A 57671-nucleotide genomic window follows, 5' to 3' on the forward strand; every position below is an offset into this window, starting at 1 on the left:
AAGAATCAAGTACACTGGGTCTATTTGTATTGAACCGAGATTAAAAACAAATGTTTAACCAATGCCAAAGAGCAGAATGAGGCACGAAAATGAGTAGAGAAAATAACGTAAGACCATCTTATCCTACCTGTTTAGGCTTTGCTAAGCGAAACACACAGCTTCAAAGAGTAATACTGAAAAATCGATAAACAACGCTATTTATAACTTGCATTCAAGCTTAATAAAAATGAACAATAGAGAGGTAAATATGAAAGGGAAAATCTCATGTTAATTTTTAACTGCACCAAAGCGGCAGCCGATTTTTTTAGTGTTAAACGCGACGGTAAAAAAATCACCTGTATTGAACCATCACCACACAAAACGATTGCCGAATCGATTGCATCCCCTGTTTTTCCAGAGGATGTAGACCCACAGGAAAACGGTGCATTTCAATGGCAATGGGTAGTCCACTGCGTAGCGATACAGCGCAAAAAATATTGGTTAGTAACCGACTACCACAGCCGTTATTGCATTATGTTTCCTGTCGGTAAAAAAGGCGATAATATTGAATTTTTAAATAGCTTTGAATCAGGTCTTAAGGCAAATTTCCGCTACTGGGTAGATAATGCAAAAATGGGTCAAGATAAGGCTACACAATATATAGAGAAGTATAATGCGGCGATTAGTACCTGTGCATTTTATCAACGAGGCGACCGAAGTGTGCAAGGTAATATCAATACTACTGCTTGGTATTTGGAGAGCGTTTGTCTCGAAAAGGGGCATTTAACCGAAGCTTTGGATTGCTTATTATTTAGTGTAAGGGTATCTGAAATTCCAAAACCAAGACCTAAAGAAAAAGAGGATTTTTATACCTATAAAGCCTTTTATGCTTACTGGTTAAAAACCTTTTCTCCAAGTTTGTAGTAGCAACCAATTACGTTATCGCGATAAGCTAAGGACTGAATAAAGCATTTCGATTGGTAGCGGGTTATATAAAGTAATATCCTATTCAGGGGATAGACTTAACAATATCCCTTTAAAGGATATGTAAGTCACTATCCTTATTTACTGCCAGCAAGAACGAGTTACTTGTCATCAGGGTGTTGTTGTAAATAAGCTTTTTTAGCCAGATTTTGGTTTTTAGTACTATCAGTCATTTTTACTTTATAGTGCAAGCCTGCTTTCGCTAGCATGTGTGCCGCAACGGGAGCGGTGATCAACAAGAACATGCTTATTAATACTTCTTTTAAGTTCACGTGCCCAAGTTGAACACTGAAAAATATCATCGAAGCGATCAAAATACACGCACAGCCTAGGGTACTGGCTTTAGTTGGAGCATGTAAGCGCGTAAAATAGTCTGGAAGCTTTGCTAAGCCAATAGAACCGATTAGCATTACAATGCTACCAAACACCAATAAAACACTTATTACTACTTCTAAAAATACAGTCATCTACCTTCCTTATTCGATAATATCGCCACGTAATAAGTACTTACAAAAAGCTGAAGTACTTACAAACCCAAGAAGCGCAATCAATAATGCACTTTCATAATAAATGGCAGAGCCTTGGTGAAGCCCTAACAATATGATCAATGCAATGCTATTAATGTACATCGTATCAACGGCAATAATTCTATCTGGTGTAGTAGGACCAATAATTAAACGCCAAGTATTTAACGCTAAAGCACAACAAATTAGCGCACAAGCAATCAGGATAGCGACACTTAACATCCGAAAATCTCCTTTAAAGGTGCTTCATAACGATCTTTGATAAGGTTAATTAACTCTTGTTCGTCTTCAAGGTGCAGCACATGCACATATAACCATGTTCGGTCATCTGACAATTCAACGCTCACCGTACCGGGTGTTAATGAAACACTACTGGTAAAAATGGTGAGTGGTAAAGGCTCTTTAATATCTAAAGGCACCGCAATGAAAGCGGGCTTTAAACCGCGATTGCTTTGCAACACACGCTTTGCTACATCGTAATTAGAGGCAACAATATCAATTAACAAGCGAAACAAATACATCACCGCCTTGATAGGTTTTTTTGCTACTGCTTCTTTCTCATTGAGAGGTGCGACAATCCAAGGAATAACAATCGCAAATACCGCACCTAACACCATATGACCACGACTAAAGTCATGTAAAATTTGCCACACCAACCATAATAATACGCTGTGGTAAGGCGTAGGAAACCAAACAAATTTACGTAATTTATCCATTATTTAGCGACCTCATTAAGTTGTTGTAAACTTAAACCTGCTTTAAGTTGCTCTGCAGCCAATTGTGTATAGTCGCTTACTGGTCCTCCAAAAATAACCATCAAAGGCAGTAACGCAACCAATATACCAATGGCCAAATACTGAATAGGATGCCCTTTTAGTGCACTGGTGTTTTCACCACTGGTTCGCCAAAATAGTGAAGTACCAGCCCGAGATAAGGCGATCAAAGCGATTAGCCCTCCCCCTAGTATGAGAGGGAAAACCCACATTGCTTCACTTGCTTTGGTAACTGATTGCAAAATCAATGCTTTACCAACAAAACCAGATAATGGAGGCATACCAATTAAACCGATTGCCAATAACACAAAGATAAAGCCTAAAATACCTGCCTGTGGCATTGCTCTAGCAGCAACAAAACGGTCTTCCGCTTGGCCACGTTGTTGTTGAATTAAACCTGTGAGCAAGAACATAGCAGCACAAGCAACAGTACTATGTAGCAAGTAATAAATCCCTGCTGAAGTAGCCTGTACCGTATTCAAACTGATGGTCACCAATAAAGTGCCAACGGATACAATGACCAAGTTACTACAAAGTACCCGCAAACTTTGACTAGCGAGTACCGCAATCGTACCAACAGCAATGGTTAATAATGCAATCGGCCATAACCAGGGTAAGGCGATATTCGCGAGTTCACCGGCTTGGTCACCAAACATCACACCATGTACCCGCCAAATACTGTAAATACCAACTTTAGTCATAATGGCAAATAGCGCAGCTACTGGCGTACTTGTCGTCGAGTAAGCTTTTGGTAGCCAAAAATGCAAGGGAAGCATCGCTGCTTTCAAACCAAAAACAGCCAATAACAATAAAGCACCAGACTTAGCGATCAGTAATTCGTTGTTTGAGAGTAATGGAATTCTATCAGCCATATCAGCAAAGTTAAGGGTGCCTAAAGTGCCGTATAAAGTGCCTAATGCAAACAAAAATAGTGATGAACCAATTAAATTAAGGAATACATAATGGATGTTCGCCTGTATCCGTTGCTTTCCTCCTCCGTGGATCATCAGAGAGTATGAGGCTATTAACAACACTTCGAAAAATACAAATAAGTTAAATGCATCACCGGTTAAAAATGCACCGTTAATACCCATTAATTGGAACATAATAAGAGGGTGAAAAAAGGCACCGGTTTTATCTTCTCCGGCACTTGCATATAGCGTTATTGACAAGCCTAAAATAGCGCTTAAACACACCATTAATACCGAGAATAGATCAGCGACTAATACAATACCAAAAGGCGCGGACCAATCACCAAGTGCATATACTTGAATACCTTGCTGCTCAACCTTGAATAGTAATGAGAAGGCAACCACGACCAGAAAAACATTGGCGGTGATGCTCAGTACACGTTGTCGGCTTAAGGAGTTGCTTAAGCTTGGAAAAAGCAGAGTAACAGCCACAAAAAAAGGTATTAACACTGGGAATATAACTAAATGGTCAAACAAACTCATTAGGATTTTTCCTCAGATAGGGGATCAAAAGGCTCTATTCCATCTACGTGATCACTACCTAAGTCAGCGCGTCCTCGCATCGCTAAAATCACCGCAAAAGCGGTCATAGCAAATCCAATAACGATCGCCGTCAGTACTAACGCCTGCGGTAACGGATCGGCGTAATTTTCACTGCTGTTAAGTACCGCGGGTGCGCCTATGGTTAATCCACCACTGGCAAATAGAAATAAGTTAACAGCGTAAGACAATAAAGTAAGCCCAATAACTAAAGTAAAAGTGTGCCCACGTAGCATTAAAAATATGCCACATGCACTCATGAAGCCGACACAAACTGCGTAGACTAATTCCATTATCTTTCTCCTACTGTGAGTCGTTCTTTAGTCGTTAACTTGCCTAAGCTCGCTAATATAAGCAATGTCGCACCGATAACAGTGAAATAAACCCCGAGGTCAAACATCAATGCACTCGCAAGCTCAAATTTACCTATCCAAGGTAAGGAAACATATTCAAACCAAGAGGTTAAGAATGGTCGTTCAACAAACCAACTACCTAAACCAGTGAATCCAGCGATCGCTAATCCAATAGCGATCATATAGTGATAACTGATACTCACCCTTTTAGCCATCCAATCAACACCGTGTGCAAGGTATTGTTGAATTAACGCAATGGAAGTAATCAAACCGGCAATAAAACCACCACCAGGCAAGTTGTGCCCGCGCATAAATATATAAGCAGATATGAGCAAAAATAGGGGTAACAAGCTTTGTGAAACGACCAATAATAATACTGGATATTTCTCTTTAGCCCATAGTCGGCCATCGTAATCCTTAGTGCGCATTGATAAACGCATGCGAGCAATCACCTTATGAATACCCAATGCTGCAATCCCCAATACCGTTATTTCACCAAAGGTATCAAAGCCACGGAAATCAACCAGAATAACGTTCACTACATTGGTTCCACCGCCGCCTGCTTTTGCATTAGCCAAGAAGAACGCAGAAATACTATCCAAAGGATGGGTCATTAAAGCAAAACAAATACTACCAATAATACAACCTATTAATGATGCGATGGTCAAGTCACGCACAAAATGGCTAGGTCGACTTTTACTAGTTGGCGTTTGCTGAGGGAAAAAGTACAGCGCTAGTAATAACAAAATCACCGTTACAATTTCTACCGATAGCTGAGTAAGGGCTAAGTCGGGAGCAGAGAAATAAGCGAAGGTTATCGATACCACCAAACCAACTAGCGACAACATGAGTAAAGCGATGAGACGATAATGACTCCAAATTAAGGTTGCAAGTGAACCTGCAATGATCAATATGGCAGCAACCATCACGGCACCATTTATTGGCGTGCCAGGCATACTTCCTCTCGTTGTGTCGAGGTCAAACAAAGGCGGTGCGATCAGTAATAAAGCAAAGAAGCAGAGACAAAAAGCATAGCGTTGTAAAGAACCGTTCTCCAATTTAATGGTTATTTTTTGCGCCCACGTTACACAGGTTTGAATACACCCTTCAAATACCAATTTTGCATCAATATCTGGGAACATACCTGCAAATTTGAATAAATGTTTACGATTCAAATAAATCGCCACGCCACCAACAATAGCCAACGCACTCATTAGCAATGGAAGATTAAATCCATGCCAAATAGCAAGACTATATTCAGGTAGCGCATGGTTAAGCACCGCCAAAGAAGTACTTTCTAGTAACGGGCCAATAGTATAGTTAGGAAAAATACCGACCAACAAACAAATAGTCACTAAAATTTCCACGGGAACACGCATATAACGCGGTGGCTCGTGAGGGGTTTTAGTTAAACCTTTCGGCTCACCGTTAAAGAACACATCATGAATAAAACGCAGTGAATAAGCGACAGAGAAAGCACCAGCAATTGTCGCTAATACAGGGATTAACCAAGACATAGCACCTAAAATGCTTTGCTCTAAGGTTTCAGTAAAGAACATTTCTTTAGATAAAAAACCATTGAGCAGCGGCACACCCGCCATCGAGGCTGATGCAACCATCGCTAACGTCGCGGTAATAGGCATGTATTTCCATAATCCATTAAGTTTACGCATATCTCGGGAGCCAGACTCATGGTCAATAATACCTGCAGCCATAAATAATGATGCTTTAAAAACGGCATGATTCATGATGTGAAATATCGCAGCAATCGCAGCTAATTCAGTATTCAAACCGAGTAGCAATACGATTAAACCAAGGTGACTGATGGTCGAGTAAGCTAACAGCCCTTTTAAATCATGTTTAAATAATGCGGTATAAGCCCCTAATAACAAAGTTAATAGACCAGTTAAAGAAACCACAACAAACCACACCTCCGTACCAGCTAATACTGGATAGAAACGTGCTAATAAGAAAATACCTGCTTTTACCATGGTCGCCGAGTGTAAGTAAGCACTTACCGGTGTAGGTGCAGCCATGGCATGAGGTAACCAAAAATGGAACGGAAATTGCGCAGACTTAGTAAAAGCACCAATTAAAAATAAACTTAGAATTGCAATATAATAAGGGCTTTGTTTTACCAATTCAGCACTGTTGAGGACGACGTCTAATTCGTAACTGCCAACGACTTGACCTAATAAGATGATCCCCGCCAACAACGCTAAACCACCAGCACCAGTGATCGTAAGAGCCATTCTAGCCCCTTTACGCGCATCGCTATTGTGTGACCAAAAACCAATCAACAAGAACGAGCTGATACTGGTCAGTTCCCAATAGAGCCAGAGTTGCAGCATATTATTCGACATAACAATGCCGAGCATGGCTGTCATAAACATGATCAAATAGCAGTAAAAACGCCCCATATGATCTTTTTCAGACAAATAGTAACGCGCATATAAAATGACCAGTAAACCAATACCTAAAATCAATATACTGAACAATGCAGCTAAACCATCGAGCCGAAACGATAACGATAAACCTAATTGGGGGATCCAATCAACACTCTTGCTAAAAGACTCTCCAGCAAATATCGCTGGCAAATCAAGAAGAATCAAACCAAGGGCAAGCGCTGGTAACAACGCAGTTGCCAGCGTACATGCGCTGCGACTCAGTTTATTGGTTAGTAAGGGAACGATAATCCCTAACATGGGTAAAAATGGCACCCAGAAATAATGCATTTAAGCGAAGCTCCGTTAACTAAGTAGTTGGTATTTTCAAACCACGATAGTGATTATTTGGATAAAAATCAATGTCTTATTATGTCTATATTTATTAAATCATTGATTTTAATATACTTATAATTTCACACTCAAGTTGTAATTCAAATAGTGTTTTTTTCTACGCTGATTATTTAGGTTTAGCTGAGACTTACTTTGTGTCTATAAAATTGTAATAAAGCGTATTTATTACCTAGACAATTAAAATAAAACAGTACTATTTGAATTACCACTAAAGTTAAAACTCATCATATTCAATATTTATTAAATATGAATATTCTTATCTAGCTTACCATTCAATTAAATATACCAATAATAGTATTAGTTTTGAAATACTAGCGTTGTTAGGTAGTTGCAATAATATAGTTCTACGTAGTTGATATGTCGCTTCTATGCAATTGTAAAGTAATTATTTGGATCGTACTTCAGAGAAATATCTTTAAGTTTGTAACCAACAATAAAAAATTCACTTACAAGGGTAAAACCAGCTAGGCCTGAGAGTGACTCTGTCCTAAAACCTGTGTAATTGCTTATCATTAACTTAATCATATTGAAGATAGGTGATTATGAATAAAGAAGAGCTAGAAGCATTCGCCCTTAAAGCATCAAAGGGCTTAAAGTCCCACCGATTAACATAAGTTTTTGTTTGACTGAGAGCCACATTATGATGTGAGCATTTCCTTTCTAGATCACATAATTTCTAATAATAATCGACACGCTCTTAGTATGTTCGTTTTTTACATCATCTTTATTATTTAATCCATTCATATACTGGTTATACCTGTGGAATATAGCCAAACGTTAAACAAATAATCTCATCATTGTCGTTTAGGTATTTATTAATAACTTCCTCAACAGCACTATTGTTCATTTACAAAAAAACATCAGAATAATATTTAATATCACGTTTAATCAATGTGGGTATATACCCATGCTACCTCAAGATGCAAAGTCAGCAAGGCAAATTGTACCGAGAGGCTAGGCATAAAATTGAAGTATAGTTATTCTACATAGAGATTTTATAACAACGCAGATTGGTGCAAGTTGCCTTGCCCTTCGGGGCGCAACCTCGAAAATCAGCCCTGCGTAACAACAATCAAAAAGGGAATAACCATTACCTCATGTTGCGCCTTGCTCTGGTATCCGAGGTTTCGCCTGACAAAGCATCTTGAGGTGGCATGGGTATAAGTACAATATTATTAATAAATACCTAATGAACTTTTATCAATGAGATTTAGTGACTTTATTTTCTAAAGGTAGTATTAGCAACTTTTTAATATAGTGAGTATAAAATATGGAAAAATTAAATAGTGGCTGTCATGTCATGACAAAACCAACGGGATCTACCTGTAATATTGACTGTAGTTATTGTTTTTATTTAGAAAAATATAAATTATATCCAGAATCCAAGCAAAAATTTATGGATGAAGAAACACTAGAAATTTTTATTCGCCAACAAATAGAAGCACAATCAAGCGATACTGTGGATTTTGCTTGGCAAGGTGGTGAACCGACTTTAGCTGGTATTGAGTTTTATGAGAAAGCGATTCAATTACAAAAAAAATATGCTAAAAACAAAAAGATCGTCAATGTCATGCAGACGAACGGTTTACTTTTAAATAAAGCATGGTGCCAGTTATTTAAAAGAAATGACTGGTTAATCGGTATATCTATAGATGGCCCAGAAGAGTTACATAACGCCTACCGTGTAACAAGAAGTGGTAAAGGCACGCACCATAAAGTCATTAAGGCCATTGAACTGCTAAAGCGCCATAAAATAGAGTTTAATATCTTAGCCGTAGTTAATAGCCTTAATGTTAAACAACCAGAGAAAGTGTATAAATATCTAAAATCATTAGGCACACCTCATATTCAATTTATCCCACTCGTTGAACGAGAAGATACTAATGCAGAATCTAATGAAATCCGTTTAATTGGACCAGATTTTGTTCGCCAAGCACAAGTAACAAAATGGTCAGTTCCATCACTTCAATATGGTGAGTTTTTATCGCGTATTTTTGATATCTGGGTAAAAAATGATATCGGTAAGGTGTTTGTACAAATATTTGAAACGACCCTAGCAACGACCTGCGGTTACCCTGCTCAGGTATGTATTTTTAGTGAAAAATGTGGCCATGCTTTTGCTCTGGAAGCTAATGGAGATCTTTATAACTGTGACCATTATGTATACCCCGAACATAAGCTAGGCAATATTCATGAACAATCAATAACCACCATGAATAACAGCGATCACGCAAATCAGTTTGGTGAAGACAAAAAAGATAAAATAGCAGAAGACTGTAAAACATGTGCATTTTTAGAACAATGTCATGGTGATTGTCCAAAACATCGATTCATTGCTTCATCTACAGGTGAACATAATCTGAGCTATTTCTGTGAAGGGCTGTTTTACTTTTTTAAACATAGTGCGCCTTATATGAAAACCATGAAAGGTTTACTAGAAACGCAACAATCTCCGGCCCTATTAATGAATATTTTAAGAAACTAAAATTTAATAAATCGTCAAAGTAAATATCAGAACGACTGCTTAGAATGATCAAAATCATGTTTGTTTAGGTGCTCTAAATACAACTATAAATGATTATTGTAATAAATAAGGCAAATACAGGAATAGAATAAAGATGGAAAAATTATTCACTCATTTTATGCAAGTTGTTTTACATGGTTCTATTTCGCAAGCAGCCATATTTCTTAACATTACGCAGCCAGCAATAAGTCGAAGCATAAAAACCCTTGAGGAGCGTTATAAAGTTCAACTATTTGAGCGTAAAGCGCGTGGTGTTGAATTAACACCAGCTGGCCAAATAATGATAGAGCGATGCATTCTGATAGAAAATGAGATGAAAGGTATGGAATCTGAAATCAATTCTTTATTTTCTGAAAAAGAATCTTTGCGAATTGGCTCAGGCCCCGCTTGGGAAACCCCCATAAAAGAAATGATTTCTAATTTTTTATTTATGTATCCAAATGTACATATAGAAATTATGCCAAATACTATTGAAAATCTAATTCCAAAGTTAATTTCAGGTGAATTGGATATCGTATTAGGGGGAGAGAATGGTAAGTCATTTGTAGAAAATAATGATGTCTCTTTTATTCCGCTGATGGATACTCGCCTATGCATTATTGCCCACGAAAACCATAAGCTCGTTCAATCATCGGAATACTCATTAAAACAGCTTTCAGATTATCCTTGGGTTGGTTTTCAAAGTTCGAACTCGATGCTTGATAGCATCAATAAATTATTATCACGCGAGCGTACTCCCCCAATTAACTTTATTCTCAAGACAGGGTTTATTGAAGTTGCATTAGCTTTGGTAAAGAAAAATGATGCATTATTATGTGCAACAAACTCTCTGCTACATAAAATCAAAAATAGAGGATTCGTTGAGCTGCCTTTAAATGAGCCCATTTGGCATTATCATATAGGTGTTTGGACTAAACCTAATGCACAGCGTCGCCATTTAATTAATGAGTTTATAAAACAAATTAAGCAGCAGGTAGCCAATAATAAACATCATAAGCACTTTTAATTCGCTAATATTCAAAAAGAGCTTCATTTTCAACATCATCAAATAATCGAAGTAATATTTGCTTTAACCTCAATTCTGGTTAATCAAAGTGGAATTATATTTAAAATCATAAGATTATCTTTTTTGGCTATACAGTGCCGTTAGTTTTTTGTAGTTCAAGGCGAATTATTGAAGGAATAACGGGTTATTGAGAGATAATTTAACGCGGAAATAACGGTGTTATATCGTTTTGCTTATCCAGAACAGAGGTTACTTAGCATCAAGGCCTATCAAAACTGGCTTATTCTTCTGTTGTATAAACCTTGCCTCTGTCAGCGGGAGTGATGATTTCTTTTGTATCTGCTTTAAATCCATACATTTTGATATTGGTTAACGATGCCTCATAATTTATTGGCTGACCTGGGCCACCAACATAACCAACCGCAGAGATAGACGGACCTTCCAATGCTTCCAACGCGTTATCTGTTCTGAATATATATCGTTGTAAGTCTTTAGATAATAAAGAAAAGTCTTTATGTAAAATTTGAGAGTGGTAGCCAAAGGTTGCATCGATCCCATCTATACTTACATTTTTAAATACTCCAAGTTTTAGTCCTTCCATTGTGTTTTTCTTTGAAATAAAACCAGTGGCGATTCTGACTGCAAAATTACAACCATCTGCACTTATATTATGTGCTTCTATATTCTCATTAGTTTGAATCGTATGAGGAGATAATGTTAATGCAGCACTACCATTGATACACCTTATATCTTTGGCTTTAATATTAGTGACACCACCTAACTGCATATTATTCATAGGAGCATAACCCGTTTCCAACCTTAATGCAGCGCCACCTTCAGACTCTATATTTTCAAAATAGACCTTATTTGCAGCTTGCGCTTGCACTGCTCCATAACCATATGCAGCGTTATAAATAGTGATGTTTTTAACATCGCCGCTTGTTGGCAACTTACCTCTATTCGCTTTATTTTTATCGGTTAATATTACATTCAAACTCATCGCTGAATATTTTGTATTGTTATCATAAATATTCATATTTGATGTCAAAAAGTTTTCAATATTGAAAAAATGAAACACTTTTATGCCGTAAACATTATTAAATGGTTTAGCAGGATTCGCGCTGGAAACTTTAGTGATAGCAGGCAGCTGCACGATAAAGCGTTTGTCTTTTTGTAAACTTGTCACAGCAACATTTTTGACAACTTCATCATTATGCTTCCCCACGTTGAATATCGCATCACCGCCATTATCATACATCGCCTGTAGATAAGGCCTTATGCTGGCACTTTCATCAATTAATAACTTAATATTTGATTTTAACTCCACATTCATAAAGTAATATACGCCTGCAGGGATAATAATCTCTGCTCCGCCCATTTGTGATAGTTCATTAATTGCAGATTGAAGTTTTTGTGTATCATCTTTTTGATCTGAATTATCAACGTCGTAATCAGTCACTAAGTTTTTTACGATAGACGTTTCAAAATCTTTGTAATATCCGTTATCTGCAAAAACTTGGAGAGATGTTGCTGAAATCAGTAAAGCAAGTGATACGTTTTTTAATCTATTGTTCATATATATACTTAAAGAGTGTTATTAATAACTTAAAAGCGATGACCACCGCCATCGCTTTTAGATTTAGTTAAATATCAGATATTCTAAATTTCAGTCCTGTTAAAAATGGTATTTGAGACGAACACGTCCACCAATGGCACTTTCTTTACTATTGTCGCCAATTTTAGTTTGCGTATAACCAGCCCCAAGATATATATCAAAGTTTTCTAGATCCAAAACACTTGGAAATTTATAGGAAGTATAAATTCTTAATTCTTCTGTATCGTTAGCATTTTTGTCCGCATTTCTTGCCCCATATAATGTAGCTATATAAAAATTTTGATACTGAGCACCAACACCCATCGAGAAAGATGTGGCTTCATTATCATTAATACGTTTATCAGATAAATACCCCATACGAGCATTTAGTGCTAGATCATTTGTCACCTTATAAATACCGGTAACCGCTGAACCAAACCATGCATTTCCATCATCTACAACCTTCGAGCTATCATTAAAATCATCTTTAACATTGTCATTAGCCGTAATAAAAGAAGCGACGTCTTTTCCTGCTATATCAGAGCTATCGGTTGCTACAGGGATTTCAAAACCAAATGCCATTGATACTGTGTCTGTATCATAAGTAACGAGTGGTCGGGCAACCATAGTACTACCATCGTCACGAGATTGAGCGGTCAATTCAAATCCAAAATTATCATTTAGTGTTTTAGTAAAAGTAATTTGTGGGTACCCAGTACGACCACGAAATTGTTTTGCACGATAAACCGTTGAGTTCGCGGTTACAAAATAAGTATCTTGCCCCTGATAAGAAAGCGTCGTTGCTTCAAAATGACCTGCTTTAATAGACCAATCATTTACTACACCAAATTGAAGAGTAATCTCATGTGCATTACCATTATTATCATTACCATTTTGTCTCCATATTGGGTGAAGGTTAAACCCGACAAAGTGACCATTTTCTAACGTTCTCTGCCCATCAAAAAGAAACTTTAAACGACCGCCAGAATTGAAAATTTTAGCGTCATTATCCGTTCTTTGCTCTATTTTGTTCACATTCGATTCGTTCGAAAAATCAAACTCGGCATCTACCCCTAAATTTATAGTACCGATAGGCGTTTCATACACAGCCCCTGCATGCGCTGTTGATGCAAAAAGTAAGGCGAGAATACTTGGTGTCAAAAAACTTTTTTTCATACGTTTATGTCCCTATTAATTATCAGAAATCACTAATAAATTTATTTCTGATAATTAATAAAAAAAACATCTGTTTTTTTCATTTACCCAATATTTTTTATAAAATAAAAGGATTCATCTATCGATAAAATTTATCTGTGAGCAATTTCGACTAACCTTATAGGTACAAAAATTCTAATTAATGATGTGTCTCACGTTTTTATTTGGGTCAAATTTTGCTTTGATAAAAGTCTGAGATAGGCCATCTTAGGGATAAAGAATAAATGAGGAAGGTATCAATATAATTAATAGGTCTGCATTGTTTTTAATTTCAAAACATAAATATAACGAGGGAAATACCTCTTTAAAATAGCCTAACTCACTCTATTTTTAATAATTTTTTGATCTCGATAACAAAGACGATTAAATAGCATTTTAAAATTGGCTCAGATATAACACACCTAGATTCCGCATAGTAAGTGCTGCATTCAGAGTCATATCGACGTTCATAAAGAATATTTAGTTGTAATGGTAGTGGAACAGCTATACCTATGAAGATAAAAGAATCAGCCTGCTGTAAAAAAATCTAGGTATAAACGATAGGCTCTAACAAGTAGAACTCCTTCGACTTTGAGTGATGGATAATTTACAGAGTCAGAATTACAGTGAATATTATGCTTATAAAGACCTGTAGATAAACTTAACCTGAACAGGTTTAAACAATGTAATAGAAATGGAAAATGCAGAAGATACTCAGTCGAGAAATGGGTTAAAATTATACATGCATATAAAAAACAACAGATCTGCTTTGAATCATACTCAATGATGTCATTGAAAGAGCATGTTATAAATTAGTTTAAAAGCTGCAAATACATTTAATCATTTACAGCTTATTGTTATATTTAAGCAGGTTAATTCGTCGAGTAGAAACCCAAGTTTTTATCCACAACAGCTTCGCTCACCTTACTCTGTTTGACTAACAGCTCACTGTTAAAGCCCTCGCTACGATTATTTTTAATTACCGCTTTATTTACAGAGTTAAGATTTATAGAGGGATACTGACTTAGATAGTCACGAGTAATTGTAGATGAAACGATACTATTATTACTAACTAATAAGCTATCAATTGAACTACCGTGTACGAACAGTCCATTAAGACTATTAATTTGATTCTCTATAAAACTCACCTTTCCATGATAGGGTTTTTCACCATATTTTTGGTCTTTGGTTAATTTAACTAATACATATAATGGATAGACATCTGGATCTGAAAAGCCCACTTTATCGAAAATATTATTATGAATTGTCACATCTTTTGTACCACTCGATTCATACCAGAAGTCATTGTCACCCACCAAAAGTACATTATGCATTTGGTTATAAAAATAATTTCCAGTAATTTCCACCTTACCTTTTGTGGTCAATAATGCTCCGCGAGCCCTATTTTTTTCTATAATATTATTTTTAAAAACAACATTCGGCTGCCATGTTAAATTTTCAAGCGTCATTTCAGAAGAAGGGATTGGATCCGGTACTTCAGCAAAACGAATTAAAAATACTTTATTGTTAATAATGTTAACTTCTTCCACCGTTGTTTCAAAAAAAGAAGAGATAGTTTCTTTATTAGTAAAAGCAACCTTATCTCCAGGATCAGCAAAAATAATACCTTCCTGTTGAAAATGGCTAATCGAAGCAACGAATGTATTATCTCCGACATAGGAGTCAACATTGACATAAGCACCGTGAACATTAATGCCATCATCAAGCATGTGATCTAATTTACAATCTTCAACAACAATGTCGCCTTTACAATTCATAAAGTGCGTAGCATCGGCCCTCGTCGAAACCATACGATCATTTGATGGTGTAACAAAATATTGTGATAAGTTAATATTTTCAGTTCGCTCAATAATCAGAGACATTCCCCCTGCCGTATGCACAGTTATATTTTCTAAAATAATATTTTTAGAATCAATGATGTGAATAGCCGGAATGTGGCGATTTAAAGTTCTTTCTCCATAAGTGACCCAAACAGCGGCTTCGGGAATGGGTTGTATATTTTCACCTAATTGTGAGAATTCTACACAATCATTTCCAAGATCAATTGCATGAGGATAATCAACTGTTTCATATAAAGGGGGATTATAAATTGGTGCGGTTGTATTTTTATCAAAGGCTATGTTTTGGCCAACATGAACCCATTGCTCAAAACGTTTAAACAAAATTTTGTTATTTTCAATTTTATAAGGGTAACGCTGTGCATTTATTTTAGCGATAAAACTCTTTTTTCAGGATCAGAGGTGACAATCTCTAACTCTGAGTGGAATGGCATAATAAAATCTATTTTCACATTTTTAATAGTGAAATTTTTTGATTTATCAACAGCAAAAGGAATGACTTCATCATAAAAAAGAAATAATGAATCATCGCCATCGATAGATAAACTATTCATATTATTAATTAAAAATGCGATACGTTTTAGACCATCATCATGATTCGCAATGTTTTTATATGCTTCCATCGCGTGTTTTTTATAGAATTGATAGACCCCTTTAGGAAAAAACAACTTAATGTCGTCCATCCCCTTTATTTTAAATAATAATTGACTCAATTTTAATGTGATGTCGGTGTTAGGTACAACTCCATGGTTAGATACATCTATTATTTTTTGTTTCATTTCTTTAGCGCACATAAACCTGTCCTATTTTATAGCAAAGAAAATAATGAAGTATTCGATGGTTGCTACGTAAAAATTTCACTAACAAGACGTGGCTTTAATAGATAGTTGTTATCACTTCAAGACTCAACGTAGGTAGGTTAAATTTCAACAAGCAGAACGAAACGTTTTTTACTTCCTTTGCTCTTATTCTTTGTTCATAAAAAAACACTCTATGCCTTCGTTTTAATAACAAATACATAGAGTGTTAATAAATCTAACCTAGCTTAAGACCTCTACCTCAGCTTGCTTCTTTGCATGGTGTTTAGCTAAAAGGGCTTTAACTAATATGTTCAATACAAAAACAGAGATGATTGATCCAACTAAAATAGTGATAAGGTTTCGAGCAATATTTTCAGGCTCAGTAACAATACCCGCAGAAGAAGCCATGACATAAGTAGCGACCATTAACACAAAGGTCATAACGCAAGCGATACGTATATGTTTCCAGTGAGTTAAATCGACAACATCTACTATAGGTAATAATACTTTGTTTGATGTATCAGGATTTCTTATGGTCATGAACCATGTAATGGCAAGACTTAATCCGAATAAGATAGCTGCTTTATGAAGGAAATGTAGATGCCAACCAGTATAAATATAATTTAAGAATAATGAGAAAAGAACATAGGCAATTGCACCTGTAATCGTTGATTTAGCAGTCGCACGTTTGGAAACCATACCTACAACAACAATCAATAGTATTGGTAAATGAAGCGAAGCATTAAATTTTTGCACAAACATGTACATTCCAGCATCTGCATATTGAATCAATGGTGCAAGACAAGCAGCCATGACGGCAATAACAGCGCCAAACTTTTTACCAACTGAAATACATTTCATATCAGAGTTAGATTTACTAAATGGTTTATAAATATTCAGAGCAAAAATAGTAGAACATGTATTTATAATTGAATTAAACGTAGAAACAACTGCACCAAATAATACCGCACCAAAAATACCAACCAAATAATCAGGCATGAGACGATTAATCAATAGTGGATAAGCTTCATCGGCTTTAATACCTTCTGTGCCATAAAGATGAAAGCAATAATACCTGGTATTAACAAAATGCCGATACTCAGAATTTTTACCACTCCCGCCATCAGGATGCCTTTCTGCCCTTCAGCTAAATTCTTAGCACCTAGAGCACGCTGTATAATCAACTGATTGGCACAAGCAAAATAAAGATTGATCAAAATCATACCAGTAAATATGGCAGAAAAAGGCACTGTTACTTTCGGAGCAGAAACTGCATTTAACATTTGAGGATTATCGACAACTAATCGATGAACGCCTTCAGATATACTACCGCCACCTAAAGCGTTTAATCCCAAAACTAGCACTAAAATACTACCGAAGAAGAACCCAATGCCATTAATTGTATCCGAGATAACGACCGCTTTCAGACCACCAAAAATCGCATAAATACTGCCAATAATAGTAATAAAAGCAATCGTTCCTATTAGTGCTGCATTATCTGAAAGGTTAAGTAGGCCAGAAATATCAAAGACTTTACTTAAACCAATTGCCCCCGCGTAGAGAACAGCAGGAAGTAGAATGAAAACTAATCCCACCAGAATACAATACGACATAAAATTACGAGCGCCGCTACCAAACCTTTGTTCGACTAATTCAGGCAGAGTGGTTATTCCTCGGCTTAAAAAATAAGGTAAGAAAACGACAGCCATTATTATCAAGCCAAGAGCAGCTGTTACAGCCCACCCCATATTAGAAAGGCCAACTGCGAATCCTTGTCCATTAAGTCCAATTAATTGCTCTGCTGACCAATTAGTTAGCAGTATTGAAGTACCAATTTGTAAACCAGTTAGGCCTCGCCCTCCCAAAAAGTAACCTGTAGATGTTGTTAAATCTTCTTGTTTTGTTGCTCGCCAAGATATGTAAGCCACAAGTGCGGTAAATGCTACAAATGAAATTATTGTCCAACTGTTCATATTAATATCCTCTGTTATTCATACGCATATGCAGGACCAAACTCGGCAAGTCCAACCATTATGTAGGGGTTTAAACATTTATCATTTACCGACTCGGCAAAAGACCACAATTCGCGATATAAAGATTTTTTTATGTCTTTATATTTATCATCCGTCGCTAAATTAACTAACTCATCAGGATCAATTTCCAAATTGTAAAGTTCATCATAATCAAAAGAGTTATAAACCAGTTTCCATTTATCATTGAATACCGCGCGTTGTATGCCATAAATCTCATTGCCATTAGTCTGGGTAAATGAATATTCACGCCATGGTTCAGGCTTCTTATCGTAAATAAAGGGTAATAAACTTTGCCCCGTTAATGTAGATGTATCTTCATTAACAAGTTCTAAAAATGTAGGAGCAAAATCAGCTAATGAAACAGGCGCATCAATGGTGCGATTAGGATTTTTTAATCCATTTTTCCAACTAATCACTGCTGGGATATGATAGGCACCTTTAAAGGCAGGCAAACCTTTACACCATAGGCCATGCTCACCGTTATAATCCCCGTGATCACTTGTAAATAAAATAAGAGTATCGTCGAAATCACTACGTTTTTTGAGCTTATCGAGTACTAATCCAAAAAGATAATCCTCATAGGTGCAAAACGCCATATAGTGGATAATGGCATCCTTTTTTTCTTCTATTGATAATTGATTAAATGCTTTTTGAGTTCGCTGATACAGGTGAGGTTTATCATGAAGATCATCAAAATGAATATCCGTCAGTTCAATATCAACATCTTTATACATATCTAAAAATTTTTGAGGTACAAAATATGGGTCATGAGGCCCGAGAGTGCCTAAATAATATAGCCAAGGGTTACCATCTTCTGGTATTTCATTAAGTTTTTCTATTGCGGCATTGACGACATCAAAATCATTAAATGGGTTTTCTTTCGAACCATAGTGATTGTAATTAGGATAGCCTGCGCGTTTTATTTGCCCCACTTTTCTGGGAGTGTTTACGTCTTCATCTCGTGTTTTAGCGAGTTTTTTATAAACTTCCCAACCCGAGCTCATATGTTTAGTCGCTTCGTCGGGTTTTGTTCTTTTATTTGAAGTAACGTAAACTTCTTCAAACCCATGATCTTCAGGGCCTGTTTCATAACTAACATGCCATTTGCCTGAATACCCCATTCGATAACCTTGTTCTTTAAGGTTTTCTGAAAACAATGGTATCCCAGGGGTTAATCTATCTGATAATGCATTTTGCACACATACATTGTTCCATACGCCGTGTTCAGTTGGATATTTTCCCGTAAAAAAGGTCGCACGCGACGGGCAACAGTGTGGTGATGGGCAATGCGTATTTTTAAAATTCACACCACTTTTCATCAGAGATCGCACATTTGGTATTTCAATTAACGGATTAGTTAATGAATCACCTCTTTGCTGATCTGTCATGAAAATAAATATGTTAGGTTTCTTTGTCATTGGTATAACCTTTTTAATAAAATGAAAGGATTTAATGATCGAATAACTGTTTATCGAATACTTATTTCGACTCACCATATAGCAACAAACATCATAATTAGTGACGGAAATCGCATTTTATTTGAGCAATATTCTGGAGTTATTAAAATAGGATGTAGTACCGCTTAGGGATAAAGAATAACTGAGGAAGGTATAACTAAAATTAATGGGTTACTATTTTATAAGTCTATAATCTAGGCTAAGGGTTGAACTCCCATACCTTTCTAAGTCACTATGATTAACTCTTTTTAAGAAATAATTTGTCACACCGTGACCACTTAAAGACCGCTGAGCTTGACTCTATAATTTGGCCGAACTTACTGCCGAGTGGTCTGATGTGAGAGCTTACATTCGTTATTTTCATGCTGAAAAGTGGAATGTTCGATACTAGTCATTAATGCTTGTTAGTGGCTGAATAACTTCTCAATTTATCTGTAACTATTTTATTCATTGTCCTTCTAACAATCGTTTAAATAAGCGTATTGCTATCGTCTTATTTTTTGCTTTTGAAACAAAATATCTATTTCATCACCATCTTGATCTACGGCGCGCCAAAGATAATGCAAAACGCCATTTATTTTGATAAAAACCTTATCCAAATACCAAGTATCTCCCGTGGCCAAGGTTCTTTCTGATCTGGTTACAGTGGATATTTCCGTGTTTTTTACACCACTGCCGGATCGTTTCATAAGTGACAACAATTCCTTTAGCTGCGAGCAATTCTTCAATATCACGAAAGCTCAATGTAAGACGATGATAAAGCCAAGCAGCGTGGCTGATGATTTGCGGAGGATAACGATAACCTGCATAGATATTTGAATTTTTCATCAGCAAATTATCGTATAATCGATTAGAGTGGTTAATAAGTTGATAGTACGTGGCTTAGTTCCGTCCAAATTTTAGATTAAGGTCTATTTACTAGAGTTTACTCTACTCGAAAAGTTGACATTACCGTTTCAAAATATAGTCATTGTTTTTCCTAAACGACTGCTTTCCATCGCTAACTCTACAAGTCGAATATTCAACAGGGCATCTTCTGCAGATACTGGAGGTGCTATGCCATTATTAATGGCATCGGCCATTTGTATGTAATAGTTTTGATAACCTCCACACTCTGTTTCTACAACTTGTGATAAATTTTCAGAGTATAAATGTCCATATTGTTCAATATCTTCTTTAGCCCAGTTAACTTTATTCGGTTTAATACCTGCTATTAATTTTGGCTCTTGCGGATCTAATCCTAATTTTCTGTAATGTCCTTGATCCCCTTGGATACTGAACCGTAAGTTTGGTCCAGCACAAAATAAAGAGGCATGTAATAATGCAAGTTTGTCCGGATAATGAAGAGTTAAATTAAAATAATCAACATTAGTTGCTCCTGCGCGCGTTATTTCACATTGCGCAGTAATAGCCTCAGGTAAACCAAATAACTGTAATGTTTGGTCGATTAAATGAGGGGCTAAATCGAATAGTATCCCGCCTCCATCTTGAGACTGCTCTCGCCAACGCTGAAGTACCTTTGGTCTAAAGCGATCAAAATGAGATTCAAAATGTTTGATATTTCCTAATTTATTTTCAGATATTAATTTTTTAACGGTCATAAAGTCACCATCCCAGCGACGATTATGATAGACACTTAATACAAGTCTCTTCTCTTTTGCTAAGGCAATTAAGGTTTCACCATCTTCTACTCTCGTTACAAAGGGTTTTTCTATTACCACATGTTTATTATTTTCCAACGCTAATTTGGCTAATGAGAAATGTACGTCGTTAGGGGCTGTAATAATAACTAATTGAGCATCACTGTTTATTATCATCTCTTCAGCTGAAAAATAATGCTTTGCTTTAGGCCAGTCCAATTTGACTTCATCTACTTTGCTACTGCTTATTGCAGTCACTTCGAACTCGGAGAGAGTATCGATAAATGGAAGATGAAAAGTTTTTGCAGAAAAGCCATAGCCAATAACTGCCGTCTTAATACTTGTTGTTATTTTATTACTCATTTTTTACATCCTTTATTGGTTTAGTCGGCTCATCTCACACTCATTTTGAAAAGTAGGTTTTGGCATTATTAAAGCAAATATCTTTAACCAAAGAGCCTAGTAGAGACATATCATTTGGCACTTCACCATTTTCAGCCCAGCGACCAATCATGTCACAAAGGATACGACGGAAATATTCGTGACGGGTATAAGACATGAAGCTGCGTGAGTCAGTCAACATGCCTACAAATTGGCTTAATAATCCGAGTTGTGAAAGCTGCTCCATTTGACGTTTCATACCGTCTTTTTGATCGTTAAACCACCAACCTGAGCCGAATTGAACTTTACCTGCAATACCACCTCCTTGGAAATTACCAATCATAGTTGCCAACATCTCGTTATCACGAGGATTTATACAATATAAAATAGTTTTTGGTAGTTGATTAGTGCTGTCCATCTCGTTAAGGATGTGCGCTAATTCAAAAGAAAAGGTACGGTCGCTAATGGAATCATAACCTGCATCAGCACCTAATAGCTTGAACATGCGTGAATTGTTATTGCGCTGTGCTCCGATATGCATTTGCATTACCCAGCCTAATTTTGCATAACGCTTACCCAGCCAAACTTGGACTGCTGTTGAGAATTGAGCAACCTCATTTTCAGACAATATTTCACCATTCAAACGATTAACAAATAGTGTATTTAAGTCTTTTTCTGATGGAATTGCAGCATAACGCACTACTTCAATACCATGGTCAGCTGCGCGACATCCGTTAGTATCAAAATGCGTAAGACGTTTATCTAATGCCGTTAGCAAAGCATCAAAACTAGTAATTTCAACATCAGCAGCATTTCCTAATAATGCAATGTAGTCGGAAAAACCATCAAGCTCAATTTTGAATGCTTTATCGGGGCGCCAGCTTGGCAGTACCTCAACATTGAAGTTTTTGTCGTTAGCAATGGCTTTGTGGTGTGTTAAAGAATCAATGGGATCATCCGTTGTGCCAGCCATCACTACGTTCATTTGCTTCATAATGCCGCGTGCAGAAAATTCTGGTGTTTGTAATAATTCATTACATTCATCCCAAATATCTTTAGCTGTATTAGGGGTCAGTAGTTTCCCCGTTATACCAAATGGGCGACGAAGCTCTAAATGTGTCCAGTGGTATAGTGGGTTACCCAATGTCATTGGTACTGTTTTTGCCCAAGCTTGAAATTTATCGTAGTCAGAAGCATCCCCCGTGATTAATCGCTCTTGAATACCTGCAGCACGCATACCACGCCATTTATAATGGTCACCTTCAAGCCATATTTGACCTAGGTTTTCGAAGCGACGATCCTGTGCTATTTCTGCAGGGTTAAGATGACAATGGTAATCATAAATCGGCTGCTCTGCTGCATACTCATGATAAAGACGTCGAGCAGTTTCATTGCTTAATAAAAAATCATCACATAAAAAATTTTTCATTTTTGATTTCCATTTAAAGTGCTGCAACAGTGGCTTTTGCACCATTGTTGAGTAGTGATTGATATGCATTTTTTACTGCATTAATGACTTGTACATTTTGACCAATTTCAGATGCGAAAATAGATTCAATTGAAAGTAGAGCTGGAACAACTGATGTATTTAATCCATGACTATCACAGATTTCCCGAAGTATAGTTGCCATAGGGTCTCGAACATCGATGTCGTTGCCTTGTTCGTCAACACCAGATATAAAACGCATCCATCCTGCAATACCAAGTGCTAACCATTTAAAATCAGAGCCCTGCTCTAAATGAAAGCGCAAGCTTCCACCCATACGTTGAGGAATTTTCTGACTGCCATCCATTGCAATTTGCCATGTTTGATGCTTTAAGCTTGGATTTTCGAATCGATTAATAAGCAGTGCCGCATAGCTTTCAAGGTCTGCACCTTCTGGCATAGTTAGTGATGGTGCCTGTGCCTGCATCATCATATCAAAAGCAGCTTTACGATAGCTTGGATCTGTCATTGTGTCTGAGATGTGTTCGAAGCCACCAAGGTAACCTAGATAAGCTAAGAACGAGTGACTGCCGTTTAACATCCGTAGTTTCATCTCTTCAAATGGCACAACATCATCAACAAACTCTGCACCAGCAATATCCCATTCAGGACGACCAGCTACAAAATTATCCTCAATTACCCATTGGCGAAATGGCTCACATGCAATACCGCATGGATCTTCAACACCAATCAAATTGGTAATTTCGGAAAGAGTCTGTTCTGTTGCTGCTGGAACAATACGGTCAACCATGGTGCAAGGAAAAGTGACATTTTGTTCAATCCAAGTAGCAAGTTTTGTATCTAATAATTGAGTAAATTCAAGAATTGCTGCTTTGGCAACATGTCCATTGCCTTGAACATTATCGCAAGACATTACAGTAAATGGATTAATGCCGCGGTCTCGACGTAATTTAAGCGCCTGAACAATGTAACCTAACGCAGATTTTGGTTGGGCTGGGTTTTTAATATCAGAGATCACTAGTTCATTATTTTTATCGAGAAGGCCAGTTGCCGGATCTATGCAGTAACCTTTTTCTGTTATCGTCATTGAAACAATAGCCACTTGTGGCTCTGCCATTTTTTCAATCACGGCTTCAATTCCGTTAAACTTAGGGTGCATAGATTCCGTGATACAAGCAATAATTTTTACTTGTGTTGATTGCGCACCTTTTTCAGCAACGGTGTAAAGATGATCTTGTTCCTTTAATGAGGAAATGATTTTTTCGCTTGAAAAAAGGCTGATTTCACAGATTCCCCAGTCACTATCCACTTTTTGCGCTACTTCATTTGTATACAAAGCCTGATGTGCACGATGAAATGCGCCAAATCCTAAATGTACTATTCGAGTTTTTAGTGTTGAACGATTATAAGTTGGCACACTCACCGACTCATTTAATTGGCTATTACTGATATTTTTCATTTTACTTTTCCTTATCTAGCAGCTGTCAGTAGAAAAGCGTCACCATGGCGGTAAACTTCACCGTTTATAATCAATTGGCGTGTTTCACTTTGTGGCAAACGCAGTTTAAGTGACTCATAAGCAGGTTGAAATTCGCCAGAACGTGTAATTTCAAGCTTAACCAATTGATTGGTAGAGGACATATTAATATCTAATATTATATGATGGCCAGTTTGGTAAGCATTACTTTCACCATCATCATCAAATAGACTACATTTGCTTTTCCCGACACCTGGTATTGGGTAGATATCCAAGTTGCGAATATTATCTTTTGTCGTGTCTACACTAGCAATCCGTTCGCTTGTTGGAATGATTGCCCCTGCTCGAATTAAAAGAGGGATATGCTCAAGCGGAGCATCTAATGTTACGCTCTGGCCTGCGCTATACCATTGACCAGTGTAATAGTCATACCAACCATTATGGTTATTGGGTAAATAAACCGTGCGCCGGCGCTGGCTATCTTCAACAACAGAAGCAACTAATAAATCTTTACCTAATAGATAATCATCATTTTCGACAAATGTATTTAGATCATTTTCGTGGTCAAGAAATGTTGGACGAAGCATCGGTTCATGGTGGGCATGTGCTTGATATAAACAATTGTAAAGGTATGGCAATAATTGGTAACGCAGCTTCATTGCATCTCGAATGATTGGCGTTACGCTTGGGTGCATCCATGGTTCGTTTACACTCCCATCATCATTCCAAGAATGAATAGTAAAGCGTGGGTTCATTACTCCATTTTGGACCCAACGAGCGAACAATTCAGGATCAGGTTTATCACCAGAAAATCCTCCGACATCATGACCTAGGTTATAAAGCCCAGAAAGGCTCATGCCCAGACCCATTTTGATATTATATTTTAAGCTCGCCCAGTTGGTTCGATTATCCCCGCTCCAAGTTTGTACGTATCTACTCATGCCCGGACAACCAGAACGCGAAATCAGGAATGGACGCAGATTAGGAGCGTATTTAGCTTGCGCTTCATAGGATGCTCGCATCATCAATAAAGGTTGCAGCGGACGAATTAAACTTACGGGAATTTCTTTACCAAAACCAAAACAACGAGCACCTTTATCCCATATCTCGTATTCGTTATTATCATTCCATGTAGAATCAATACCTTTTTCTAATAGTTGTTCTTTAATGTTGTCTTGCCACCATTTCACTGTATCTGGGTTGGTAAAATCAAGGTGAGAGCCCTCTGCGTCCCAAAATACTGAATTTTCAGGTTGATCAGCTTCGGAATCTTTAATAAACAACCCCTTTTCTTTTACCTCTTCAAAGCGAGGATGATCATGCAATAAACAAGGCTTTATATTAGCGGCAAGTTTCATCCCATTGGCGTGGAAGTGGTCTGACATTGCATTTGGATTAGGAACTTTATTGTAGTTCCAATTAAATACATAACGTTTATTTCCGATTGATGTATATCCGGATGAAAGCTGGAATGAATCACATGGAATACCGTTATCTAAACACTGGTCTACAAACCCTTCTAGCAGTTCTTGTGAGTTTTCTGCATCAGTATATTGCATTGTTGAACCACTATAACCAAGGCTCCACTTAGGCCCAAACGCAGTACCACCAGTGAGACTCACAAATTGTTTAGTGACATTTTTGATACAATCTCCGTACATAAAGTACAAATCAAGATCGCCATCTTCAGCCCGATAGTGACGATACTTAATATGGTAGTTATCAAGTTCGTTGCCTAGGTCAAACCAACAACTTGCAAGGTTGTCGTAGAAAAGACCAAATGAAGCTGCACTTTCATCGCTGGTTGTTTTAGTTATATAGAAAGGAACGTGCTTGTATAAAGGATCCGTTTTACTTGCATCATACCCCATGGCATCTAGATTACGCATTTCAAAACGGCGGCCTTCTCGATTAAGATCTCCTGTTTTTTCACCTAAACCATAATAAAATTCATTTTCACCACGGTTCATGAAGTGACTGATACCTGGCTCACTAGCACCTAATTGGTAAGCACCAGTCTTTCTATCTTTTGTAAGTGGAAACCACTCACCATCAATTTTGTGCTCCCATTCCATCCAAAGTGGTTGGTGGATTGTTAAGCGAAGATATTCAGTCTCAAGTGTTAATTGGTTTTCAGTTTGCTGTAGTTCAAAGCTAGGTAACGAGAATCCTGCTACAGACATTCTATCACGGCCTTCCCATGGGACATCGTGTCCTTCAGGAGCAATCATCCACGTGCGGTCTAGGCGTAATTCACAATTACGTTTGAATAAAATACGGATAAGTTTTTTTTCTAGAACAAAAAGGTGCAGAGAATGTTTATTATCGCAGCTGAGAATTATTTCATTATTTTTTTGCTGCTTGAATTGCCAATTTTTGATCGTTTTCATTATTAAATCCCTGTTAAAAAAATAGCCCATATAGGGCTCTAAAAATTTATTTACTAATAAAAAATTAATAGCCTAAGAAGAACTGAGGTAGTGCCAAGCTAAGTTGTGGGATGAAAGTAACTAGCATCAAAGCAACAATAAGTACCGCATAAAATGGTAATAGAGGCTTAATTACTTTGTCTATTTTAACATTGGCGACAGAGCAACCTATAAACAGTGCACTTCCTACAGGTGGAGTACAAATACCAATTGCAAGATTAAACGTCATCATTATGCCGAAGTGGACAGGATCCATGCCTAAATCCATTGCAATTGGTAGAAAAATAGGAGTAAATATTAATAACGCCGGTGTCATATCCATGAAAATACCAACAATTAACAAAATGATATTAATAATCAGAAAAATAATAATTGGATTATCAGATACTGCAACTAATGCATCACTTATCATATAAGGGATATCTGCATTTGCCATGGCCCAAGACATTCCCATTGAGGCACCAATAAGCAGTAATACAATTGAAGTAGTAATTACTGACTCTAAGATAATTTTTGGTAACTGTTTTATTGTTACTTCTCGATAGAAAACAATGGCCAGAAGTAAGGTGTAGACAACAGCAACTGCTGATGCTTCTGTTGCTGTAAATATGCCTCCGATGATACCGCCCATAACAATAACAATTAAGCTGAGGCTCGGTAATGCATCTAGTGTTTTCTTAATCACTTCAGAGATCGATGGCTTTGGTGCGGCAGTGTAGCCCCGACGTTTTGCGATAAAGCCTGCAACAAGCATTAAACTTAACCCCATAATGAGACCTGGAATGTAACCACCTAGAAATAATGCACCAATTGAAGTACCACCAGAGATTAATGAATAAACAATGAAAGTATTGCTAGGCGGAATAAGAAGTCCCGTCGGACATGACGTGATATTTACCGCAGCAGAAAATGCGGGATCATAGCCTTCTTTTTTCTGAAGAGGGGCCATTGTTCCACCAACTGCAGCAGCAGAAGCAACCGCTGACCCTGATATCGAACCAAACATCATGTTCGCTAAAATATTTACATGTGCTAATGAACCAGGTAGGCGACCTCCTAACACTTTTGCAAATTCAATAAGCCGAATTGCAATTCCTCCACGGTTCATAATGTTGCCAGCTAAAATAAAGAATGGAATTGCGAGCAATGCGAAACTATCTAAGCCAGTTGCCATTTTTTGAGAAATAACAGAAATTGCCGCATCGAATGGTAGGGATAACATAATAGTCAATAAAGATGCTATGCCAATCGCAAATGAAATCGGTACTCCTATCCCTAAAAAGAGAAAAAAACTACCAAATAAAACAATAATAATTTGCCAATCCACAGTAATATTCCTTATTAACTATTTAAAGAAGTAGGTGATTTTTTTGCAATCGATATATTTTCAAATATATCGCGGGCTATATAAACAAGCATAAAAAGCCCACATAATGGAATTGCTGCGTAGACTAAGCCCATCTCTATGCCTAGAGCAGGAGATATTTGTCCCGTTTCTAATGTTTTAAGCATTAATCTAGCACCGCCGTACACCATAATGACGGATGCAAATGAAATGCTAATAAGATTAATAAGCAGGTTTAATTTCGCTTGCTTAGCCTTATTGTGTTCCAACTTCATGGCTAAAAGATCAATTGCTAGATGGCGTTTTTGTCCTAACGTGTATGCTGCCCCCATCAAACCTACCCAGATAAATAAGAATCGAGCTACCTCATCAGTAAATGTACTAGGGGCGTTTAATACGTAGCGGGAAAATACTTGCCAAACAACACACATAACTAACAAGCTACTCAGTGATATGCAAAATAGAGACAGCGCTTTATTTATTATAGTTATGAGCTTGTTCATAAACTCTCCTTTTATAGACGATCTATTTTTTGTGAAATTGATAAAGATATTGATTGGGATGGATTTAAGCACAGGCTTAAAATTATTCTTGTGATGTATACCCCACAAATATTGGTCAGTCCAATTTTAAGTAAAAACCATGACATTGGTCGATCAATTAGTATAACCTGCTTTTTATTTACCTTTAATTCGTTTATTTTGCTTGCTAAGTAACCAATAAAGGTATCGTTAAATTATTGGTCTACCAATAGTATCGAGCTTCTAAATACTTTTTACATCATGGAGATATATAATGAGTTGGAATAAAACAGTACTAAATACGCTTCTATCTTGTGTGCTAGTTTCATCTACTAGCTTTGCATCAGCAACTACAACACTTAAGATTAGCCATAATCAGGATCGCAATCATCCCGTTCACAAATCAATGAAATACATGGCAGAAAAAGTAAAAGAATATACTGATGGTGAAGTCGTCATTCGAATTTATCCAGATGGACAATTAGGTACACAGCGCGAATCTATGGAGCTTTTACAGAATGGCGCGCTTGATATGGCTAAGTCTAATGCGAGTGAAATGGAATCTTTCGAACCATCTTATGGTGCTTTTAACATTCCTTACATTTTCCATGATCGTGACCATTTTTATCGTGCAATGCAGAGTGATGTTGGTGAGAAAATTCTCGCATCTTCTTATGATAAAGGTTTCATTGGCCTAACTTACTATGATGGTGGCTCACGTAGTTTTTATGCACAAAAAGCTATTAACTCTCCTGCAGATTTAAAAGGTATGAAAATCCGTGTTCAACCAAGTCCTACTGCAGTCGAAATGGTTAAGCTAATGGGGGGCTCTCCTACACCTCTAGCATATGGTGAACTCTATACTGCCTTGCAGCAAGGTGTTGTAGATGGTGCTGAAAATAATCCTACTGCACTGACTAATAATCGTCATGGCGAAGTGGCTAAATTTTATAGTCAAGATGAGCACACAATGGTTCCTGACGTACTGTTAATTAGCTCAAAAGTGTGGGATAAACTACCTAAAAATCAACAAGAAGCTCTTAGAAAAGCAGCGAAAGAGTCTATGATTTTTCATAAAGATCTTTGGGCTAAAATGACTAACGAGGCGCTTAAAAAAGCACAAAATTCTATGGGGGTTAAAATAGTACAAGTTGAAAAACAACCCTTTATTGATGCAGTCAAACCAATGCATGATAAAGCACTTAAAAATCCAGAAATCGCTGAATACGTTATTGGCTTTGACGCATTAGCAGAAAAATGAAGACTAACCTTAAAAGCACAGTGATGCGTTTTTAAGGTTACTAACAAAATATTGTCGTATTACTAATGCACTTAAAATATCACTAATTCTATTGACAATTATTAATAGAATTAGTGATTTAAGACCTAAACTGATTTTTTGATTTAAAAAGCTTAAAAAAACATCAGTACAGTAGTGCATTTTGGTGATCAACTTCGTGGTAATATTATGTCCACTCATTAACTTTTAAGCTGTACTTATGACTATTGCTACTATGCCTACTACAAGACTCTATCAGAAAATAGGTTTGGCGCTTCAAGAGCGTATTAAAGCTGGTGAATTTAAGATTGGAGATCGATTGCCCCCTGAACGTGACATTGCAGAAGCAATGCAAGTCAGTCGTTCAGTAGTTAGAGAAGCAATTGTAATGCTCGAACTAAAGGGACTAGTTAATGTACGCAAAGGATCAGGAGTTTATGTAGATAAACTATTTAGTGCTAATCAACTTCATTCGGTTAATTCCAGCAGTGAGGTCTCTGATATTGGCCCCTTTGAACTAATTCAAGCACGCCAGGTACTAGAAAGCCAAATTGCAAGTTTTGCGGCTATGAATGTGACCAAGAATGATATTTCAAAGTTACGTGAGGCTTTGGATACTGAGCTCATACAATTAAAGACTGGAAATAGTGATTATGATGGTGACAAAATGTTCCATTTAACAATCGCTGAAGCCTCACAAAATAGTGTATTAAGTGACATTGTTCGTGACCTATGGCTACGACGCGAGCAAAGTCCGATGTGGCGTCATCTTCACTCTCGTATTACTGATGTCTCATATCGAACTGCTTGGTTAGAAGATCATGAAGTTATATTGCGAGCATTGAAGCGAAAAGATCCTGAAGCGGCGAGAAAAGCGATGTGGGACCACCTTGAAAATGTAAAACAAACTCTTTTGGAATTGTCTGATATAGATGATCCCTTATTTGACGGATTCTTATTCCGTTGATGTCAGAAATTTAATTTAATAACTAATTTATTATTAAAGACTAATGAGTATTATCTAAATATAGGAGATTTAATTATGGAACAAACTTGGCGTTGGTATGGGCCAAATGATTTAGTTTCTCTAAATGATATTAAACAAGCAGGAGCGACTGGTATTGTAAATGCTCTTCATCATATTCCTAATGGTGAAATATGGACAAAAGAAGAAATCCTTAAACGCAAAGTTATAATTGAAGCACAAGGTTTTACATGGTCTGTAGTTGAAAGCGTACCTGTACATGAAGAAATAAAAACACGATCAGGTAACTACCAAGTATGGATTGATAACTACAAGCAATCATTGTTGAACTTAGCTGAATGTGGCATTAATACTGTATGTTATAACTTCATGCCTGTGCTAGATTGGACTCGTACTGACTTAGAATACGAATTAGCTGATGGCTCAAAAGCTCTACGTTTTGATCAAGTTGAATTTGCTGCATTTGAGTTGGAAATTTTAAAAAGACCGGGTGCAGTAGCTGATTATAGTGAAGAAGAGCAAGCAGCTGCTAAAGCTTGTTTTAATGCGATGAGCAAGCAACAAATTGATAAACTAACTGCTAATATTATTGCTGGCTTACCAGGTGCAGAAGAAGGTTATACTCTTGAAGAGTTTCAGGCTCGTTTAGATACATATAAAGGTATTGATAAAGAAAAACTAAGGGAAAATATGGTACTTTTCTTAAGAGAATTAATGCCAATTTGTGAGCAGTTTGGGCTTAAGTTAGCCTTACACCCCGATGATCCTCCACGTCCGATCTTAGGTTTACCACGTATTGTTTCAACAATAGAAGATATCGAAGCACTTGTTTCAGCCGTTCCTAATCAAATGAATGGAATCACTATGTGCACGGGATCGTATGGTGTGCGTGGTGATAATGATTTAGTGAAGATGATCAATACTTATGGCGATCGTATTTATTTCACTCATCTGCGTTCGACTCAACGTGAAAAAAATCCTCTGAGTTTCCATGAAGCATCTCATCTCGAAGGCGATGTCGACATGTATAATGTGATCAATGCATTACTGAAAGAAGAGAAACGTCGTAGAGATATAGGTGAAGCATGTCCAATTCCTATGAGACCTGATCATGGTCACCAAATTATTGACGATCTCAATAAAAAGGTCAATCCAGGCTATTCATGTATTGGTCGCTTAAAAGGTCTTGCTGAAATTCGAGGCTTAGAGTTGGCTCTTAGAAAAACATTTTATGAATAAATAAGTCATAGAATACTAGCATACTTATTGCAAGGGCTACCGGTCAGGTATTGTCAACTTAACAACTCTACTATCAATTATACGATAATCTGCAAATGAAAAAATTCAAGTATCTATGCAGATTATCGTTATGTACTTCAATATTGAATCCGCACCATACAGTTTAGCTTTATCATCGTTTTACGATCAGCTTTCGTGATATCGAAGAATTGCTGGTAACTAGAGTCGTGGTTGTTAGTCATAAAACGATTCGCTAATGGTGTAAGGAATGCTGCGCTATTTATTACCACCGAATTAAAAAGAACCTCGATCAGTTTTGAGAATTGTCAACTTAGCAACTCCTTGGGATAATTACAGACCTATTAATGGTTTATACCATTCTAGCAAACGATGAAAAACACTAAAATATAATCGATGCCACAGATTTTTATTTATCAAATGGCAGAAACAAAAAAACCAAGCATAAGAGCTTGGTTTTAAAGTTACTTTCTATAAAAAATATTGGAGCGGGCAGCGGGAATCGAACCCGCATTATCAGCTTGGAAGGCTGCAACCATACCCAATACAAACCACTGTAAAATAACAATTCTTTTTAAATCAATGACTAATATCACACTTTGAATTTGACTATAAAGCCATTTAACACCATATTTAAAAGACAATCGATAAAGTGGCCACTATAAAAAGGACACTTTAGGTACCAAAAATTAATGAGTGGTGACTGTTTTGGCAAGACTTCTATCAACAGCAAAGAAGAAAGAAACTTCTATTGAACTACATCCACTAGTTGAAAATGCTTATTCATTTTTCCACTCACAATCGTTTTTATTCGATAAAGTAAACCTTGGTTTAAATGTATTAGAGTCATTACAAAGTGAACAAATATTTTCTGTAATACGTTCCGATGATAAATATCTATTAATAAGTGGATTTGAAACATTGGGATTTTCAATAGAAAGTTTTGATTTTAGAGATCGAATTCTGATCGTTTATGACAACCTATCAGATAAAGAAATTGAAGAAAAAGCATGGTCTGGTGTTTTTAAGATTCTGCTTTCTTCAATGCAAGAAAATCAGTTAGAGCCTTTTCGCAATTCACTAAACAATTCAGCCCCAGAATTTATTATTAAAAAATTATTCTTATCTAAAAAACTTACCCAAAAAAGTTTATCTGAATGCACTCCAATTAGCATTTCAGGATTAAAAAAACAGAAGAAGAGAGCTACCTCTCTTATTTTACATCAGTCACAAACTGATGCAGACACAACACAAAAAAGTCTACTAGAAAATATTTTTGAGGCCATATTAAATGTCGCTAAAAATCATAAAAAATGAAATGAATTTGGAAGAAAATAAAGCTATTTTTTTCCAAAGTTTGTTCAGTCTGTCTGAGGCTGAAAATAGTGCAATAGCGAATGAAGTGATTCGTTTATGTTACCTCGTTCCACCTCAATATTTAGATTTTTTCAATGGCCGAGAAGTATTGATTAACGAAGCGCATAAGCATCAAAGAAATGAGTCTATTACATTAGAAAGCACATATCAGAGCCTACAAGAAAAGCGCCTTTTACTCCTTAAATACATAGCCGCATTTATTTCAGCTGAAATCGAACGAACTAGTGATTATGTAAATAAATTTGACCAATATAAAGCGCTATCTTTACTTTCCATAATGCATCTCAGTTGCCGAGGCGATCACGAACACTCCCGTCTATGTAATGAACTTCGACAATGTACACTCGGAAAGAGAGGTGAATTAATCAAGTATTTACCTAACATCAACACTTTGGACCTGGTTTCATTAATCGACTCTCTTGGTAAGTTACAACATATAGAAAACCTCAATAATACTTCCGTACCTGAGCAAATAGGCAAAATTAAAAGATCATTATTCTATGTTTTCAGTAATCGAAAAAAAATAACACACAACGTAAAACCCGGAGAATTTAAAAAAGAGGGTAAATTAAAGTTCGTTCAGAAACAAAGGTGGGGCGATGATAATGATACAGAGCTGATAGAGATAAAAGAATTAAACTTTGGCACAACAGAAAAAGACAGTCCATATTGGGGTGAAGAGGAAGAACGCTCTTCGCTCTCAAGAACGCTGACAATTGTATCGTCAGCGAAAAATATAAGTAAAAGCTATGGGGCACAAGCCATAGAAGCCAGGGCTATAAATGAGAACATACGGAAAAAAAGTATGTCATTAACGTGCGATATACAGCATGTCACTCCTTATGAGTTACATCTTCTTGTTTCATCTTGTGTAAAATTTTTAATGGATAAATCATCATTTCAAAAAGAATCTCAAGTTCTTCTTCTTATGCTTTTAACTGGAAACTCTTTTTCAGAGCTTACTAACGGCAAGGCTTATAGAAACAACTCAGGTAAAATCGTAGGTATAAAGCGCAGTTTAAAACTTCCTTCCCAGCAAGCACTTAAAGAGTTACAACCTTTATTGAGTAAAATAACGATCAACTATCCACTATTACTACCTTCCAATTTACTCTTCAGGTTAACAAGCTTTACCTTCAAGACAATGACAGAAGAAAATTTAAAAAAATGTATTTCCTCTTTAAATAAACATTACGACATTAACCTTACCTTAACGAAAGTTTCATCATATTTAATACAAGTTTTAAAGGGCAATGGTATTGACTGCACCGTAATTGATTTAATTACAGGTTATGAAATCAATAACCAACCTGCCCGTTTTTATACTCGTATCCCCTATGCAACATTAGATTCCATTTTTATTAAATATCTGACTCATATCGGGCTTGCAGGAGAAACTGACTATCTAGATGTAAGAGAGCATATAGATGACGAATTTGAACAACTATTCCTTGGATCACCTCTTTTTGTTGAGACGCCTATATTACAGGCGCTTTTTTCTCAACTAAAAACATTAATCAATAACATACCAACCGAACATTCTGACTATTTTTCAGAAAACTCGCATAATTTAAGACTTCTTTATCTTCAATTAATGTTAGGGCTTGTCAGTGGATACCGCCCTGTAAATGGTTGGTTTGGTTATATCAATGATATTCACTTTGCCACAGGCGAGTATCGTATAGCAGAAAAAGAGCGCGTAGTAGGGTATAGCGGAAGAGTGATCATTATCCCGAAAACTGTTCTATTTCATGTCCAACAATACATTGATTATTGCGAGCAAGCTACGATCTACTTTTCTCATACTCACCCAGTTTTATCTGTCAGGTATAAACAATCTATTCAAGCGGATATGCCATTTTGCTTTTATCGACACCAAGAAGAGATCCAAGAAGTTAGCCCCTCAACTTATATGTTACATATTAACCAGATTTTTCCATTACCGGAGAATTGGACACGCCATTATTTACGAACCCTTTTATTTAACCACCAGGTATCCGATGAAATCATTGGCGCGTGGTTAGGACATATGCATTCAAACCAATTACCTTTTGCACAATTTAGCCAAATGAGTAGACACAATTTATTTGAAGTAAGGGACATACTTGAAAAGCATTTAACTCTTTTATTATCTGGAGGAGCAAATGAGTAATAACCACGGAGGAAAAATAGGAGAAGAGACTCGGGGGGAAAACCGCTACAAACATATTCAAGCAGTTAGTAAAAAATCAACGGCGTTATTTGATTCGATTTTCACCCAAGTAATGCCTCCTTCTGAAGATGAATTTCTAACAATGTGGGATAAATTTAGCCAAGGATTAAGCGATACTTTTGGAAAACAAAAAGATTACCGATTAGCTTTTAATCGTGGACTAAACACAATAAAGCACTATCAAGAGCAACATGGCTGGATATATTCGGCGCCAAGCTACCTGATAACCAACAAGCCCCCCATTCAGTTTCGCTCCCCTAAGTGGCTTAAAGGGGCATGGTCTCTTTATGATAGTTTTCATGAATGGAAACAGGCTAATTTAAAAAACACCTCTCAAGAGCCACAGTACCGTTATCAATGCCTTTTACTTTCTTTATTAATGGATTCAGGGCACTGCAACATTGATGTAATAAAGTCCTTTAATCATTTATTAAGCTCGAGGGAAGACTTATCTTTACAAGGCTTTTCAGATTACACTTTTGTAACATTAGAAATAGAGAGTGATCACCTTAATACCAATGATACTCTCAATGGAAAACGCCTTACTACTTATCAATGCTACCTTTCTTCAAAAACACTCGGACAACTCAAACTGTGGCAGAAAGTAGATAAAAAAAATTGGCTTTATCCTCATGATGCATCATCGCTTTTGGCTATCATAAATAATAATTTTCAATTCAATAAACACTTTCCATCTAGCCTAAAACAACTCTGTTCATGTGCTGCATTTTGGTATGAATTACATAGTAAGCCCAATATTAGTGAAGCACTCATAGAATATAGAGTTGGCCGCACTCACTCATATTCATTGCCGACCTCAAATTTAAAGCGTTTAATAGTCCCAATCATTTATCCAGTTGAATCATCTTCATTTTATTCTTTTAGCAACGATGTACACATAAAACATACGCGCCCTCCATCTACTAGAGTCGGCCAAAAATCAATTCTCCAAAATCAATACATTACCCAATTAAAAATAGCCTGCGCGCCAACTGAAAGAGGGAATAAAGTATCGCAAGAAAAAACCAGAAGTAAATTAGAAGCATTACTGGGTAAATATCAATTTAGTGATTGGCAACAGGTATTCATTGAATGGTTAATCCATAAAACGTATGGCTGCTCCGCAAAAACAGTTCACCAATACATGCTCAATCAAGTTAAGTATTGGATATTAATGAATTCAGAAAGTTCATTATCAAACATCACAACGACAATTGATTTAGAAGAGGCCTATCAAGAGCAAGCCAATCGACACATGACATCAAAATCAGAAAAGTATTATATGGGTCGATTAAAAGAACTTCATGCTTTTGCATTGCCTTTACTCAATCTACCCGTAATAAGTGATGAGTTCTTTTATACCAATGCCTGCAAAAGTCACACCCGAGCAGGCATCGTTGATGAAGCACTTTTTAAAGCTCTTTTAGTTCATATAAGTACATTAACTGATATTAATGCATCAGATAAACTTCTTGTTCAAACCGTTTGCATCATTTCATATCGTTGTGGATTACGTATGGCTGAGCTATATAAACTCAAAATAGATAATATCGAAAATTCTGCTACAGGGTGGATTGATATTCGATCTAACAATTTAGGAAATAATAAAACAGCGAGTAGTCTTCGAAAAATACCACTTTTCCCGCTTCTAACAGACGAAGAGAATAACTTGGTATCTCAATACCTTGTTAATAAAAAAAGAGATAACGTTGCAAAGACTGCACCATTATTAACGATGGGAATAGACTTACACACCCCCTTTGATATGTTTAACGTATCAAATTATGTTGGAAAAGTACTTCGCGCTTTATCTGGCGAACAACACTATGTATTTTATCATTTAAGGCATAGTTGCCTTAGCCGGCTTCAATTGATGTTAGAGCACGATGCCCCTAAATCATTACTACCAGGATTTTTCCCATACTCTGATGAACAAAATAAAAAAATAAAGAACATATTATTTAAATCAACTTATAGTTACGGATACTGGGAAATAGCAGCATTTTCAGGACACGAAAGTCCTAGTATGACTTTTAAACACTATTTACATCTTAGCGACCTATTATCGGCCCCTAATTCCACTGAAAAAAAGACAGTCATTTCTTTAAGTGAAGCGCAAGTATCGGGACTGTGCTCTCGTCGTGAATTTCAAAGGATATTGAAAGAGAATAAAGAAGTGTTAATAGAAGACTGTATAACGCCATTAAACAACTCGCTACATAGAGTCGATTTAAGCAAAAGTGTTCTTAGCATTGATCCTGAAATAACCCGCTTAGATATACCAACTAAAGAAGATATTAGTATCACTAACTGTTATCAAGTTTTAGAAGCAATCTCTAGTGGAGAAGACATAAATAAGCTCACTTATCGCTTCCACATTTCACAAGAAACAATCGAGAAATGGTTATCTAACAGTCTTATTACCAAATCAATAACCATTGATTCAAATCGTGACAATGTTAATAAAGCACTTAATAACACAGGGGAAATCTATGCTATTTCACGCCTTTTCTCAAAAAATAGAACGCATGCTTTAGTCCTTGGAAATTTAAAAACACAAGAGGAAAAGAAGTATGCAGATAAGTTCATCACAGCTCTGCGTGAAAATTACAAACCAAACAAAGTGAATATCATTGAAATGATGAATTACAGCTTAACTCACTGCTCTAGTAATAAATCAGGGATCCGATTTAACAGCCCTTCAACTTTAAAAAAATTCCTCGATACCTTTAGTTTTGCTATTCCTAAATCACATTGGCGAGCAGTTAAGTTCAATATTAGAAATAGCAATATTAAAGAGGAGTGGAGCGCTATTTTAACAGGTATTTCTACTATAGAAGAAAAACAAGGAACCCGCACAGGTAGAGGAGGAAATGGCGCAATCCGGCTAGAGTTAATCAGTCCCAGTGAGAAGCTTTATACAAAAGGGAGGAAATTGAAAAAGTATTCATCGCACCTATTCATTTACATAATGTTCATGACATTTATTCTGATTCACAATACAGGCGATAAAAAAGATTAAATATTATTAAAATCACTTTGTTAATAAATTGGTATTGTCATCTTATGTGATAGCACCTTATTTTTAGATCACTACCGGATAGTTCCATAACTGACAACGATACCTCTAGCTGTGAGCAGTTCTTCAATATCACTAAAGCTCAGTATAAAGCCAAACTGCATGGCTGGTTATTTGTGCAGGATAACAGTAACCTGCGTAGATATTATAATTATTCACCTACAGATTATTTCATAATTGGGGAGGCAGTTGTTAACTTGACAGTACCGTCTGGAGTAGAGTCGTTTTTCAAAACAAGGCATATTCCCATTAATCCCATATCAATACTCTATTGATCAATGCCACAAACTCTTTCAATTAATCTTCCTTAAATACGCCAATCTTCGACATATCAACTAGTCATGTTTAAAATTAAACGCCATAATGAGATAAGATATAAAGGTGCCTAGAATAAAATTATGGAATTAAAACTACACTCAAATGCAAGCACAACGCCGCGTACTCGAAAATATATTCAGTCTTCATCTAAGTCGGATAATGAACTAGCGAAAGAGCTAAGTATATCGATCGATACAGTTAGACGATGGCGTAATCGTGAGTGTTTTCATGACAAATCACATAGGCCAAAGTTAATCCATAAGACTCTTACTGAAGAACAAGAGTTGCTAATTATTTACTTAAGAAAAAGATTACATCTCTCTCTTGATGAATTGTTAGAGGCATCACGTATGCTAATTAATAAAAGCACATCGCGAGTCGGTATTAGTCGGTGCCTCAAAAAATATGGTATTGGGAGAATTAAAAAAAATAACTCTAAGCAAGAAAAAAACAAAGTTATTCTTGACTGTTTCAAGCTGCCACCTTTGATGTCAAAGCAGACTCGCTACCTTCTGGTCTTCATAGATGATAAGAGCTCATACATTAGTTTTGCACTGGTTGATGATGGGGATAAAAAGGCAATAGATAATATTTCAGATTTCCTACTAAATATAGTTCCTCATGGATTTGATTACATAGAATCATCGCCTAATAAGATTGCAATGACGATAGCTAATAACATATGTGATAGCGTGACATCTCATGATGACGCTTTCATGCATGATGACTATGGGGTGAACATCCATAATTTCAATATATGTATCGATGAAATATTATCGGGTGAAATTTTTGATAAGCGGCTTGGACTTGGCGCAGTGGTGCTTGAATATGAAGATATGCTGAACAAACGTATTATTCGGAACCGATTAAATTCTCAGACCCCTTATTCATTTATTACTAATAAATAATAATTTCCCGTTGATCATTAAACGGGAAATTAATTAAAACAGGTCAACTACTTGCTTAATTTTATCGTAACAAGTTATCGATATATTAGCGTCACTGTCACAGTGTTTCCCCATCTTAACGCCTTTACTTGAGATCATTTTACTCGGTCTTAACCTTTTTCCTGATAGATGTATCTCAGATACCCCTGTTATGTTAACTATATCCAATGCATTGACATGCGACACTCCAGCGCCTGCCATTATTTTTATTTTAGCACCTGCAATTTTGTTTAGTTCTGAGATTAATTCAACGCCTTCGATAGCGGTTGCATTTAATCCTGAGGTTAGCACTCTGTCACAGCCGTACTCGATCAATAAAAAAATTGAATCGAACGGGTTATCTACTAAATCAAATGCTCGATGAAAAGTAACCCCTATACCGTTAGCAGCAGTAACAAGTTTAAGTAGCGCTTTAGTGTTAACTGTACTATCTTCGTTTAATACGCCAAATACAACGCCATCAACACCGATAGACTTAAAGAGATAAATATCATTTATCATAATATTTATCTCTTCATCACTATAAACAAAATCACCGGCTCTAGGTCTTATCATTGCATATACCGGTACAGCGGAGTCAACAACCGCAGCTATCGCGAAGCCAATAGAAGGGGTCAGCCCACCAAGCTCAAGCGAGCTGCATAACTCGATTCTATCAGCCCCAGCCTTGCAGGCTGTGAGCAATGATTCGTGGTTATCAACACAAACTTCAATTTCCAATTACTTCTCCAATAAATAAAGCAGGCAATACCCCACTGATGAACCCTCTTAAAAAATCACGCTATCTTTTTGTGAAGGTAGATAATCTCTTTAGTAAGGTCCATCAATAGAACCGCATTCATGAGATGATCTTGTGCGTGAACCATAACTATATGTATTGGTAATTTGCCTTCACCTTCATCAAATTCAATTAGCTTTGTTTGTATCAAATGTGCATCTTTAAGAGCGGACTCTGCCTCTTCGATGCTAGCCTCTGCAGCATCGAAATTTTCTAATCTGGATTGAGACATCGCTTGCATTAGTAAGCTCCGACAATTACCTGCGCTGACAATTAGTGTCATCACATTCATTTCATAATCTTCATTATTCATTTCTGGCCCTTAAGCAATCAGTTCAAAAGCTTGAGAAAGGATTTTATCACCATCTGTCATCCCATAAGCCATCATATTAATTAGATCGATGGGCTTTTCTCTTTCGTCAGCAATTACTTTAAACTCAGCTAATTTATAGCTAATTTGGGGCGCTAATAAAATGACATCAAAGTCATTAACTACAGATTTAAACTCTTGAGAGCCTTTAGCTTCAATTACAACTTCGATCCCCTTCGATTCAGCAGCTTCTTTCATGCGCTTAACAACAAGACTCGTTGACATACCCATATCGCAAATTAGTAAAATTTTTTTCATGATGATTCCTTTTATTCGATTGTGGCGGTTATTCTTGTTTGATAAGCCTCTAACCATTCATTAGTAGCAATTTTATGTTTTGTATGTTCTCCATCACGAACGCAGACATAGATGGTTGGTTCATGTTTTGAAGTTGATACAGAGAAGGAGAAGTCATCTATATTAGTAGCTGCTCCGAAATCCCCCTCATTATTAATACATACAACTGATAAGTCACCTGCTCGTCCATACCTAGCAATCAGTTTTTTTTCCAAATCATTAATTGTCGACTCTGCCGCCTCTTGCGGCGACATGCCAGTCCTCATACGAGAGACTATCTCATAGCTAACGCAACCTTTCATAAGATCTTCACCTAGGCCGGTTGCGGTTGCTGCACCAACATCACTATCGGCATAAAAACCAGAACCAGAAACAGGTGAATCACCAACGCGACCAGCTCGCTTCATAAACAGGCCACTTGTTGATGTACCAACACAAATATTTCCATTCATATCAAGAGCAGCAATACCTACAGTGTCATGTCCAGTATAAGGAGATAAGCCACGACCTATAGTCTCTTTACATCGTTTCACATAATGCTGGTTAGCTCGCTCAGTTAACATTGTTTTTTTTTCAAAACCGTTACTAAAAGCCCAGTTTTCAGCTCCAACACCGACCATGAAACTATTGAATCGCTCTTTACTCAGTGCTTCAGCAACCAAAATTGGATTTTCTACATCTCGAACACTAGCTACGGCTCCAACAGCTAACGTTGTACCATTCATGAATGCTGCATCTAGTTCCACAACGCCATCTTCATTAGGTAATCCACCGAATCCAACACTTTTGTAATATGGATAGTCCTCAACTTCTTTTACCGCAGTGATAACTGCACTTTCGGCGCTTTTATTATCACTAAGCATTTTTGTTCCATGGCTGATGCCGTCAAATGCCATGCGCCAGGTACCGATCATTCCCCAATTCTTGTTTTTCATTGTCATCCTTTTTATGCCTTAACTGCTTGATCGATAGTTGTATCAGATTTTTCACTTTTAATTTTCACTTCTGTGGCCTGATATTGTTTATCAATAACCCGGAGGAAAGGAAGATAAATAATTGCACCTATAGCTAGATTAACTATCTGCATAATTGCACCTGAAACGCTTGCTGTAACAATAAAACCAGAGAATACAGCAGGTAATGTCCATGGGATAAATGCTCCTGTCGTAGTCGCAACCAAGCCAGTTGACATAGCGATATACTGAGTTGAAATTAGAATAATCGGTACTAAATTAAACGGAATAAGCATGATTGGGTTCATGATAACTGGTAGTCCAAAAAGAACAGGTTCATTAATATTAAAAATGGAGGATCCTGCCGCAAGTTTACCTACCTTCCTAACGTGTTGTGAACGGGCAAATATAAGAACAGCAATAATTAACGATAATGTTGCTCCAGCACCACCCATCCATATCATATCAAAAAATTGTTCTGTTATGACGTGCGGAGGGGTCAATCCATTTGCTACTGCAGTTAAATTATCCTGCTGATTTTCTGCCCATACAGGACGCATTATCCCGTTAACCATCGATCCACTATTGATACCTACGGACCATAAGACAGTGATTGATATACCAGTTAAAATTGCGCCAATGAATGATGTACCGAAGGAACGAACCGGTGTAGCGAGAACATCATAAATAAATTGGTGGATAGTATTGAAGTCCGTTGATGCAAAAATGAGTCTTACCGCAAGGGCAAGGCAAAGAACAACTGTTGCAGGTATGAGTGCTGCAAATGACTTCTCTACTGCAGGAGGAACACCATCAGGCATTTTAATTGTGATCTTCTTATCAATGAACCATTTGAATATTTCTGTACATAAGATAGCACTGATCATAGCGACGAATAAACCACGAGATCCAAGCCATTCAGTTGGTATTACAACACCGAGAGCATCAGATTTTGCAAATGGCGTTAAAACTAAAAATGCAGATAACGAAAGTATTCCTGCTGATATGGGATCAATGTTATATCGTTCAGCAAGTCGGTAAGCGACTAAAAACGATATGAATAATGACATTCCAGCAAATATCACTGAAAATGGGATCTCAATATTATTTCCCCAGTCAACACCAAATATAGATGCCATGAACTCTTTATACGCAACACTTGGGAATGAGCTTATAACCAGTAAAATTGAACCTACAATAATGAACGGCATAAACGAAATATATGCATCTCGAATTGCCCCTAAATGCCTTTGTTGAGCGACTCTACCTGCGATAGGCATCAATTTTCTTTCTATAAACATCATAATTTTTTCCATAACCACATCCTCATTGTAATTTGCAATCAAGTGATACTTAAATTCAAATATAAACCCAAGCAACTAAAATAGATTGTTATTTTATTAAAATAACACGATAAGTATCACCTGATTACTTAAATTTAGTAAATATGTGACAACTGTATACTTATAGTAATCATGAACTAAAAAGTAGCTTCGAAAAGTTAATAAATGTGAATCCAATATAGTGATGTCACATTTCCCAAACTTAGAGATTTCACATTCTGCTATGGTTAGTTTCCATTGCTAACCAGGGCAAGATCATGAACTTGTATTCATGTAGTAAACTATGATCAAATAGGCTTCTTATAAATAGAAGCCATTTATGTTATCTGCTTTTAATGAACATTTCTCTTCAATTCCCGATCTTCGCCAACAGTCTAAAGTTGAGCATAAACTTCATGATATTCTATTAACACTTATTGTGGGTGTCATCTGTGGTGCCGATGGATGGGAAGCTATAGAAGAAGTTGCTCATAATAAAAAAGAACTGCTTAATAAATATGGCTCATTTGAAAACGGTATTCCAGTCCATGACACAATAGCCCGTGTTATTTCAACAATAGCACCAGACAAATTACAACATTGTTTTATCAGCTGGATGAAAGCGGCTCATGTCTCAACAAAAGGCGAAGTTATCGCCATCGATGGCAAAACAGTCAGAGGCTCTTTTGATAAGCAATCTAAAAAGAGTGCAATCCACATGGTCAGTGCTTTTGCTGCAAATAACGGTGTTGTTCTTGGCCAAATAAAGACAGAAGAAAAATCAAATGAGATCACCGCAATCCCTCAACTCCTCGATTTATTAGATGTCGAAGGTAGCATAGTAACGATTGATGCAATAGGCTGCCAAAAAGCGATTGCAACAAAAATTAAAAGCAAAGGTGCTGACTATATACTTACAGTTAAAGGCATCAGGGGCATTTTCATCAATCGATTAAAGACTTTTTTACTATTTGTCGTGAAGATAATTTTTCTAATGTACCTCATCAATTCCATGAAGAAGTAGATGCGGGTCATGGGCGAATAGAGGGTATTGTCAACTTATCTGACTAGGATGACTAAAGGCTATAAAAATAGCCTTAATCTAAATTTTGGATACAACTAACCTGCACCCATTCAGAGAATGAGCGATCGCGGAATGCTCTATAATGTTTCGCTTGCATTAAATGACGGCCAAAACGAAACAGATTATTTACCACTCCGTGGCAACTTAAAAACCGCTGGGCTTGACCCTGTGATTTGAATTTACGCATCTGTCGTTCTTGTTGCCGAGTAGGCTGATGTGAGAGCTCACATCCATTATTTTCATACTGAACCGTTGAGTGTTCTACACTTGGCATTAATTCTTTTTTTGCTGCAGAGTAGCTTGCTAGTTTATCAGTCACAACCTTTAATGGCGTACCTCCCTGCCCTTTTAATAATCGTTTAAAGAAGCGCATCGCTGCCGCCTTATTCTTTCGTTTCTGAACTAAAATATCTATTTCATCACCATCTTGATCAACCGCTCGCCAAAGGTAATGTAATACGCCATTTATTTTGATAAAGACCTCATCCAAATACCAGGTATCACCAAGTTGACCGCGATTCTTTTTGATCTTGTTGCAATAGATAGCACCGTATTTTTTACACCACTGTCTAATCGTTTCATAGCTGACAACAATGCCTCTAGCAGCGAGCAGTTCTTCAATATCACGAAAGCTAAGTGTAAACCGATGATAAAGCCAAACGGCATGGCTGATGATTTGTGCAAGGTAACGATAACCGGCGTAGATATTAGAATTATTCATCTGCAGATTATCGCATAATTAGTGAGGTAGTTATTAACTTGACAGTATCTCCGTCACAACCTTTAACTGTATGCATCCTTATTCTTAAAAAGCGTATAGCAGCCCTCTTGTTCTTTCATTTCTAGCCAAACTGCATGGCTAATTATTCGTGCAGGAAGCGATAACCTGCGTAGATATTAGAATTTTTCATCGAGATATTATCGCATAGCTGATGCAGAGGTTGTTGAGATGACAGTATCCAAATGCCAATGCTCAATTAGCCGGTATAGTGAAGCAATTGAAGCTAAAGTCATTAGTTCAAGTCGAGAATTACAACAAATAATTATTCCATTGATAAAACTCACAATGCAAAGGTATTTTGCTTAAGCAAACAAGCGAAGTCATTTATAAAATACGTTTACTCCCAGCGTTAAAGCAAAGTGTAAATTTTGTAACATTGTTTTCTGACACGACGGATATTTTCCCATTGTGTAATTCAACAATCGATCTGGTAATTGCCAACCCAAGCCCAACACCTTCATGTTTACTATGTGTTCTTGATTTATCGGCCCGATAGAAACGCTTAAATAGGTGTGGAATATCATCAGCTGAGATTGTTTTTCCTTTATTTTCAATAGTTGCAATTACTTGTCCATTTTGCTCGTTGAGCTTGACTATAATTTCACTATCACTGTCACCGTAGCGAATGGCATTGGATAGTAAATTACTAAAAGCACGTCGTAACATCAACTTGTCACCACTCAGTGTAGCCGTTCCGATTAATAATAGTGAGACCGAACTTTCCTCTGCAAGTGCTTCATAAAAATCAAAAATATCACTCACCTCTTGCTCTAATGAAAGCTGCTCTCTATTAATATTCAAGTGTTGATTATCAGACTTTGCAAGGAACAACATATCTGTAATCATGCGTGATAAACGCTCATATTCCTCAATATTAGAGGCCAGCGTATTAATATACTCTTCCTTCTCTCTTGGATAACTCAAGCAAACTTGAGTTTCAGTCATCAAATTATTTACAGGAGTACGTAATTCATGTGCAATATCTGATGAAAAGTGAGTAAGCGCAGTCATGGCCACTTCAAGTCGATCTAACATTTGATTTAATGTACATGATAATGAGTATATTTCGATAGGCAGATTATGAGTTGGCATACGTTTACTTAAATCTTTTTTTGAAATTAACGATGCTTTTTTAGTCAACTTAACCAGCGGTAATAAAGCTTGTCGTGTCATAAACCAACATAATAGAACGCTCAACGCACCCACAACTAATGTGAACTTAATTAACATCTCTTTAAAAACAGTTAAAAATTCCAAGTGATGGTTAATATTAACGGAGAGAGTGGCTTGAAGTAGTGGCAGTTCAGGTTTTTTACCCTTCATTTCAAAACGCATCGCAAGAAACTTCGCGCTATTATCTGACCAATAGAACACCTTCATCAACTGTCTAACTTGTTCAGTAGAATCAAGCAATGCTTCGCCGTATATAATTTTGTTTTGATCTTTTATTTGAATCGTTAACCCTGCATGGCGAGCAACTTCACTAGTAATGTTCATTAAGTTACTGCTTTTGTTATTGGAATAAAGCGATTGTAAAACGCTTATTTTATCTTCAAGCTGCTGTTTGTCTTGTTCAATAAAATGCTTACCAACGGCATCGTTTACTAACCACAATACACTACTAATCACCAGCAGGATTGAGCCTAAAAAATATAATGTTAAACGTTGAGTTAAAGAATGCTTAAACATATTATATCTCTTTCGCCTCCAACACATACCCCATTCCGCGCATAGTTTGTAACAACTTTGTATCAAAAGGAGTATCTATTTTGTTACGTAATCGGCGAATAGAAACATCAATGACATTAGTATCACTATCAAAATTCATATCCCACACTTCAGATGCAATTAAAGCGCGTGAAAGTACTTCTCCTTGATGGCGCATAAAGAACTCTAGTAGATTAAATTCTTTCGCGGTTAATGTTATCTTTTGGCCTGCACGTTGTACTTTGCGACGCAACAAATCTAACTCTAAATCAGCAATACACAGAGTATTTGTTTCAGTATTGCTTTTATTGCCTCTTTTTAAAATTGCACGTACACGAGCTAATAGTTCGGAAAAAGAAAAAGGTTTAATAAGATAATCATCAGCACCTAGCTCAAGTCCTTTTATACGATCTTCAACTTTATCGCGAGCAGTCAAAAATATAACAGGTGTTTCATTATCTTGTTTGCGCAACTGTGCGAGAATCTGCCACCCATTTAAATCGGGCAGCATTACATCTAAAATGATTAAATCATGATGCTGGCTAGTTGCATGATACAAACCATCAATACCATTAGATGACAGGTTTACAATAAACCCTGATTCAGTTAATCCCTGTCGTAAGTATTGCCCTGTTTTGGGTTCATCTTCAATAATCAAAATTTTCATTGCTGCCTACTAATTATTTAACGTTAAATGTTCCACTCATTCCTGCTTCATAATGGCCAGGAATTAAACAGGCAAAACTAATTTTACCAGAACGATTGAATGTCCACATAATCTCACCCATTTCATTAGTTTCTAAACTAACTGCATTAGGCTCATCGTGTGCCATATTGGGCATATTTTGCATCATTTTAGCATGCTGCTTAAACTCAGCGATCTCACCGATCACCAGCTCATGTTTTAATTGGCCGATGTTATTTATCATTAAACGTACAGTTTCTCCTTTTTTAACATTCAAAACATCAGGCGTAAAACGCATTGTATCATCCATTGTCACTTCAATAGTTCGCGTTGTATTATGCAATGTACTTGCTATCGCATCTAAATTTTTATTTTCTTCATGACCTGCACTTGCAGATACCACCGCAGAGAATAATGTTAGTAATAAAACAGAAGTAAGTTTTTTCATTTTTTTTCCTATCTATATTTATTGCTTAAAACCAAAATTTTAGGCCAGCGACCCAATTGATTTGCTGACTCTCATCGCCTTCGCTTATGCTAAGGTCAGCACTGTTTCCAAATAACTTGACCCACTCTACGCCGATATAAGGAGCAAATTGGCGTGATATTTCATACCTTAGCCGTGCACCAAGCACAACATCGGAAACACCTTTACCTTGACCCTGTTCTAAATCATCTTTAGCAAATGCACTAAGCTCAATACTAGGCTGCAGTATTAAGCGCTGCGTAAGTAATAGTTCATATTCAGCTGAAATCTGAAATTCACTTTGCCCACCTTTAGTTAAATAAAACATAGCGTCGATTTCAAACCAGTAAGGTGTTAGCCCAGAGCCACCAGCAGCCAGCCATGTTTGGTTTTCATATTCACCCGTATCATAACGAAGACCAAGCTCAGTATTCCAAAATGTAGTCAAAGCAGAACTCCATAACAACTCACTGCTGGACTCATCAAGTTTCCCGCTATCGCTAAGCTCTCCCTCAAAATTAACTAATAATTTATCATAATCGCTTCCCACCCAAAATTGACTGTCATAAACCCATTCATAATCACCACGGTTATTGCTGTATTCAAAGCGGTCTACATTCACCCCCCAAAATAGCATTTCATCAGCAAGTTTTAGCTGCTTAGGCCCAGCTATTGAAAATGGAGCGTCCTTAAGGGTATAACCATCAGAATACTGGTGTGCTGAACGTGTTGTTAATAACAGGGAGTCTTTCTCATTGTCTCCAGACATATCCATCTGTGAATGATCCATCTTTTGCATCTCAGCATGAGAAGTCATTTGCTGCGCAAAGCTACTAAAAGATAAAATGCTCAATAAACTCAATAAACTGATGCTCTTAACCAACGGCATATAGGTTGTTTTGTTCATGACACCACCACTTTGCGAAACATACCCGCTTCCATATGAAAAAGAAGATGACAATGCCAAGCCCATTGCCCTTTTGCATCAACACTGACTAAAAAGCTTAAACGCTGCGCAGGTTGTACAGGGATGGTATGCCGACGAGCTAGAAAGTTACCGTCAGCGTCTTCCAAATCGCTCCACATGCCATGTAAGTGCATAGGGTGTGTCATCATTGTATCGTTATGTAAAATAATACGAATGCGCTCTCCGTAGTTAAGATGGATTGGGGTTGAACTACCAAACTCTACCCCGTCAAAGGACCAAGTATAACGTTCCATATTGCCCGTTAAATGCAACTCTAACTCTCTATCAACTGGGCGAACGTCAATGACTCCACCAACGGTTTTTAAATCTGCAAGCGTTAACACTCGGCGCCCATTATTACGTAACCCAACACCAGGGTCATCCAAATTAATACGTGGTGTATCTACTCGCATATCAACAGAAGGGCCTTGCTCTTGTATAGCATGGGATACTGTCTGACTTGCTTTATTACGGCTGGCAGGCATCTCCATTTGTGAATGATCCATTTTAGACATATCCATATCTGCCATGTTACCCATATCCATGCTCGACATATCCCCCATCATATCGACCATGGTTAATTCTTGAACCGGATCTAATGCCGGCACTTCTGCTGATAAACCCGGGCTACTCACCAATGTTCCCCGTGCATATCCGCTTCTATCCATTGCCTGTGCAAAAATGGTATAAGCAGCTTCCGCTGGCTTAACTAATACATCATAAGTTTCACCAGGACCAAACCTAAACTCATCAACTTCAACCGGCTCTAATTCACCACCATCTGCACCAACAACGGTCATTTTAAGTCCTGGAATACGCACATCAAAAAAACTATTACCTGCTCCGTTAATAAAGCGTAACCGGATTTGCTCACCCTGTTTAAAAAACGTTGTCCAATTATTTTTGCTGCTCTGCCCATTCATTAAATAAGTCAGCGTATTAGCAGAAAGATCTGCTAAATCAGTTGGACTCATACGCATCTCATTCCACATCTTACGCTTTCCAATCGCACCTGAAAGGCCACTTTTTTCAACATCATTGAAAAAATCAAATAGGGTTGGTTGATTATAATTATAATAATCCCCTTGGGTTTTAAGCTTTCCAAATACTGCCATCGGATTTTCATCAGTCCAGTCAGATAAAACAATCACTTTATCTTGCTCAATATTTATTTTTTGTTCCGCAGTCTCAATAACAATACCCCCATACATACCCGTCATTTCTTGAAAAGCTGAATGAGAGTGATACCAGTAAGTCCCACTTTGTGCGAGTGTAAATTGGTAAGTAAAGGTTTGCCCAGCTTTAATGCCAACAAAACTGATACCGGGTACACCATCCATTTGATACGGTAAAATAATACCGTGCCAATGAATGGAGGTATCCACATCAAGTGTATTAGTAACGTGAATGGTTATAGTTTGCCCCTCTTTCATGCGTAAGGTTGGCCCAGGAATTAATCCATTTATAGTGGTCGCAATACGCTTTTTCTCTGTGATATTGAGCAGCGTTTCACCAACCGTTAAAAAAAACTCATCACCCGATAATGTCGATTTCTGATGAGATTGATCAAACCTGCTATCTTTTTTTGATTTTGCCATCGCGATTGGCATTAATGGTGTTAACCCCAGTAATGTTCCGGCAACCAGAATGTTTTTTGATAATTCGCGCCGTGATAAATTGAACATCTTATTTGCTTTATTCATCTACATAGACCCTATACTTAATTATTAATTAACTGCTGACAATCATAAGCTTAACTCCCCCCCACCAACATGACAGAAGAATGACAATATTGTCATGTTCCTTATTTTGTGGGGAAGATAACCAGTCATAAAATCAAGTTAATTTATACTCTAAATAGCAATCTAATTAAGAGATCTTTTTAGGTGCTAGGAAAAATGGATGAAAGCAAAGTATTGATTGCAGTAACTAGAATTCTCATTACAAAATCAATAACAAGCTTACGTTCATTTTAACAAGCATAAGTTAATAGGTGCTTAGGTAAATTGATACTTAGATAGATTGGTGTGTTGGTGTAAATACTTTTATTAATTATTTTAGGAGGTTATATGTCATATAAAAAAGTCACTGCGATTTTTGATCAAATAAAATTAACTGAAGTTGAAAACGCTTTAAAGCAACATTCTAACATTGGATTTACAATCCACTCTGTTGAAGGCAAAGGTACTTATGTTGATTTGTATAATATCAATACACTTTCCACACACATACAGATGGATATTTATACAAACCAGGACTGTGCGTTACAGGTAGCAAAAATTATTATTGATGCAGCTCATAGCAATAGTGAAGATGAAGGGCTAGTAGTCATTAGCGATATCGATACGCTATTTTCAATACATACAAAGCAACAAGTAAGTATTGATGAACTTAAATTATAAAATAACAGAATACTGTATTCTTACTGCAGATTAAAACATGACAAAGTCGTAATCTGTGCGACAGCATGGTGTCATGATGATTTGGTTATTATTAGTGTAAATCAATCACAGCAAAGGAAATACACATGAAAAAATCATTATTAGCAGTAGCAACTTTATTATTAGTAAGTACCCACACCATGGCTGATTCAATTGAGACTATGGATAAAGCTCATATGAATACGGGCGCAAATTATAGCTTAATTACCAAGACAACAACGTTAGTTTCTGAGCCAACAACGAGTCGTAACGCAGCTTATCAGCAAGGTTATGAAGTCATGGGTAATTTACATGGTAAGTCATCACAAGAACTGGTAACAATTCTCAAAACATCTTTAATTAATCTAGATGTTAAATCTGTTATGGTCGTAGATAAAGAAGTGACAGTGAAAGAGTTCTCGAAACAGCCAAATGTTATTAAATATCAAGCATTAGTTGATGTAAAATATCACTACCGTATATACGAATCAGATAATTAAAATGAGCTTCATAAATTAGTTTAGATAATAACGTTGAGTAAAAGATAAGTATTTATTTTAGATTATCAGTACTATGATTTTGCTCAACTATATTATTGAAGTGTTTAACATCAAATAACTCCTTCCTTACAATTAAGCCCAGTTCAATCCCCTTTGTCCATTGTTGTACATTGTTGTCATACATACCCGTCATCATTCAAGATGCAAAAATCAGCAATCCAGAAGGTGAGCAGATTCTAGGTAACGTTGAAAATCTAGCGGGTTAAATTGAGACTTTATGCCCATTAATAACGAGGAACGAAGATGTTTGCCTCAAGACTTGCCTTGGGGGTCGCCAACTCGAAAATACTTATCTGTCATTAAGGTGGCGTTGTAACATTCGATAAGTGCTAGCCATTTAAGGGCAATACTTGTTTTACACCCACCGATAGAGCATTAACGCAGTTAACCGCTCGAAAAGTCATCATGTTACGCCTTGCCTTGATGTCCGAGTTAGCGACTAAATAATGCATCTTGATTGGTAACGGGTATATATAATAAAATTTACACAAGAAACTAAGCAAAACTATCGCCTAGCAATCAGACTGAGGAGAGGCTTATTAATATAATAAGCCTCAACAATAACTTTCAGTCGACTAATTCGACAACTTAGCAAACGACATTTTTTGTTGTCATTTAAGCTAAGCTAATGGGCCCTAAAGCAGATGACAGTACAGCGGTAACCGTTAAAATTATCAATGCAATTATAATTTCATTTTTGATTGAGCTTTGTAACTTGTGACAAACTTTCTCTTCTTGCACTTCTTCTACAAGATGATATTTATGGTAAGCAGCAATCAATAAAATACAAACCACAAATACAAGTTTTAGTAGTATTGCCTGACCATATTGCGTCGTCAACAACTCAACTGGACTATCAAAAACTAAATACAACAAACTAATACCACAAACGATTAATAACCCCACCATAACCATTGCTATTTGGCCAAACAAGCACATTAACTTATACAGTGCAGGGGGTTGCAATAATTTACAACTAAGCCATAAAGGATATAGCGCACCGACCCACCAAGCCATGGTCATAATATGAAACCCTATCAACCATTTTGCGACACTACCGATATCGGCACTATGACCAACAAAAGTAAATGAATATGCAAAGAACAGGATCGTAACAACATAGAATAATGTGAATATTGCATGTTTTACACTAAACGTTTCATACTTTACATTAAAGTGACCAAAAAATAATGCCACACCTAATGTAGTAAATGCGATCAAACGCCATACAACTGATTCACCAACAGCGCTTTGCCAAAGAAAACTAACCATATCAGTATCAAACATACCTGAGACACCAGCCTCAGAAAAAGTCCCAACCTGAATGAAAAAGTTCACAATGACCGCCATAAAACCTACAACGCAGCTTATGACAATATAATGAAGAATTGACTTGTTATTAACGGAGGAATTTATTAAAAAAGCCATAAAAGGACCACCGATTGCAGTAGCGACTCCAATATAAATGAATAGCTTAGAGACTATATTACTATAGTCCCAAATAGTTAATTCAATCATAAAGACCTCAATTAATTATGTTGATGGTTATGCCCATCAGCATTAACTGGCATCTTTTCCATATCAGAGGTATGTGTCATGTTGCCCATATTCGAGGTTTCAATTAAGAAGGTGAACTCGCCTTTCATTTTATGAGCATCTTTACCCATCGTGACCCATATCACTTTATATTTACCCGTCTCAAGCGCCGGTAATTCAATACTAAAGTTACTTTTAAATTCTTTACTTGGTGCACTCGTGACTTTAACTAGTTTTCCAGGTTGCTCTATAACTTTCAATTTGACCAATTTTACTGGCATAGTAAATTCAAGTTCCACACTTTCAGGAAGTTGATTCAACGTAGCACCATTTGCAGGCATTGAATTTTTAAGGCCTGAATGTGCACTTACTAAATGACTTAATAAAACCAAGCTGAATATTGCTACATTTTTTAAAATTTTCATTTTATCTCTCTTATCTTTAGGTTTAAGTCAGATCTTAATCTAAGAACTTATTGTTTTTGGTATTGTTATTGTTATTGTTAACGTGCATAGCTGCATCATTTCCCTGTACTGACTCCCTAAGCAATGAATTTAAGTTAAAAGGCCATTCGAAATATTCGCTTAGAAGGGCTTAATATTGGTTATATAAAGCCAAGCCATCTTTAGAAAAAGACACCACTTTAAAGTTTTCATACTTAACCCCTGCTCTTGCCATGCCTGGAGAGAGCTGTGGCATGCCTGGGACTGCAAGTCCTGATATATTAACAGGGCTCTCTTTAAGCAAGCGTGCTATATCAGACTCTGGAACGTGCCCTTCAATTAAATAACCGTCAATCACTGCACTGTGACAAGACTGTAATTGAGGGGGCATTCCAAAATTTTGTTTAATATTTGACCAGTTATCTTGATGATGTACATTTACTGTATAACCTTTGTCTTCCATTATCGCGGCCCACTCTTTACAGCACCCACAAGTTGGTGATTTATATAATTCAATTCTTGTTTTTGCCAAAACAGAAAAACTAGCCATGGTTAAAGTAATTGCTAATATTTTAGTCGTTAGCTTCATCATAAAACTCCTTAAATAGTATTAATAAACATCAATAATAAAATACTTATTGTTAAAAATAGTGGGTAGAGGCCTGTCATCCCCCATGTTATGGCGAATACTGACATCCTTTATCAACACTGGCTTGATAGCCAATGTTGAACAAACCTTAACTGCTTAATTACATTCTTTTTTAAACATTTGGTTCTTTTCACTGTGATCTTTAATTTTGCCCAAAATCACCTTAATTTCATTTTTTTCTTGTGTTTTAGATAGCTGCTTAAACATGTCATTAAGTTCGGTCATGTTGTGTATATACATCATATGTTGGTGTTGCTCATTGCTCATTCCTTCCATGTTTTGCATTGTAGCCATCTCATTCATATCCATTTTAGAATGATCCATACCGGCCATCTCTTTCATATCCATTTTAGAATGATCCATATCGGCCATCTCTTTCATATCCATTTTAGAATGATCCATATCGGCCATCTCTTTCATGTCCATTTTAGAATGATCCATACCCGCCATCTCTTTCATGTCCATTTTAGAATGATCCATACCCGTCATCTCTTTCATGTCCATTTTAGAATGATCCATGGCAGGTGTTACTTGAGTCGCTTTTTCACTTAGTTGTAATAACGCATTCATATGTTGCTGCATCTTCTTTACATCATCACCTTTAACACCTTGTACATAACCACGTAATTCACTTTTTATGGATGCCATCGTCCCGCCCATTTGACAGTTATTTTGATTGGCAAACGCACTTGAAAGTGGCGCGGCTAAAAAAATCAATGTACCGAGTGCTAATGCGATTTTACTTTTTTTAATATTCATTTTTATTTCCTTACTTGTTTAATTAAATCGTTTTTAATTTAAATTAAATGCCCTTAAAATCTGTTAAGGGCGATTTTGAGTTGATCACTTAGTCTTTATTTAACTGTTTGCGTAGGCTTATTTTTTTCCATTCAAAATAAGCCGCAGGCAAGATAATCAAAGTCAAAATAACAGCACTAACCATGCCCCCAATCATAGGAGCAGCAATACGCTGCATAACTTCTGAGCCTGTGCCGTCTCCGTACATAATAGGCACTAACCCCATCACAACAACAGCAACTGTCATCATCACGGGACGTACTCGTAAACCTGCGCCTTCCGTTACCGCTTCTTTTAAATCATTGAGATTAAAATCCGTAAGACGTAGCTGTTTTTTTGCTTCTAATGATTGGTTTAAATACAAGAGCATAATGACTCCAATTTCTATCGACACACCAGCAAGCGCAATAAAACCAACACCAACGGCGACAGAGAAGTGGAAATCAAGCATAAACATCAACCAAATTCCGCCCATTAACGCAAACGGTAGTGTCGATAAAATCAACAAAACTTCACCGACTCGGCGGAAGGCTAAATAGAGCAGAATAACGATAATGGCAAGGGTCACGGGGATCACTTTTGCCAAACGTGCATTGGCTTTTTCCATATATTCATATTGCCCAGACCACACTAGTGAATACCCACCAGGTAAATTTAGTTGCTCATTAACAATCTGCTGTGCATCTTTGACATACGAGCCTAGATCAACGCCTTCAATATCAACATATATCCAACCATTAAGACGCGCATTTTCTGTTTTTATCAGCGGAGCCCCTGCTTCGATATAAACATTGGCAACATCGCTTAAACTGATATTCATTTTACTTGGTGTGACAATTGGCAAACTTTTCAGCGCCGTCACTGAATCGCGATAATCATTCGGATAACGCAAGTTCACCGGGTATCGTTCTAAACCTTCGATGGTTTCAGTAATATTTTTACCGCCAATAGCAACCGCAACGAGCTCTTGTATTTCGGCAATATTGAGTCCATAACGTCCAGCTTTTTCACGGTTAATATCCACTTTGACATAACGACCACCAGTGACTCGTTCTGCATAAACAGAAGCCGTACCTTTAACATCTTTTAATATAACTTCAATTTGCTTACCAATTTTTTCAATTTCATTTAAATCTGCACCCGCTATTTTGATACCAATCGGTGTTTTAATGCCGGTTGCTAACATATCAATACGCGTTTTAATCGGCATAACCCAAGCATTTGTTACCCCTGGGAACTGAATTAAACTATCAAGCTCGTCCGTCAGCATTTTTTTAGTCATGCCAGCTCGCCATTCCGCTTTAGGTTTAAATTGAATAGTCGTTTCAATCATGGTCAGTGGCGCCGGATCCGTTGCTGTTTCAGCGCGGCCAATTTTTCCCCATACCGTTTTAACTTCCGGTTGTGTTTTAATTAGCTTATTAGTTTGCTGCAATAACTCACGGGCTTTACCGATTGAAATACCTGGGTAAGTAGTTGGCATATACATAAGATCACCTTCATCTAAAGGTGGGATAAACTCACTACCGATTTTACTCACAGGATAGAATCCAACGACTAACACCACTAATGCAAAACAGATCGTCAATATTGGAAAGCGTAAACTAAGGGCTAATACAGGTCTGTATAAGGCCACCAAAAAACGGTTTAATGGGTTTTTATGCTCAGGTATTATTTTACCGCGGATAAAATATCCCATTAATACAGGGATTAAGGTAATTGCTAAACCTGCCGATGCCGCCATCGCATAGGTTTTAGTGAATGCTAAGGGT

The 57671-nt window shown here is 36.9% G+C and carries 48 protein-coding genes and 1 pseudogene (1 of these 49 only partly in view); 13 read left to right on the forward strand and 36 right to left on the reverse strand.

All coding sequences use genetic code 11. From position 1 onward, the window contains the following. Nucleotides 1-264 precede the first annotated feature (264 nt). Nucleotides 265-903, forward strand: coding sequence for a DUF6933 domain-containing protein (locus MT391_RS07480; protein ID WP_499497359.1), 639 nt, complete (start codon nucleotides 265-267; stop codon nucleotides 901-903). Nucleotides 904-1064: 161 nt separating this feature from the next. On the opposite strand, the gene MT391_RS07485 is transcribed toward MT391_RS07480, so the two are convergent. Genes MT391_RS07485 through MT391_RS07510 form a run of 6 tightly spaced genes read right to left on the reverse strand, consistent with a single transcriptional unit; the run spans nucleotide 1065 to nucleotide 6859 of the window. Next, a complete protein-coding gene (locus tag MT391_RS07485; protein ID WP_499497361.1) occupies nucleotides 1065-1430 on the reverse strand; it encodes a Na+/H+ antiporter subunit G in 366 nt (121 codons plus the stop codon). Nucleotides 1431-1439: 9 nt separating this feature from the next. Next, nucleotides 1440-1709 carry a K+/H+ antiporter subunit F gene (locus tag MT391_RS07490; RefSeq protein ID WP_166368689.1) on the reverse strand — a complete coding sequence of 90 codons (270 nt, stop codon included), beginning with the start codon at nucleotides 1707-1709 and terminating at the stop codon, nucleotides 1440-1442. Further along, nucleotides 1703-2203 (reverse strand): Na+/H+ antiporter subunit E, encoded by a 501-nt coding sequence (locus MT391_RS07495; RefSeq protein WP_499497362.1) that lies wholly within the window; start codon nucleotides 2201-2203, stop codon nucleotides 1703-1705. Before MT391_RS07495 ends, MT391_RS07490 begins: the two co-directional genes overlap by 7 nt. Beyond that, entirely contained in the window at nucleotides 2203-3714 is a 1512-nt protein-coding gene (locus tag MT391_RS07500; RefSeq protein WP_499439259.1) for a monovalent cation/H+ antiporter subunit D, read from the reverse strand. Before MT391_RS07500 ends, MT391_RS07495 begins: the two co-directional genes overlap by 1 nt. After that, nucleotides 3714-4064: a Na+/H+ antiporter subunit C gene (locus MT391_RS07505; protein ID WP_166368695.1), complete on the reverse strand. Its 351-nt coding sequence runs from the start codon at nucleotides 4062-4064 to the stop codon at nucleotides 3714-3716. Before MT391_RS07505 ends, MT391_RS07500 begins: the two co-directional genes overlap by 1 nt. Next, the gene (locus MT391_RS07510; RefSeq protein ID WP_499497363.1) at nucleotides 4064-6859 is read right to left on the reverse strand and encodes a monovalent cation/H+ antiporter subunit A; all 2796 of its coding nucleotides are present in this window, start codon (nucleotides 6857-6859) and stop codon (nucleotides 4064-4066) included. Before MT391_RS07510 ends, MT391_RS07505 begins: the two co-directional genes overlap by 1 nt. A gap of 1333 nt (nucleotides 6860-8192) precedes the next feature. Here MT391_RS07510 and MT391_RS07515 point away from each other — a divergent pair. Continuing rightward, nucleotides 8193-9407 carry an anaerobic sulfatase maturase gene (locus MT391_RS07515; RefSeq protein WP_499497365.1) on the forward strand — a complete coding sequence of 405 codons (1215 nt, stop codon included), beginning with the start codon at nucleotides 8193-8195 and terminating at the stop codon, nucleotides 9405-9407. A gap of 133 nt (nucleotides 9408-9540) precedes the next feature. Continuing rightward, entirely contained in the window at nucleotides 9541-10452 is a 912-nt protein-coding gene (locus tag MT391_RS07520) for a LysR family transcriptional regulator (RefSeq protein WP_499439264.1), read from the forward strand. Between the two features lie 280 nt (nucleotides 10453-10732). Here MT391_RS07520 and MT391_RS07525 read toward each other — a convergent pair whose 3' ends face one another. From MT391_RS07525 to MT391_RS07585, 13 genes and pseudogenes are all read right to left on the reverse strand, one after another. Next, nucleotides 10733-12028, reverse strand: a complete 1296-nt coding sequence (locus tag MT391_RS07525) for a glycoside hydrolase family protein (protein WP_299663793.1) — start codon at nucleotides 12026-12028, stop codon at nucleotides 10733-10735. Between the two features lie 99 nt (nucleotides 12029-12127). Next, nucleotides 12128-13222: a carbohydrate porin gene (locus tag MT391_RS07530; protein ID WP_499497367.1), complete on the reverse strand. Its 1095-nt coding sequence runs from the start codon at nucleotides 13220-13222 to the stop codon at nucleotides 12128-12130. 890 nt (nucleotides 13223-14112) lie between these two features. Continuing rightward, entirely contained in the window at nucleotides 14113-15477 is a 1365-nt protein-coding gene (locus tag MT391_RS07535) for an alpha-1,3-galactosidase-related protein (RefSeq protein WP_499497426.1), read from the reverse strand. Beyond that, nucleotides 15465-15893, reverse strand: coding sequence for a hypothetical protein (locus MT391_RS07540; RefSeq protein WP_499497369.1), 429 nt, complete (start codon nucleotides 15891-15893; stop codon nucleotides 15465-15467). Before MT391_RS07540 ends, MT391_RS07535 begins: the two co-directional genes overlap by 13 nt. Before the next feature lie 246 nt (nucleotides 15894-16139). Beyond that, nucleotides 16140-17872: pseudogene (locus MT391_RS07545) on the reverse strand (solute:sodium symporter family transporter). A 14-nt stretch (nucleotides 17873-17886) separates the two neighbouring features. Continuing rightward, on the reverse strand, nucleotides 17887-19350 hold the full coding sequence (locus MT391_RS07550; protein ID WP_499497371.1) for a sulfatase family protein: 1464 nt from the start codon (nucleotides 19348-19350) through the stop codon (nucleotides 17887-17889). 524 nt (nucleotides 19351-19874) lie between these two features. Continuing rightward, a complete protein-coding gene (locus MT391_RS07555) occupies nucleotides 19875-20078 on the reverse strand; it encodes a DDE-type integrase/transposase/recombinase (protein WP_499497373.1) in 204 nt (67 codons plus the stop codon). A 267-nt stretch (nucleotides 20079-20345) separates the two neighbouring features. Beyond that, nucleotides 20346-21392: an oxidoreductase gene (locus MT391_RS07560; protein WP_499497375.1), complete on the reverse strand. Its 1047-nt coding sequence runs from the start codon at nucleotides 21390-21392 to the stop codon at nucleotides 20346-20348. 40 nt (nucleotides 21393-21432) lie between these two features. Next, nucleotides 21433-22839 (reverse strand): glucuronate isomerase, encoded by a 1407-nt coding sequence (gene uxaC, locus MT391_RS07565; RefSeq protein ID WP_499497377.1) that lies wholly within the window; start codon nucleotides 22837-22839, stop codon nucleotides 21433-21435. Between the two features lie 13 nt (nucleotides 22840-22852). Beyond that, entirely contained in the window at nucleotides 22853-24316 is a 1464-nt protein-coding gene (locus MT391_RS07570) for a mannitol dehydrogenase family protein (protein WP_499497379.1), read from the reverse strand. Nucleotides 24317-24327: 11 nt separating this feature from the next. Further along, a complete protein-coding gene (locus MT391_RS07575; protein WP_499497381.1) occupies nucleotides 24328-26724 on the reverse strand; it encodes a glycoside hydrolase family 31 protein in 2397 nt (798 codons plus the stop codon). Nucleotides 26725-26788: 64 nt separating this feature from the next. Beyond that, nucleotides 26789-28090, reverse strand: a complete 1302-nt coding sequence (locus tag MT391_RS07580; protein WP_299663777.1) for a TRAP transporter large permease — start codon at nucleotides 28088-28090, stop codon at nucleotides 26789-26791. Between the two features lie 14 nt (nucleotides 28091-28104). Next, nucleotides 28105-28611: a TRAP transporter small permease gene (locus MT391_RS07585; protein ID WP_499497383.1), complete on the reverse strand. Its 507-nt coding sequence runs from the start codon at nucleotides 28609-28611 to the stop codon at nucleotides 28105-28107. A 292-nt stretch (nucleotides 28612-28903) separates the two neighbouring features. Here MT391_RS07585 and MT391_RS07590 point away from each other — a divergent pair, with 292 nt between their 5' ends. From MT391_RS07590 to uxuA, 3 genes are all read left to right on the forward strand, one after another. Beyond that, on the forward strand, nucleotides 28904-29890 hold the full coding sequence (locus MT391_RS07590; RefSeq protein ID WP_499497384.1) for a TRAP transporter substrate-binding protein: 987 nt from the start codon (nucleotides 28904-28906) through the stop codon (nucleotides 29888-29890). Between the two features lie 238 nt (nucleotides 29891-30128). Next, nucleotides 30129-30875, forward strand: coding sequence for an FCD domain-containing protein (locus MT391_RS07595; RefSeq protein ID WP_499497386.1), 747 nt, complete (start codon nucleotides 30129-30131; stop codon nucleotides 30873-30875). A gap of 75 nt (nucleotides 30876-30950) precedes the next feature. After that, complete coding sequence (uxuA, locus tag MT391_RS07600) at nucleotides 30951-32132, forward strand: mannonate dehydratase (protein ID WP_299663769.1); 1182 nt, start codon at nucleotides 30951-30953, stop codon at nucleotides 32130-32132. 482 nt (nucleotides 32133-32614) lie between these two features. On the opposite strand, the gene MT391_RS07605 is transcribed toward uxuA, so the two are convergent. Further along, nucleotides 32615-32794 carry a hypothetical protein gene (locus MT391_RS07605; RefSeq protein WP_499497387.1) on the reverse strand — a complete coding sequence of 60 codons (180 nt, stop codon included), beginning with the start codon at nucleotides 32792-32794 and terminating at the stop codon, nucleotides 32615-32617. 64 nt (nucleotides 32795-32858) lie between these two features. Between MT391_RS07605 and MT391_RS07610 the strand changes: the two genes are divergently transcribed. The 4 genes from MT391_RS07610 (at nucleotide 32859) to MT391_RS07625 (ending at nucleotide 40044) form a co-directional block, all read left to right on the forward strand. Continuing rightward, nucleotides 32859-33467, forward strand: coding sequence for a hypothetical protein (locus tag MT391_RS07610; RefSeq protein ID WP_499497389.1), 609 nt, complete (start codon nucleotides 32859-32861; stop codon nucleotides 33465-33467). Then, a complete protein-coding gene (locus MT391_RS07615; RefSeq protein WP_499497391.1) occupies nucleotides 33442-35679 on the forward strand; it encodes a hypothetical protein in 2238 nt (745 codons plus the stop codon). Before MT391_RS07610 ends, MT391_RS07615 begins: the two co-directional genes overlap by 26 nt. Continuing rightward, nucleotides 35672-38761: a tyrosine-type recombinase/integrase gene (locus MT391_RS07620; protein WP_499497393.1), complete on the forward strand. Its 3090-nt coding sequence runs from the start codon at nucleotides 35672-35674 to the stop codon at nucleotides 38759-38761. Before MT391_RS07615 ends, MT391_RS07620 begins: the two co-directional genes overlap by 8 nt. A gap of 455 nt (nucleotides 38762-39216) precedes the next feature. After that, nucleotides 39217-40044, forward strand: a complete 828-nt coding sequence (locus MT391_RS07625) for a transposase family protein (protein WP_499497395.1) — start codon at nucleotides 39217-39219, stop codon at nucleotides 40042-40044. A 33-nt stretch (nucleotides 40045-40077) separates the two neighbouring features. On the opposite strand, the gene MT391_RS07630 is transcribed toward MT391_RS07625, so the two are convergent. From MT391_RS07630 to celB, 5 genes are read right to left on the reverse strand one after another with little or no spacing between them, the layout of a single operon-like run. After that, a complete protein-coding gene (locus tag MT391_RS07630; RefSeq protein ID WP_499497397.1) occupies nucleotides 40078-40803 on the reverse strand; it encodes a copper homeostasis protein CutC in 726 nt (241 codons plus the stop codon). Nucleotides 40804-40859: 56 nt separating this feature from the next. Then, nucleotides 40860-41174, reverse strand: a complete 315-nt coding sequence (locus tag MT391_RS07635; protein WP_499497399.1) for a PTS lactose/cellobiose transporter subunit IIA — start codon at nucleotides 41172-41174, stop codon at nucleotides 40860-40862. Between the two features lie 9 nt (nucleotides 41175-41183). After that, the gene (locus MT391_RS07640; RefSeq protein ID WP_499497401.1) at nucleotides 41184-41489 is read right to left on the reverse strand and encodes a PTS sugar transporter subunit IIB; all 306 of its coding nucleotides are present in this window, start codon (nucleotides 41487-41489) and stop codon (nucleotides 41184-41186) included. Between the two features lie 11 nt (nucleotides 41490-41500). After that, nucleotides 41501-42463, reverse strand: coding sequence for a glycosylasparaginase (locus MT391_RS07645; RefSeq protein WP_499497403.1), 963 nt, complete (start codon nucleotides 42461-42463; stop codon nucleotides 41501-41503). An 11-nt stretch (nucleotides 42464-42474) separates the two neighbouring features. Then, nucleotides 42475-43797 carry a PTS cellobiose transporter subunit IIC gene (gene celB / locus MT391_RS07650; RefSeq protein WP_499497405.1) on the reverse strand — a complete coding sequence of 441 codons (1323 nt, stop codon included), beginning with the start codon at nucleotides 43795-43797 and terminating at the stop codon, nucleotides 42475-42477. A gap of 346 nt (nucleotides 43798-44143) precedes the next feature. Here celB and MT391_RS07655 point away from each other — a divergent pair, with 346 nt between their 5' ends. Further along, entirely contained in the window at nucleotides 44144-44827 is a 684-nt protein-coding gene (locus MT391_RS07655; RefSeq protein ID WP_499497407.1) for an ISAs1 family transposase, read from the forward strand. A gap of 73 nt (nucleotides 44828-44900) precedes the next feature. Here the strand turns inward: MT391_RS07655 and MT391_RS07660 are convergent, their stop codons facing one another. The 6 genes from MT391_RS07660 to MT391_RS07685 all read right to left on the reverse strand — a co-directional run bounded on the left by MT391_RS07660 (nucleotide 44901) and on the right by MT391_RS07685 (nucleotide 51196). Next, entirely contained in the window at nucleotides 44901-45608 is a 708-nt protein-coding gene (locus MT391_RS07660; protein WP_499497409.1) for an IS6 family transposase, read from the reverse strand. Nucleotides 45609-45992: 384 nt separating this feature from the next. Then, the gene (locus MT391_RS07665) at nucleotides 45993-47357 is read right to left on the reverse strand and encodes a heavy metal sensor histidine kinase (RefSeq protein WP_028868420.1); all 1365 of its coding nucleotides are present in this window, start codon (nucleotides 47355-47357) and stop codon (nucleotides 45993-45995) included. Between the two features lies 1 nt (nucleotide 47358). Then, nucleotides 47359-48042, reverse strand: a complete 684-nt coding sequence (locus tag MT391_RS07670; RefSeq protein ID WP_028868421.1) for a heavy metal response regulator transcription factor — start codon at nucleotides 48040-48042, stop codon at nucleotides 47359-47361. Nucleotides 48043-48055: 13 nt separating this feature from the next. Then, nucleotides 48056-48508 carry a cupredoxin domain-containing protein gene (locus MT391_RS07675; protein ID WP_499497411.1) on the reverse strand — a complete coding sequence of 151 codons (453 nt, stop codon included), beginning with the start codon at nucleotides 48506-48508 and terminating at the stop codon, nucleotides 48056-48058. A gap of 25 nt (nucleotides 48509-48533) precedes the next feature. After that, entirely contained in the window at nucleotides 48534-49433 is a 900-nt protein-coding gene (locus MT391_RS07680) for a copper resistance protein B (RefSeq protein ID WP_499497413.1), read from the reverse strand. After that, complete coding sequence (locus MT391_RS07685) at nucleotides 49430-51196, reverse strand: copper resistance system multicopper oxidase (protein ID WP_028868424.1); 1767 nt, start codon at nucleotides 51194-51196, stop codon at nucleotides 49430-49432. The genes MT391_RS07680 and MT391_RS07685 overlap by 4 nt, the downstream gene beginning before the upstream one ends. Before the next feature lie 366 nt (nucleotides 51197-51562). Between MT391_RS07685 and MT391_RS07690 the strand changes: the two genes are divergently transcribed. Further along, the gene (locus MT391_RS07690) at nucleotides 51563-51895 is read left to right on the forward strand and encodes a P-II family nitrogen regulator (RefSeq protein ID WP_499497415.1); all 333 of its coding nucleotides are present in this window, start codon (nucleotides 51563-51565) and stop codon (nucleotides 51893-51895) included. 125 nt (nucleotides 51896-52020) lie between these two features. Continuing rightward, entirely contained in the window at nucleotides 52021-52413 is a 393-nt protein-coding gene (locus MT391_RS07695) for a DUF3316 domain-containing protein (RefSeq protein WP_028868426.1), read from the forward strand. Between the two features lie 675 nt (nucleotides 52414-53088). On the opposite strand, the gene MT391_RS07700 is transcribed toward MT391_RS07695, so the two are convergent. The 5 genes from MT391_RS07700 to MT391_RS07720 all read right to left on the reverse strand — a co-directional run. Continuing rightward, nucleotides 53089-53991: a CopD family protein gene (locus MT391_RS07700; protein ID WP_499497417.1), complete on the reverse strand. Its 903-nt coding sequence runs from the start codon at nucleotides 53989-53991 to the stop codon at nucleotides 53089-53091. Between the two features lie 11 nt (nucleotides 53992-54002). Then, nucleotides 54003-54434 carry a copper resistance CopC family protein gene (locus MT391_RS07705; protein WP_051369145.1) on the reverse strand — a complete coding sequence of 144 codons (432 nt, stop codon included), beginning with the start codon at nucleotides 54432-54434 and terminating at the stop codon, nucleotides 54003-54005. Nucleotides 54435-54603: 169 nt separating this feature from the next. Next, on the reverse strand, nucleotides 54604-55044 hold the full coding sequence (locus MT391_RS07710) for a DUF411 domain-containing protein (RefSeq protein ID WP_245600412.1): 441 nt from the start codon (nucleotides 55042-55044) through the stop codon (nucleotides 54604-54606). 153 nt (nucleotides 55045-55197) lie between these two features. Continuing rightward, nucleotides 55198-55860 carry a hypothetical protein gene (locus MT391_RS07715; RefSeq protein ID WP_499497419.1) on the reverse strand — a complete coding sequence of 221 codons (663 nt, stop codon included), beginning with the start codon at nucleotides 55858-55860 and terminating at the stop codon, nucleotides 55198-55200. Between the two features lie 88 nt (nucleotides 55861-55948). Then, a protein-coding gene (locus tag MT391_RS07720; RefSeq protein ID WP_028868907.1) for an efflux RND transporter permease subunit crosses the window boundary here: on the reverse strand, nucleotides 55949-57671 show its 3' portion. Its footprint extends 1406 nt past the window's final position; 1723 of the gene's 3129 nt are visible here — the last part of the coding sequence; its start codon lies beyond the right edge, outside the window — the gene reads right to left on this strand; its stop codon occupies nucleotides 55949-55951.

The sequence above is a fragment of the Vibrio sp. 1-Bac 57 genome, from assembly GCF_037546855.1.
Taxonomy (GTDB): Bacteria; Pseudomonadota; Gammaproteobacteria; order Enterobacterales; family Psychromonadaceae; genus Psychromonas.

Excerpts from the sequence above, each read along its gene's own strand:
- MT391_RS07480 (WP_499497359.1), top strand. The coding sequence starts at position 265 with ATGTTAATTTTTAACTGCACCAAAGCGGCAGCCGATTTTTTTAGTGTT.
- MT391_RS07485 (WP_499497361.1), bottom strand. The coding sequence starts at position 1,430 with ATGACTGTATTTTTAGAAGTAGTAATAAGTGTTTTATTGGTGTTTGGT.
- MT391_RS07490 (WP_166368689.1), bottom strand. The coding sequence starts at position 1,709 with ATGTTAAGTGTCGCTATCCTGATTGCTTGTGCGCTAATTTGTTGTGCT.
- MT391_RS07495 (WP_499497362.1), bottom strand. The coding sequence starts at position 2,203 with ATGGATAAATTACGTAAATTTGTTTGGTTTCCTACGCCTTACCACAGC.
- MT391_RS07500 (WP_499439259.1), bottom strand. The coding sequence starts at position 3,714 with ATGAGTTTGTTTGACCATTTAGTTATATTCCCAGTGTTAATACCTTTT.
- MT391_RS07505 (WP_166368695.1), bottom strand. The coding sequence starts at position 4,064 with ATGGAATTAGTCTACGCAGTTTGTGTCGGCTTCATGAGTGCATGTGGC.
- MT391_RS07510 (WP_499497363.1), bottom strand. The coding sequence starts at position 6,859 with ATGCATTATTTCTGGGTGCCATTTTTACCCATGTTAGGGATTATCGTT.
- MT391_RS07515 (WP_499497365.1), top strand. The coding sequence starts at position 8,193 with ATGGAAAAATTAAATAGTGGCTGTCATGTCATGACAAAACCAACGGGA.
- MT391_RS07520 (WP_499439264.1), top strand. The coding sequence starts at position 9,541 with ATGGAAAAATTATTCACTCATTTTATGCAAGTTGTTTTACATGGTTCT.
- MT391_RS07525 (WP_299663793.1), bottom strand. The coding sequence starts at position 12,028 with ATGAACAATAGATTAAAAAACGTATCACTTGCTTTACTGATTTCAGCA.
- MT391_RS07530 (WP_499497367.1), bottom strand. The coding sequence starts at position 13,222 with ATGAAAAAAAGTTTTTTGACACCAAGTATTCTCGCCTTACTTTTTGCA.
- MT391_RS07540 (WP_499497369.1), bottom strand. The coding sequence starts at position 15,893 with ATGTGCGCTAAAGAAATGAAACAAAAAATAATAGATGTATCTAACCAT.
- MT391_RS07550 (WP_499497371.1), bottom strand. The coding sequence starts at position 19,350 with ATGACAAAGAAACCTAACATATTTATTTTCATGACAGATCAGCAAAGA.
- MT391_RS07555 (WP_499497373.1), bottom strand. The coding sequence starts at position 20,078 with ATGAAACGATCCGGCAGTGGTGTAAAAAACACGGAAATATCCACTGTA.
- MT391_RS07560 (WP_499497375.1), bottom strand. The coding sequence starts at position 21,392 with ATGAGTAATAAAATAACAACAAGTATTAAGACGGCAGTTATTGGCTAT.
- uxaC (WP_499497377.1), bottom strand. The coding sequence starts at position 22,839 with ATGAAAAATTTTTTATGTGATGATTTTTTATTAAGCAATGAAACTGCT.
- MT391_RS07570 (WP_499497379.1), bottom strand. The coding sequence starts at position 24,316 with ATGAAAAATATCAGTAATAGCCAATTAAATGAGTCGGTGAGTGTGCCA.
- MT391_RS07575 (WP_499497381.1), bottom strand. The coding sequence starts at position 26,724 with ATGAAAACGATCAAAAATTGGCAATTCAAGCAGCAAAAAAATAATGAA.
- MT391_RS07585 (WP_499497383.1), bottom strand. The coding sequence starts at position 28,611 with ATGAACAAGCTCATAACTATAATAAATAAAGCGCTGTCTCTATTTTGC.
- MT391_RS07590 (WP_499497384.1), top strand. The coding sequence starts at position 28,904 with ATGAGTTGGAATAAAACAGTACTAAATACGCTTCTATCTTGTGTGCTA.
- MT391_RS07595 (WP_499497386.1), top strand. The coding sequence starts at position 30,129 with ATGACTATTGCTACTATGCCTACTACAAGACTCTATCAGAAAATAGGT.
- uxuA (WP_299663769.1), top strand. The coding sequence starts at position 30,951 with ATGGAACAAACTTGGCGTTGGTATGGGCCAAATGATTTAGTTTCTCTA.
- MT391_RS07615 (WP_499497391.1), top strand. The coding sequence starts at position 33,442 with ATGTCGCTAAAAATCATAAAAAATGAAATGAATTTGGAAGAAAATAAA.
- MT391_RS07620 (WP_499497393.1), top strand. The coding sequence starts at position 35,672 with ATGAGTAATAACCACGGAGGAAAAATAGGAGAAGAGACTCGGGGGGAA.
- MT391_RS07625 (WP_499497395.1), top strand. The coding sequence starts at position 39,217 with ATGGAATTAAAACTACACTCAAATGCAAGCACAACGCCGCGTACTCGA.
- MT391_RS07635 (WP_499497399.1), bottom strand. The coding sequence starts at position 41,174 with ATGAATAATGAAGATTATGAAATGAATGTGATGACACTAATTGTCAGC.
- MT391_RS07640 (WP_499497401.1), bottom strand. The coding sequence starts at position 41,489 with ATGAAAAAAATTTTACTAATTTGCGATATGGGTATGTCAACGAGTCTT.
- MT391_RS07645 (WP_499497403.1), bottom strand. The coding sequence starts at position 42,463 with ATGAAAAACAAGAATTGGGGAATGATCGGTACCTGGCGCATGGCATTT.
- celB (WP_499497405.1), bottom strand. The coding sequence starts at position 43,797 with ATGGAAAAAATTATGATGTTTATAGAAAGAAAATTGATGCCTATCGCA.
- MT391_RS07655 (WP_499497407.1), top strand. The coding sequence starts at position 44,144 with ATGTTATCTGCTTTTAATGAACATTTCTCTTCAATTCCCGATCTTCGC.
- MT391_RS07660 (WP_499497409.1), bottom strand. The coding sequence starts at position 45,608 with ATGAATAATTCTAATATCTACGCCGGTTATCGTTACCTTGCACAAATC.
- MT391_RS07665 (WP_028868420.1), bottom strand. The coding sequence starts at position 47,357 with ATGTTTAAGCATTCTTTAACTCAACGTTTAACATTATATTTTTTAGGC.
- MT391_RS07670 (WP_028868421.1), bottom strand. The coding sequence starts at position 48,042 with ATGAAAATTTTGATTATTGAAGATGAACCCAAAACAGGGCAATACTTA.
- MT391_RS07675 (WP_499497411.1), bottom strand. The coding sequence starts at position 48,508 with ATGAAAAAACTTACTTCTGTTTTATTACTAACATTATTCTCTGCGGTG.
- MT391_RS07680 (WP_499497413.1), bottom strand. The coding sequence starts at position 49,433 with ATGAACAAAACAACCTATATGCCGTTGGTTAAGAGCATCAGTTTATTG.
- MT391_RS07685 (WP_028868424.1), bottom strand. The coding sequence starts at position 51,196 with ATGAATAAAGCAAATAAGATGTTCAATTTATCACGGCGCGAATTATCA.
- MT391_RS07690 (WP_499497415.1), top strand. The coding sequence starts at position 51,563 with ATGTCATATAAAAAAGTCACTGCGATTTTTGATCAAATAAAATTAACT.
- MT391_RS07695 (WP_028868426.1), top strand. The coding sequence starts at position 52,021 with ATGAAAAAATCATTATTAGCAGTAGCAACTTTATTATTAGTAAGTACC.
- MT391_RS07700 (WP_499497417.1), bottom strand. The coding sequence starts at position 53,991 with ATGATTGAATTAACTATTTGGGACTATAGTAATATAGTCTCTAAGCTA.
- MT391_RS07705 (WP_051369145.1), bottom strand. The coding sequence starts at position 54,434 with ATGAAAATTTTAAAAAATGTAGCAATATTCAGCTTGGTTTTATTAAGT.
- MT391_RS07710 (WP_245600412.1), bottom strand. The coding sequence starts at position 55,044 with ATGATGAAGCTAACGACTAAAATATTAGCAATTACTTTAACCATGGCT.
- MT391_RS07715 (WP_499497419.1), bottom strand. The coding sequence starts at position 55,860 with ATGAATATTAAAAAAAGTAAAATCGCATTAGCACTCGGTACATTGATT.